Below are 57,290 nucleotides of genomic sequence, written 5' to 3'. Positions count from 1 at the left end.
ATCTTGCCCGTATCTCCGGCCTGATGCAGGGCCGCCGCGACCTGGAGGACGTGGCCTCGCTGATCATGAGCGAGCTGACGCCGGTGGTGTCGGCGCAGCACGGCGCGTTCTTCCTGGCGATGCCGCTGATGGAGGGCAAGGACGCCGGGGACGGGGAGGACAACTACGAGCTGCGGATGCTGGGCTCCTACGGCTACTCGATGGGCTCGATGCCGACGTCGTTCCGGCCCGGTGAGGCGCTGGTCGGCACGGCCGCCGAGGAGAAGCGCGCGATCCTCGTGGAGAACGCGCCCAGCGGCTATCTGAAGATCTCCTCGGGGCTCGGCGAGGCGCCGCCGGCGCAGGTGATCGTGCTGCCGGTGCTGTTCGAGGGCAATGTGCTCGGCGTGATCGAGCTGGCCTCCTTCACGCCGTTCACGCAGATCCAGAAGGACTTCCTCAACCAGATCGCCGAGATGATCGCGACGAGCGTCAACACCATCTCGGTCAACACCAAGACCGAGCAGCTGCTGAAGCAGTCGCAGGAGCTGACCGAGCAACTGCGGGAGCGGTCGGCCGAGTTGGAGAACCGGCAGAAGGCGCTGCAGGCCTCCAACGCGGAACTGGAGGAGAAGGCCGAGCTGCTGGCGCGGCAGAACCGGGACATCGAGGTGAAGAACACCGAGATCGAGGAGGCCCGCCAGGTCCTGGAGGAGCGTGCCGAACAGCTCGCGGTGTCGATGCGCTACAAGAGCGAGTTCCTCGCCAACATGTCGCACGAGCTGCGTACGCCGCTCAACTCGCTGCTGATTCTGGCCAAGTTGCTCGCCGACAACGCCGAGGGCAACCTCTCGCCGAAGCAGGTGGAGTTCGCCGAGACCATCCACGGCGCCGGCTCCGACCTGCTGCAGCTGATCAACGACATCCTCGACCTGTCGAAGGTCGAGGCGGGCAAGATGGACGTCTCGCCGACGCGTATCGCACTCGTGCAGCTCGTGGATTACGTGGAGGCGACCTTCCGGCCGCTGACCGCGGAGAAGGGCCTGGACCTGTCCGTACGGGTCTCCCCGGAGCTGCCCGCGACCCTGCACACCGACGAGCAGCGGTTGCTGCAGGTGCTGCGCAACCTCCTGTCCAACGCCGTGAAGTTCACCGACTCCGGGTCGGTGGAGCTGGTGATCAGGCCGGCCGGCGCGGACGTGCCGGTGGGGGTCCGGGAGCAGCTGCTGGAGGCCGGCTCGCTGACCGATCCGGACGGGCCGCTGATCGCGTTCTCGGTGACGGACACCGGCATCGGCATCGCGGCCAGCAAGATGCGGGTGATCTTCGAGGCGTTCAAGCAGGCGGACGGCACGACCAGCCGCAAGTACGGCGGCACCGGCCTCGGCCTGTCGATCTCCCGGGAGATCGCGCAGCTGCTCGGCGGTGAGATCCACGCGCAGAGCGAGCCGGGCCGCGGCTCCACGTTCACGCTGTACCTGCCGCTGCACCCGACCGAGCTGCCCCCGCAGGGCTACCAGCAGTCCGTGCCCCCGCTGGAGGCCGGCGAGCTGCTCGCCTCCGAGGCGGAGCCGTCCTCGGAGCTGTCCTCCGTGGAGATCGAGACGCCGGCCGAGGTGAAGTCGTACCGGGAGACGCAGAACGGTCCCGCGGCGCTCTTCAGGCGCCGGCGGCGGAGTCTGCCGCAGGGCGAGCAGCAGCGGACCGAGCAGTGGACGGCGGTGCCCGAGCAGGACAGCGCGCAGTCCGCGCGCGGGGTGCGGTTCGGCGGCGAGAAGGTGCTGATCGTCGACGACGACATCCGCAACGTGTTCGCGCTGACCAGCGTCCTGGAGCAGCACGGTCTCTCGGTGCTGTACGCCGAGAACGGCCGGGAGGGCATCGAGGTGCTGGAGCAGCACGACGACGTCGCGGTGGTGCTGATGGACATCATGATGCCGGAGATGGACGGGTACGCGACGACCACGGCGATCCGCAGGATGCCGCAGTTCGCCGGGCTGCCGATCATCGCCCTGACCGCGAAGGCGATGAAGGGCGACCGGGAGAAGGCGATCGAGTCCGGTGCCTCCGACTACGTGACCAAGCCGGTCGACCCGGACCATCTGCTGGCCGTGATGCAGCAGTGGATGGGTGGGAATTGACCGGATCGGGTTCCCCGGGTTGTGAACACCCGGGGAACCCTTGGCGTGGGTCCGGAGTTGCCCACTTGATGTGACGGCGAACGTACGACTTAAGGTGGCACCGAACGTATGGGAATGCGGGATTCCGGGAACCATCCCGACCCCCGCCGCGTTTTTGGTGCGTGCACAGTGACATCGCGGTGACAGGGTGTGGCGACGGGCGGGGTGCGGCTACGATGACCGGCACAAGGACGGGCGGCGAAACGGAGTCGTCCCCTGGGGCGGCGCCCGGTGTACCGCCGGGGCGAGGAGGGCGGGCCATGGTGCAGAAGGCCAAGATCCTCCTGGTCGATGACCGGCCGGAGAATCTGTTGGCGCTGGAGGCGATCCTCTCGGCGCTCGATCAGACGCTGGTGCGGGCATCGTCCGGAGAGGAAGCGCTCAAGGCACTGCTCACGGACGATTTCGCGGTCATTCTGCTGGACGTCCAGATGCCTGGGATGGACGGTTTCGAGACCGCGGCGCACATCAAGCGGCGCGAGCGGACCCGGGACATCCCGATCATCTTCCTCACGGCGATCAACCATGGCCCGCACCACACCTTCCGGGGCTATGCGGCGGGCGCGGTCGACTACATCTCCAAGCCCTTCGACCCGTGGGTGCTGCGCGCGAAGGTCTCGGTGTTCGTCGAGCTGTACATGAAGAACTGCCAGCTGCGGGAGCAGGCGGCGTTGCTGCGCCTGCAGTTGGAGGGCGGCGGCAAGGGCGCGGTCGGCGGCAAGGAGTCCGCCGGGCTGCTCGCCGAGCTGTCCGCGCGGCTCGCGGCCGTGGAGGAGCAGGCCGAGGCGCTGTCGAAGCAGCTGGACGACGACTCGGCGGACGCGGCCGCGGTGGCGACGGCGGCCCATCTGGAGCGCAAACTCACCGGGCTGCGGCGCGCGCTCGACGCCCTGGAGCCGGGTACCGGCCCCGGCGGCTCGTCGGTTCCGGCGCAGAACTGACGTACTCCCGGGTGGCCGTTGCCCATGAGCATGCGTCAGTTCCGGTCTCCGTCACGGGCGACACGAACGGGTGAAGCTGTGGGCACACGTGTCCGCTGTCGTCTCCCCCGGTAACCTCACACTCATGGCCTCACGTCCCTCCGCAGCCAAGAAGCAGCCCGCCAAGAAGGCGGCCGCTCCCGCGAAGGCTGGGGCGAAGAAGGCCGCAGCGAAGAAGGCCCCGGTCAAGAGGGTGCCCGCCAAGGCCCCGGCCAGGAAGGCCGCGCCGCCGAAGCCGGCGCCCAGCCCCACCGGGGGCGTGTACCGGCTCGTGCGGGCCCTCTGGCTCGGCCTCGCGCACGCCGTCGGCGCCGTCTTCCGCGGCATAGGGCAGGGCGCCAGGAACCTGGATCCGGCCCACCGCAAGGACGGCGTCGCACTGCTGCTGTTCGGCATCGCGCTGATCGTCGCCGCCGGCACCTGGGCCGATCTGAAGGGGCCCGTCGGCGATCTCGTGGAGATCCTTGTCACCGGTGCCTTCGGCCGGCTGGACCTGCTGGTGCCGATACTGCTCGCGGTGATCGCCGTACGGTTCATCCGGCACCCGGAGCAGCCGGAGGCCAACGGCCGGATCGTGATCGGTTTGTCGGCGCTCGTCATCGGCGTGCTCGGCCAGGTCCACATCGCCTGCGGCTCGCCCGCGCGCAGCGACGGCATGCAGGCCATAAGGGACGCCGGCGGCCTGATCGGCTGGGCGGCGGCCACCCCGCTGACGTACACGATGACCGACGTCCTCGCCGTACCGCTGCTGGTGCTGCTGACGATCTTCGGGCTGCTCGTGGTGACCGCCACCCCGGTCAACGCCGTCCCGCAGCGACTGCGGGCGCTCGGCGTGCGCCTGGGCGTGCTGCACGACCACATGGCGGAGGAGTACACCGGGGACGACGAGCGCTACGACGAGCAGTGGCGCGAGGCGCTGCCCGCGCGCCCCCGTAAGCGCGCGTCCGCCCCCCGGACGTACGACCCCGAGGGCGCCGAGGCGGAGGCGCTCTCGCAGCGCCGGGGCCGCCCCAGGCGCTCCGCGGTGCCCCAGCCGGACCCACAGCGCCAGCTGGACCCCGTGGACTTCGCCGCGGCCGCCGCTGCGGCGCTCGACGGCGCGGTGCTGCACGGCATGCCGCCCTCCCCGCTGGTCGCCGACCTCACCCAGGGTGTCAGCGTCGGTGACCGCGAGGAGACGACTCCGGTCCCGAGCCCGGCGCCCGCGCCGGACCCCGCGCCGTCGCAGGTCCCGGCCGCGCGCCCCCGGCAGGACAAGCTCCAGCCCGTCCCCGACCTCACCAAGAAGGCCCCCGAGGAACCGCGCGACCTGCCCCCGCGTGCCGAGCAGCTCCAGCTGTCCGGGGACGTCACCTACGCGCTGCCCTCGCTGGACCTCCTCACGCGCGGCGGTCCGGGCAAGGCCCGCAGCGAGGCCAACGACGCGGTCGTCGCCTCGCTCACCCAGGTCTTCACCGAGTTCAAGGTCGACGCCGCCGTCACCGGCTTCACCCGCGGCCCGACGGTCACCCGCTACGAGGTCGAGCTCGGCCCCGCCGTGAAGGTCGAGCGGATCACCGCGCTGACCAAGAACATCGCGTACGCCGTCGCCAGCCCGGACGTGCGGATCATCAGCCCCATCCCCGGCAAGTCCGCGGTGGGCATCGAGATCCCGAACACCGACCGGGAGATGGTCAACCTCGGCGACGTGCTGCGCCTCGCGGAGTCCGCCGAGGACGACGACCCGATGCTGGTCGCCTTCGGCAAGGACGTCGAGGGCGGGTACGTGATGCACTCGCTGGCGAAGATGCCGCACATGCTGGTCGCCGGCGCCACCGGCTCCGGCAAGTCGTCCTGCATCAACTGCCTGATCACCTCGGTGATGATGCGGGCGACCCCGGAGGACGTCCGGATGATCCTGGTCGACCCCAAGCGCGTCGAGCTGACCGCCTACGAGGGCATCCCGCACCTGATCACGCCGATCATCACCAATCCCAAGCGGGCGGCCGAGGCCCTGCAGTGGGTCGTACGCGAGATGGACCTGCGCTACGACGACCTCGCCGCCTACGGCTACCGGCACATCGACGACTTCAACCAGGCCGTCCGCGAGGGCAAGGTCAAGCCGCCGGAGGGCAGCGAGCGCGAGCTGCAGCCGTACCCGTACCTGCTGGTGATCGTGGACGAGCTGGCCGATCTGATGATGGTCGCCCCGCGCGACGTCGAGGACGCGATCGTGCGCATCACCCAGCTCGCGCGCGCGGCCGGCATCCATCTGGTGCTCGCCACCCAGCGCCCGTCGGTCGACGTGGTCACCGGTCTGATCAAGGCCAACGTGCCCTCGCGGCTGGCGTTCGCCACCTCCTCGCTCGCCGACTCCCGGGTCATCCTCGACCAGCCCGGCGCCGAGAAGCTGATCGGCAAGGGCGACGGGCTGTTCCTGCCGATGGGCGCGAACAAGCCGACCCGCATGCAGGGCGCCTTCGTCACCGAGGCCGAGGTCGCAGCCGTCGTACAGCACTGCAAGGACCAGATGGCGCCGGTCTTCCGGGACGATGTCACGGTCGGCACCAAGCAGAAGAAGGAGATCGACGAGGACATCGGCGACGACCTCGACCTGCTGTGCCAGGCGGCCGAGCTGGTCGTCTCCACCCAGTTCGGGTCGACCTCGATGCTCCAGCGCAAGCTGCGCGTCGGCTTCGCCAAGGCCGGGCGGCTCATGGACCTCATGGAGTCCCGCAACATCGTGGGACCGAGCGAGGGCTCCAAGGCACGTGACGTTCTTGTGAAGCCTGACGACCTGGACGGCGTGCTCGCCGTGATTCGCGGGGAGTCTGAGGGGTAGGGCGAAGGGTCGTCCGGAAGGCGCCGGTTACGCCGGGTGGGCGGCATCGTGATCCACCCGTTAGGGATCGGCGGGCAACCGTTTCCCTTCGCCGTACGTCCAGTTGAGCGAAAGGACAGATGGGCATCCCATCATGGGGTACCTGCCTGTCGAATCATAGGAATGTCCGGCCATTCCTCTGGTGCACAAAGTCCCGTCGCCCGGTTGCCCCACCCTTTCGCCCCACCCCTAGACTGAGCTTCCAGCATGGTGGCTACACGCTCGAAAGGCGCCCCCGTGTCCATCGGCAACTCCCCTGAAGACGAGCGTCCGTTCCGAGACGAGTCCCAGGAAGCCCGTGTCTCCGTGGGCCGCGCCCTGCAGCAGGCGCGGATCGCGGCCGGGCTCACCGTGGACGATGTCAGCAGCGCCACACGTGTCCGTATCGCCATCGTGCACGCCATGGAGGCGGACGACTTCGCCCCTTGCGGCGGCGATGTGTACGCCCGCGGGCACATCCGCACGCTGGCCAGGGCCGTCCACCTCGATCCCGCACCCCTGATCGCCCAGTACGACGCCGAGCACGGCGGCCGTCCGGCCCCCACCCCGGCTGCGCCGCTGTTCGAGGCCGAGCGGATCCGGCCCGAGCGGCGGGGGCCGAACTGGACCGCCGCCATGGTCGCCGCGATCGTCGTGGTGATCGGCTTCGTCGGCTTCACCGTCGTCAAGGGCGGCGGTTCGAGCAACGATGCGAAGTCGCAGGTCGCCGGGGGCGGTGGTACGCCCGCGGCGAGCAAGTCCGCCTCGCCCACGCCGAAGAAGGACAAGCCCGCCGCGCCGAGCCCCGCGCCCTCCGACAGCGCCATCGCCGCCGCGCCCCAGGACAAGGTGACCGTCCAGGTCAGCGCGCCCAACGGACGCAGCTGGATCTCGGCCAAGGACCACAACGGCCGGATGCTCTACGACGGGCTGCTGGACAAGGGCCAGTCCAAGACCTTCCAGGACAGCTCCAAGATCAACCTGATCCTCGGCGACGCCGGCGTGATCGAGCTGTACGTCAACGGCAAGAAGATCGACGACAACTTCCAGCCGGGCGCGGTGGAGCGCCTGACGTACACGAAGGGCGACCCTGTCGCGGGGTAGGCGTCCTGGCGAAGGGCAGGGTGACGGGGTCGGCCAAGATCGGCCAACCCCGTCGGCGTGGGCTGTCAGTGAGACAAAGTAGTCTTGAGCCCATGCCTGAACGCCGTACCGTCGCACTCGTCACTCTCGGCTGCGCCCGTAACGAGGTGGACTCGGAGGAGCTCGCAGGCCGTTTGGAGGCGGACGGCTGGCAGCTCGTCGAGGACGCCGCGGACGCGGACGTCGCCGTGGTCAACACCTGTGGTTTCGTCGAGGCAGCGAAGAAGGACTCCGTCGACGCCCTGCTCGAGGCCAACGACCTCAAGGATCATGGCAGAACCCAGGCCGTCGTGGCGGTGGGCTGCATGGCCGAGCGGTACGGCAAGGAGCTGGCCGAGGCGCTGCCCGAGGCCGACGGCGTGCTCGGTTTCGACGACTACGCGAACATCTCCGACCGCCTGCAGACCATCCTGTCCGGCGGAATCCACGCCTCCCACGCCCCGCGCGACCGCCGCAAGCTGCTGCCGATCAGCCCGGCCGAGCGGCAGGAATCGGCCGCGTCCGTGGCTCTGCCGGGACACGGCCCGGCCGACCTCCCGCAGGGCGTGGCGCCCGCCTCCGGCCCGCGCGCGCCCCTGCGCCGGCGCCTGGACGGCTCCCCGGTCGCCTCCGTCAAGCTGGCCTCCGGCTGCGACCGCCGCTGCTCCTTCTGCGCCATCCCGTCCTTCCGTGGCTCCTTCATCTCCCGCCGCCCGAGCGACGTGCTGAACGAGACCCGCTGGCTGGCCGAGCAGGGTGTCAAGGAGATCATGCTGGTCTCCGAGAACAACACCTCCTACGGCAAGGACCTCGGCGACATCCGCCTGCTGGAGTCCCTGCTGCCCGAGCTGGCCGAGGTCGACGGCATCGAGCGGGTGCGGGTGAGCTACCTGCAGCCGGCCGAGATGCGCCCGGGCCTGATCGACGTGCTGACCTCCACGCCGAAGGTCGTCCCGTACTTCGACCTGTCCTTCCAGCACTCCGCGCCGAACGTGCTGCGTGCCATGCGCCGCTTCGGCGACACCGACCGCTTCCTGGAGTTGCTCGACACCATCCGTTCCAAGGCGCCCGAGGCCGGTGTGCGCTCCAACTTCATCGTCGGCTTCCCCGGCGAGAGCGAGGCGGACCTGGCCGAGCTGGAGCGCTTCCTGAACGGCGCCCGCCTGGACGCCATCGGCGTCTTCGGCTACTCCGACGAGGAGGGCACGGAGGCGGCGACGTACGACGACAAGCTCGACGAGGACGTCGTCGCCGAGCGCCTGGCGCGGGTCTCCCGGCTGGCCGAGGAGCTGGTCTCGCAGCGCGCGGAGGACCGTGTCGGCGAAACGGTGCACGTCCTGGTCGAGTCCGTCGACGAGGAAGAGGGTGTGTACGGCCGCGCCGCGCACCAGGCGCCCGAGACCGACGGCCAGGTTCTGCTCACGAGCGGCGCGGGCTTGAGCACCGGACGTATGGTCGAGGCGAAGGTGGTCGGGACGGAAGGTGTCGACCTGGTGGCCGAGCCGCTGGCCGGCTCGCCCGCGTGTAGTGAGGAGGCGGGCAGATGACCGGAGTCCCGGCATCCGCCGCGGGCGGCTCCTCCGGCGCGCACGGCGCCACGGGTGCGGCTGCCGCTGCCGACGGCGCTCGGTCCGAGGTCTCCGGTTCTGCTCCAGGTCCCGGCAACGGCGGCAAGTCCGCGCGCGGCGGCAAGATCGCGGCCGTGGCCGTCAACCAGGCGAGCGTCTGGAACGTGGCCAATCTGCTGACCATGCTCCGGCTGGTCCTGGTGCCCGGCTTCGTCGTGCTGATGCTGGCGAACGGCGGCTACGACCCGGCCTGGCGCTCACTGGCCTGGGCGGCCTTCGCCGTCGCCATGATCACCGACCTGTTCGACGGGCATCTGGCGCGCACCTACAACCTGGTCACCGACTTCGGGAAGATCGCCGACCCCATCGCCGACAAGGCGATCATGGGGGCGGCGCTCATCTGTCTGTCGGCCCTGGGTGATCTGCCGTGGTGGGTGACCGCCGTGATCCTCGGCCGGGAACTCGGCATCACGCTGCTGCGTTTTCTGGTCATTCGCTATGGAGTGATCCCGGCCAGCCGCGGGGGCAAGCTCAAGACTCTCGTCCAGGGAGTGGCGGTCGGGATGTACGTCCTGGCGCTGACGGGATGGCTCGCCACTCTGCGGTTCTGGGTGATGGCCGCGGCGGTCGTCCTCACCGTCGTCACCGGCCTCGACTATGTGAGACAGGCCATTGTGCTGCGCAGGCAGGGAATCGCCGAGCGTGCGGCGGCGTTGGAGGAGAAGGAAGCGTGAGCTCACAGGCCACCGAACTGGTGCGACTACTGACCGTGAGGGGCGAGACCCTCGCCGTCGCCGAGTCGCTCACCGGTGGTCTGGTGGCGGCGGAGATCACCTCCGTCCCCGGGGCGTCCAAGGTGTTCCGGGGCTCGGTCACCGCCTACGCCACCGAGCTGAAGCACGAGCTGCTGGGCGTCGACGCCAACCTGCTGACGCAGCGGGGAGCGGTGGATCCGCAGGTCGCGGGTCAGATGGCGGCCGGCGTGCGGAAGGCTCTGGGAGCCGACTGGGGCGTCGCGACCACCGGGGTCGCAGGCCCCGAACCCCAGGACGGCAAGCCCGTCGGGACGGTGTTCGTGGCCGTCGACGGGCCGCTCACCGACCGTCCCGGTTCTGCCGGTGGCGGAAAAGTGGAAGCCCTGCGGTTGAACGGCAGCCGTGCGGAAATTCGTATGGAGAGTGTACGGAGCGTACTCGCAGTGCTCCTCGAGCAGCTTGCGGGCGAACAGACCGGTAATGGGCGGGCACAGGATACGGAACGGAACGGGGGGTTTTGATGTTTGCAGCCCTGAGTGAACACGACATCGCTCCCCGCACGGCCGCGGCGCGAGGCGGTACGGTGGGGCGAGAAGGATGCGGTTACGCGGTCCGAGGAGGGAGCCACCGATGATTCTGCTCCGTCGCCTGCTGGGTGACGTGCTGCGTCGGCAGCGCCAACGCCAGGGCCGTACTCTGCGCGAAGTCTCCTCGTCCGCCCGAGTCTCACTCGGCTATCTCTCCGAGGTGGAGCGGGGGCAGAAGGAGGCTTCCTCCGAGCTGCTCGCCGCCATCTGCGACGCGCTGGACGTACGGATGTCGGAACTCATGCGAGAGGTGAGCGACGAGCTGGCGCTCGCCGAGCTGGCCCAGTCCGCCACGGCCACCGAGCCCGTGCGCACGCCGGTCCGTCCGATGCTGGGGTCGGTGTCGGTGACCGGTGTGCCACCGGAACGGGTGACCATCAAGGCGCCCGCGGAGGCCGTGGGAGTGGCCGCCGCGTGAGTCTGGGCGCAGCCTGACGATCCGAGACGAGTGAAGCCCCGTCGGCTGTTCCAGGGAGACCTGGAGAGCCGGCCGGGGCTTCTTCCGTCGCAGGGGCCGGTATGCGTCCGTTTGCCGGGCTTGGGCGCTGCGGTCATGGTTGGGAGGGACATGAAGGCGCCGAGGCACCGGAGGAAGCGGATGTACGTCGTGAAGAGCCCGTTGGCCGACGCGGACCTGAGGACCGTGACCGAGGCGCTGCAGGGTGCCCTCGTCGACCTGGTGGACCTCTCGCTGGTCGCCAAGCAGATCCACTGGAACCTGGTCGGGCCCCGCTTCCGCTCCATCCACCTCCAGCTGGACGAGGTCGTCGCCTCCGCGCGCACCCACTCCGACACCGTGGCGGAACGGGCCTCGGCACTGGGCGTCCCGCCGGACGGACGTGCCGCCACGGTGGCCTCCGGCAGCGCCGTCAAGCCCACTCCGGCGGGCTGGATCAAGGACACCGACGCCGTCGGCACGATGGTGGAGGCGCTCGGTGCGGTGATCACCGGGATGCGGGAGCGGGTGGACGCCACCGGGGAGCCGGATCCGGTGTCCCAGGACCTCTTCATCGGGATCACGGCGGACCTGGAGAAGCATCACTGGATGTTCCAGGCGGAGAACGCGTAGGCGTGTTCGCCGGCGCCGGTGCCCTGGGCCGGGTGGTTGCCCTGTTGGACCGGGCGGTTGCCCTGTGAGCTGGTTCTCGTGCACCGGTGAGCCCACCGTGCGCCTCCCGCGGCGGGCGGGCGGCGGTCTAGCGTCCGGCAGGTGGTGGTGGCGGGCATGGTGGGGCGAATAGTGCGCTGGGCGTTCGGGCTGGGGCTCGGAGCCGTGTGGTGGTGGGCCGTGCTGCGGATCGCCCTCGGCCAGGGCGCGGGCGTGCTGGAGGCCGCCGTCGCGGCCGGCGGATGGGGGCTGAGCCTGCTGCCGGTGCACTGTGTGCCCCAGGGACGGGCGGCCGGGGCGGTGCGGACGGGGAGCTGGGTGATCGCATGGCGGGCTGGGGACGTCACCAGGGCATCGCCACACCCCCGTTCGGGCGGAGAATCTGACCCGTCGTGAACGCCGATGCGTCCGACGCCAGGTACAGCACCGCGTGCGCCACGTCGTCCGGCTCGCCGACCCGGCCCAGCGGCGCCATGCGGGCCATCACGCCCTCGGTGTGCGCCTGTGCCTCGCCGTCGTGGCGGTCGGTCATCGGAGTGCGGATCCAGCCCGGTGCGATCGCGTTGACCCGGATGCCGTGCCGCCCGACTTCCGTGGCCAGCGTCTTGGTCAGCTGGACCACAGCCGCCTTCGCGGCGCCGTAGCAGAGCAGCCCGGGACCGCCGGTGTCGACCGCGCCCGAGGCCATCGTGACGATGCTGCCCCGTGTGTCATGGGCCAGCATCCACCGGGCCGCCTCCTGGCAGGCGTGGAGCACCCCCTTGAAGTTGACGTTCAGCACCCGGTCGAGATCCTCCTCGCGGGTCTCCAGCACGGGGCTGCTGTGCATGATCCCGGCGATCGCCGCCATCACGTCCAGGCGTTCGCACGAGTGGACGGCCTCGGCGAGCCGGGCTCGGTCGGTGACGTCCAGGACGTGGGTACGGGCCGTGCCACCGCGTTTCTCGATCAGCTCGGCCGTGCCCTGCAGACCATCCGCGTCCCGGTCGGCACAGTGCACCGTCGCACCCGCCGCGGCGAGCAGGACGGCGGAGGCCCGGCCGATGCCGCCGGCGGCTCCGGTGACGAACGCGGTGCGCCCGGTGAGGTCGTACGCCGTGAGGGGCATGAAGCGACGGTACGAGCGTATCTGACGGCCCGTCAATTGGTTGGCGGCGCTGCTCCTTGCCGGGCGCCGTCGCGCCGCGTCAGGCGGTGCGGCGCGGATAGCGGTCCCGCCAGCGCTGCGGTGAGCCGGGCGCGGGGGCAGGGCCCGTCTGGCAGGTGGGGCACCAGTAGGTGGGGCGTTCCTGGGATCCGTCGCCCTGGTCGGCCACCCGGACCGGGGTGTGACAGCGCAGGCACGGGCGGGGCGCGCGACCGTACACGAACAGGTCGTGGCGGTGCAGGCCCGTGGTCTGGCGGACCGGGCGGTCGCGGTTCGCCTCCAGCAGTCTCTTGGCGAGCGCGGGCAGCTGCGCGGCGCGGTCCGCGGGCAGCGCGCCGACCGGCAGCCAGGGGGTCACACCCAGCAGGAAGCACATCTCGCTCTTGTAGATGTTGCCGATACCAGCGAGATTGCGCTGGTCGAGCAGGGCCTCGCCGAGCGGGCGAGCGGGGTCGGCGAGGACGTTGGCGAGGGCGCGCGCGGGGTCCCAGTCCGGGCCGAGCAGGTCGGGGCCGAGATGGCCGACGACCCGCTCCTCCTCGTGCGTGCGCAGCAGTTCCAGGACCTGAAGGCGGTAGCCCACGGCCGTGCGGTCGGCGGTGGCGAGGACGGCGCGGATCTGGTGTGCCGGGCCACCGCGCCAGCGCTCGCCGGTGCCGTACACCTTCCACGCGCCCTCCATCCGCAGATGGGTGTGGAGGGTCAGTCCGCCCTCGAAGCGGGTGAGCAGGTGTTTGCCCCGCGGGATCGTACCGAGCACCGTACGGCCCGCGAGGTCGACCGTCGCGTACTTCGGCACCCGGAAGTCGCTGCGGATCAGCGCCTTGCCCGCGAGGGCCTCGTGCAGCCGTCTCGCGGCCTGCCAGACCGTGTCACCTTCGGGCATGCGTCAAGAGTGCCATGGGGGGCGCGACGGGCGGAGGACAGCGGTTGCGGGGTGCAGCGGGGCGCGGAGGGTGGTGGCGGCGGGGTGCACGCGCTCAGGCTCTCAGACGCAGGCCACGGGGTGTGGCCACGAATCCCGCCGCCTCCAGCAGGGCGCCCATCGGCGAGGTCAGGGCCTGGGCGCCGTTGATCCGCTCGACCGTGACCGTGCCGAGGGAGCCCGCGCGGGCCGCCGCGGCCAGGGCCTCGGCGGCCGTGCGGAGGCGGGGATCGTCCGGGGCCGGGGTGTCCGGGGCGGCGGGCCAGGCCAGCAGCGTCTTGCCGCCGCGCTCCATGTACAGCGTCAGCTCACCCTCCACCAGGACGACCAGCGAGCCCGCCTTGCGGCCCGGCTTGTGCCCCGCCCCGGTCGGGGGCTCGGGCCAGGAGAGCGCCGCACCGTAGGCATTGGCGGGGTCGGCCGCGGCGAGGACCACGGCACGGGGGTCGGGTGAGGACGTGCCCGTACGACCGCTGCCGTACCTGCGGCTCGCCGGTGCGCCATAGGTGCCTGCCCCGCCTCCTCGCGGACCGCCGTAGCCGGGGGAGGCGAAGGGGTCGGCGAGGTCGCGGGGCGAGACGTAGTCGCCGGGGGAGGGCGCGGGGTCTGCCGGGGGCCAGGTGAAGTCGCCGTCGAGGCCGGGGTGTGCGAAACCGCCGTCCGACCCGTCGAAGGCACCGGGCAGCGGGTGTCCGTGGGGTGCACCGTCGCCTCCTGCGAAGTCGCTCGCGAAGTCGTTCGGGAACGCCGGCGCGGTGAAGTCGTCCGAGGGGCCCGGGAAGCCGCTCCGGGTGGCCGGCGCGGTCAGGGCCTCACCGCGCTCGCGGGCGTTGGACACCGCGCGGAGGCGGTCCACCGCCCCGTCCATGGCGAACTGGGCCGCGCCCAGGCCCTCGACCACATAGCCGCGCCGCGCCTGGCCGCTCTCCTCGAACGCGGACAGCACGCGGTACACCGCCGAGAAACCACCCTCGATGCCCTCCGCGGCGACCGCCCCGCGGGTGACCACGCCGTGCCGGTCCAGGAGGGTGCGCGCCAGCGCGTGGGCACGCACGGTGGCGTCCGCTTCGGCCGCGGGGAGCAGCGACCAGCGGCCGGCCACGGTCGGCGGGCCCGTGCGGGACGCGGTGCGCGCGGCGGCCGTCAGGGAACCGTAGCGCCCGCGTGGGACGGCACGCTTGGCTCGGTGGGCGGTCGAACCCGCCGTACGGCCCGAGCCCAGAAGGGAGCGCATCGGCGCGAGGGTGTCGTTGGTGAGCCGGCCCGACCAGGCCAAATCCCAGAGCGCGTCGGCCAGATGAGGGTCGGTGACGTCCGGGTGGGTGGTGGCACGGACCTGGTCGGCGATCTGGCGGAAGAACAGGCCGTAGCCGCCGGAGAGCGCGTCCAGGACGGACTGGTGGAGCGCGGTCAGCTCCAGGGGATGCGGCGGCGGGAGCAGCAGGGGTGCGGCGTCCGCCAGATAGAGCGAGACCCAGCCGTCCTTGCCGGGCAGGGCACCCGCGCCGGCCCACACCACTTCTCCGGCGGCGGTCAGCTCGTCGAGCATCGAGGGCGTGTAGTTCGCCACCCGGGAGGGCAGGACCAGTTTCTCCAGTGCGGAGGCGGGGACGGAGGCGCCCTGCAACTGCTCGACGGCGCGCACCAGCCCGTCGATGCCACGCAGCCCGTGCCCCTTTCCGATGTGCTGCCACTGCGGCAGGAACTGGGCGAGCGCAGCGGGAGCCACCGGCTCCAGCTCGTGCCGCAGGGCCGCCAGGGAACGACGGCGCAGACGGCGCAGTACGGCCGCGTCGCACCACTCCTGGCCGATGCCCGCAGGGTGGAACTCGCCCTGGACGACCCGGCCGTTCGCGGAAAGCCGTTGCAGGGCGCCCTCGGTGACCGCGACGCCCAGGCCGAAGCGGGCCGCCGCGGTGGCCGACGTGAACGGACCGTGCGTACGGGCCCAACGGGCCAGGAGATCGCCCAGCGGGTCCTTGACCGGCTCGGTGAAGGCCTCGGGGACGCCGACCGGCAGGGCCGTGCCGAGCGCGTCGCGCAGCCGGCCCGCGTCCTCGACCGCCGCCCAGTGGTCGGTGCCGGCGATCCGGACCTTGATGGCCCGGCGCGCGCCGGCCAGCTCGCGCGCCCACTGCGCATCCGCGCCCCGCGCGACCAGTTCGGCATCGGTGAGCGGGCCGAGCAGCCGGAGCACATCGGCCACGCCCTCCACGTCCTTGACCCGTCGGTCGTCGGTGAGCCACTGCAGCTCGCGCTCCAGCTCGGTGAGCACCTCGGCGTCGAGCAGTTCGCGCAGCTCCGCCTGGCCCAGCAGCTCCGCCAGCAGTCGGGAGTCCAGGGACAGCGCGGCGGCGCGGCGCTCGGCCAGCGGGGAGTCGCCCTCGTACAGGAACTGCGCGACGTACCCGAACAGGAGCGAGCGGGCGAACGGGGACGGCTCCGGGGTGGTGACCTCGACCAGGCGGACCTTGCGGGACTCGATGTCGCCCATCAGCTCGACGAGCCCCGGGACGTCGAAGACGTCCTGGAGGCACTCGCGGACCGCCTCAAGGACGATCGGGAACGAGCCGAACTCGCTCGCCACCTGCAGCAGTTGGGCCGCACGCTGGCGCTGCTGCCACAGCGGGGTGCGCTTGCCGGGATTGCGGCGCGGCAGCAGCAGCGCGCGGGCGGCGCACTCGCGGAACCGGGAGGCGAACAGGGCGGAGCCGCCGACCTGGTCGGTGACCATCTGGTCGACCTCGCCCTTGTCGAAGGCGACGTCGGCCGCGCCGACGGGTGCCTGGTCGCTGTCGTACTCCGTGCCGGTCTTCACAGGTTCCTGGTCGAGCAGGTCCAGGCCCATCAGGTCGGCGTCGGGAAGGCGCAGCACGATGCCGTCGTCGGCATGCATGACCTGGGCGTCCATGCCGTACCGCTCGGACAGGCGGGCGCCGAGCGCGAGGGCCCAGGGGGCGTGGACCTGGGCGCCGAAGGGGGAGTGGACGACGACCCGCCAGTCGCCCAGCTCGTCACGGAAGCGCTCCACGACGATCGTGCGGTCGTCCGGGACGTGGCCGCAGGCCTCGCGCTGCTCGTCCAGGTACGACAGGACGTTGTCCGCCGCCCAGGCGTCGAGCCCCGCCGCCAGCAGGCGCAACCGGGCGTCGTCCTTGGTCAGGGAGCCGACCTCGCGCAGGAACGCGCCCACCGCGCGGCCCAGTTCCAGTGGGCGTCCCAGCTGGTCGCCCTTCCAGAAGGGGAGCCGGCCCGGCACCCCGGGCGCGGGGGAGACCAGGACCCGGTCGCGCGTGATGTCCTCGATGCGCCAGGAACTCGTGCCCAGGGTGAAGACGTCGCCGACACGCGACTCGTACACCATCTCCTCGTCCAGCTCGCCGACCCGGCCGCCGCCCTTCTTCGGGTCGGAACCGGCGAGGAAGACCCCGAACAGGCCGCGGTCGGGGATCGTGCCGCCGGAGGTGACGGCAAGGCGCTGGGCCCCCGGACGGCCGGTGATCGTGCCGGCCACGCGGTCCCACACCACGCGCGGGCGCAGCTCGGCGAACGCGTCGGACGGGTAACGGCCCGCGAGCATGTCCAGGACCGCCGTGAACGCCGACTCCGGGAGCGAGGCGAAGGGGGCCGCACGGCGGACCATGGCGAGGAGGTCGTCGAACTGCCAGGTGTCCAGGGCCGTCATCGCCACCAGCTGCTGTGCGAGGACGTCCAGCGGATTCGCGGGCACCTTCAGTGACTCGATCGAGCCCGACCGCATCCGCTCGGTGACCACGGCCGCCTGCACCAGATCGCCCCGGTACTTGGGGAAGACCACACCCGTGGAGACGGCGCCCACCTGGTGCCCCGCGCGGCCGACGCGCTGGAGTCCGGAGGCGACCGAGGGCGGGGACTCCACCTGGACGACGAGGTCGACGGCGCCCATGTCGATGCCGAGTTCGAGGCTGGACGTGGCGACCACGGCCGGCAGCCGGCCCGCCTTCAGGTCCTCCTCGACCAGGGCGCGCTGTTCCTTGGAGACCGAGCCGTGGTGCGCGCGGGCGATCACCGGTGGTGCGCCCTGCGCCGCGCCCGAGCCGCCCATCAGCTGCGCCGGGGAGTGGTGCTCCTCCAGGGTCTCGCCGGTCGCCCGCTCGTAGGCGATCTCGTTGAGCCGGTTGCACAGCCGCTCGGCGAGGCGGCGGGAGTTGGCGAACACGATCGTGGAGCGGTGGGACTGGACCAGGTCGGCGATCCGCTCCTCCACATGCGGCCAGATCGACGGCCGCTCCCCGCCTTCGGCCGCGTCCGCCGCCGGGGAGCCGCCCAGCTCGCCCATGTCCTCGACCGGTACGACCACGGACAGGTCGAACTCCTTGCCGGACTCCGGCTGGACGATCTCCGCCTTGCGGCGCGGGGAGAGATACCGGGCCACCTCGTCCACCGGACGGACGGTCGCCGACAGGCCGATCCGGCGGGCCGGCTTCGGCAGCAGCTCGTCGAGCCGCTCCAGGGAGAGCGCCAGATGGGCGCCGCGCTTGGTGCCCGCGACCGCGTGCACCTCGTCCAGGATCACGGTCTCCACGCCCGTCAGCGCGTCCCGCGTGGCCGAGGTCAGCATGAGGAACAGCGACTCGGGTGTGGTGATCAGGATGTCCGGCGGGCGGGTCGACAGGGCGCGCCGCTCGGCCGCCGGGGTGTCACCGGAGCGGATGCCGACCCGCACCTCGGGCTCGGGCAGGCCCAGGCGCACGGACTCCTGGCGGATGCCGGTCAGCGGGCTGCGGAGGTTGCGCTCGACGTCGACCGCGAGGGCCTTCAGCGGGGACACGTAGAGCACCCGGCAGCGCTTCTTCGGGTCGGCCGGCGGCGGGACCGAGGCCAACTGGTCCAGGGCGGCGAGGAAGGCGGCCAGCGTCTTGCCCGAGCCGGTCGGGGCCACCACCAGCACGTCCGAGCCCGCGCCGATGGCCTGCCACGCGCCGGCCTGGGCCGCGGTGGGCGCGGAGAACGCCCCCGTGAACCAGCCGCGGGTCGCGGGTGAGAAGCCGTCGAGGGCTCGGTGTGCGGAGCTGACCATGCGTCCATCCTGCACCCGGCCACTGACAATCGAGCTGACCTGGGCAAACGTCGTCCGGGGCGGGATGGGAGGGAGCCGGTGGCGGGCGGCGGGGCTGAGAATGGACGTATGGCGGGTGGAGCTCGGCGGGGTGAGGAGCGGACGGATGCGGGAGCGCGTCGTCCGGTGGAACGTGCGCGTCACTGGCGGTACCCGGACCTGCCGGGCGTGGACCTGCTGCGGGCCAGGTACGTCCACAAGACCTTCGTCCGGCACACCCACGAGCACTTCGTGATCGCTGCCATAGACGACGGTGTCGAGGTCTTCCACCACCGCGGCTCCGACGTGTACGTACCCGCCGGGGCCCTCGCCCTGGTCAACCCGGACACCGCGCACACCGGCCGGGCCGGCGTCCCCGAGGGCTGGCGCTACGGCGCGGTCTACCCCTCGCCCGAGGTGGTCGCCGCGATCGCGGCCGAGACCACCACCATCCGCGGCACGCCTGGTTTCGTCAGCCCCGTCCTCGACGACCCCTACACCGTCCGCCTGGTCCACCAGGTGCTCCGCGCCGCCGACGAGGGCAACGCGCTGGCCGCCGACACCCTGCTGCGGGTCGCCGTGACCCGGTTGCTGCGGCTGAACGGCGGCCCGCTGCCCCAGCGGCCGGTCCGCACCGCCGGAGCCGGCATCGCGGCACGCGCGCGTACCGTGCTGGACGATCGGATGGCCGAGCCGCCCAGCCTGGAACGGCTGGCCACGGACCTCGGCACCAGCCCGTTCGCGCTGTTGCGGGCGTTCCGTGACGCCTACGGCATGCCGCCGCACGCCTGGCTGACCGACGCCCGCGTGCGCCGCGCGCGACAGCTGCTGGACGGGGGCTCGCCTCCCGCCGAGGCGGCCGTGGCCGTCGGCTTCACCGACCAGCCCCACCTCAACCGGCACTTCACCCGCATCGTCGGCGTGACCCCGGGGGCCTACCAGCGCGAACGCAGGAACCCAGCCGGAACGTGACCGAGGCGAGGCGGTACGCAGGCGCGGGCGCAAGAACGTACAAGACCCGGGCCGAGCGGCGCCCGTACCGTCCGCGGTGTGGCACAACAGACAGCACTCGCGGACATGACCGCCGACGGCGCGGACAAACCCGATCGGGCCGTCGTACGGGACGCCCTCGGAGTCGGCGTCGCCGTGGGCCTGTCCGGATTCGCCTTCGGGGTGACCTCGGCCGGCAGCGGGCTCGGACTGCTGCAGACCTGCGCGCTCAGCCTCCTGGTCTTCACCGGCGCCTCCCAGTTCGCCCTCGTCGGAGCGCTCGCCGCCGGGGGCAATCCGTTCACGGCGGCCGCCGGCGCCTTCTTCCTCGGCGTGCGCAACGCCTTCTACGGGCTGCGGCTGTCGCAGCTGCTCGCCCTCCCGCGCGCGGTACGGCCGTTCGCCGCCCAGTGGGTGATCGACGAGACCACGGCGGTCACCCTGGCACAGCCGACCCGGCGCGCCCGGCGCATCGGCTTCACCGTCACCGGCCTCACCCTCTACGCGCTCTGGAACCTCACCACGCTGCTCGGCGCGCTCGGTGCCAAGGCCCTCGGCGACACGCGCGCGTGGGGCCTCGACGCGGCCGGGCCCGCCGTGTTCCTGGCGCTGCTCGCCCCGATGCTGAGAACGAGCACCGAGCGAGCGGTCGCGGGCCTGGCGGTCCTGCTGGGGCTCGGTCTGCTGCCCGTTCTGCCGGCCGGCGCTCCGGTCCTGGTGGCGGCCCTGGCGGCGCCGATGGCCCTGGTGGCCGAGGGGCGACTCGGGCGACAGAGCCGATCCGACGTGCCACCGGGACCGGTCCGGACGGGGGGACCGGCTCGGCGAAGGGGATCGGAGGGACCGAAAGCGTCGGATGGATCGGATGGATCGGAAGCAGTGGACCGGGTTGACCGGGTTGACCGAGTCGACCCGGTCAATGGATGGGACGGCGGCGCCGTGACGGAGGAGGGGCGATGAACACCTGGATCGCGATCGGCTTGACCGCCGTCGGCTGCTACGCCGTCAAGCTGGCCGGACTGCTGGTGCCCGCGGGTGTCGTGGAGCGCCCGTTCGTACGGCGGCTCGCCGCCCTGCTGCCGGTCGCCCTCCTCGCCGCGCTCACGGCTGAGCAGACGTTCGCCGACGGGCACGCGCTCGTGCTGGACGCACGGGTCGCCGGACTCGGCGCGGCCGCCGTGGCGCTCGTGCTGCGCGCGCCGTTCCTGGTGGTGGTCGCGGCGGCCGTAGGGGTGACGGCGGGCGTACGGGCTCTCGGGGGGTGACGCGGAACCTGCGGGCCGACACGGCTCACGCGGGCGGGACCGCGCGCTAACCGGTCGGCCCGGTCGCCGGGCGGGGCCTGATCGGCCGCCGCACCGCACCGGCTCAGCCGACGAAGCGGCCGTACGCCCGCAGGGTGCGCAGCGCGTCGATCGTCACCAGGGGGCGTGACTCCAGTGCGGCCGCCGGCGCCCACTGGCGCCACCGGATCGGCCAGCCGCCGTCCTCCTGCTGCTCGGCGGCCAGGTGGTCCAGGGAGCGTGCCATCTCGTCGTCCGTGAACCACGCGCGCGCCAGTGACTCCGGGCTCCTGGCGAAGTCGTGCGGGAAGTGGTGCTCGCCCGGGGCATAGCCGGACGCGACCGGAAACGAGTCGAGCCGCTGCGGGTCCAGGGCGGCGAGCCGCTGCTCGCGCACCAGGCGGCCGAGCCGGTCCGCGGCGGCCTCCGCCCGTGAGCGGTCGGGAGCGGCGTCCAGGAAGGCCACGGCGGCCTCCACCTCGTAGGGGTGGGACTTCTCCAGCGACTCCACGGCCTGCCAGCAGAAGTCGGTGGCCCGGAACAGCCAGGCGTGCCACACCTCGTTGCGGTGCAGCAGCCCGACGATTGGTCCGGTGGCGAGCAGATCGCTGGGAGGGTCGTCGACGACCGGGACGAAGGGCGCCACCGGATATCCCCGCTGGCTGGGATGGATCGCCGGGAGGGCGCCGTCCGCGGTCGAGATCGAGGTCAGATAGCGGCACACGCGCTCGACCCGCTGTCCGCCGCAGCGCCCTAGGGCGTCCAGGACGCGCAGCGCGTGCGCGGTGTGCAGAGGCTGGCTCACGGGGCCACGGAGATCGGGCTCCAGCGCGTGCCCGTACCCACCGTCCTCGTTGCGGTAGGCGTCCAGTGCCGCTTCCACCGCGTCCGGGGCGCCGTGCAGGAAGTGGTACGCGAAGAGTCGCTGCTCCAGTACGCGCGCGGTGAGCCACACGAACTGCTCGGCGCGGAAGAGCGGGGAGCGCGCCGACGGCGGGGAGGGGAGTGAGGAAGCTCCTGTTTCGGCCATGCGTCAGACCGTAGGACGGAAAGCGGTCTCGGCAAGCGCTCACGGCCGGGACCCACCCCCGGGCGCGGGATACTGGAGTCATGCGGTTGACGGTCTTCTGGCAGCGGATGGCGGAACACTTCGGTCCGGGGTACGCCGACACCTTCGCGCGCGATCACGTCATGTCGGATCTGGGCGGACGTACGGTGAACGAGGCGCTGGACGCCGGCTGGGCCGCGAAGGACGTGTGGCGTGTGGTCTGCACGGTCATGGACGTGCCGGGCGAGCGGCGCTGAGACGCCGAGCCACCGAGCTGCTCGGTGAAATGCCCGGATTGTCCGTGAAGGGCTCGACCGCACGGCACCGATCGGTCACGAAGACCGCAGGTGGGCGCCGGTTGTCGGCGGCGTGGGCGAGACTTGGCCCGTGGCACGCACTGACGAGGACAACGAGCCGCTGACCCGCGATGCGGCACCGACCGGCACGACACCGCCCGAGCGACCTCCGGCCCCCGGCGTCGTCGCGGCGGCCGGCCGCATGCCGCGCTGGCTGCCGCGCGCGATGGTGCTCGCGCTCGCCCTGATCGCCGCGTTCCAGCTCGGCAGCTGGGCCTTCCACCAGCTCACCGGGCTGTTGATCAACATATTGATCGCGTTCTTCCTGGCCCTTGCGATCGAGCCCGCGGTGAGCCGGATGGCCGCCCGCGGCATGCGCCGGGGGCTCGCCACCTTCCTGGTCTTCCTGGGTTTGACGATCGTCGTCGCGGGATTCGTGACCCTGCTCGGATCCATGCTGGCCGGCCAGATCATCAAGATGGTCGAGGGGTTCCCGAACTACCTTGACTCGCTCATCAACTGGATCAATGAGACCTTCCACACGGAGCTGCGGCGCGTGGACGTCCAGGAGGGCCTGCTCCACTCCGACTGGCTGCGCAAGTACGCGCAGAACAGCGCCGCCGGCGTCCTCGACGTGTCCGCGCAGGTGCTGGGCGGGCTGTTCCAGCTGCTGACGGTGGGACTGTTCTCGTTCTACTTCGCCGCCGACGGCCCCCGGCTGCGCCGCGCCCTGTGTTCCGTCCTGCCGCCGGCACGCCAGGCCGAGGTGCTGCGGGCCTGGGAGATCGCCGTCGACAAGACGGGCGGCTACCTGTACTCGCGCGGCCTGATGGCACTCATCTCCGGCATCGCCCACTACATCCTGCTCCAGGCCCTCGGCGTGCCGTACGCGCCCGTGCTCGGTGTCTGGGTGGGCCTGGTCTCGCAGTTCATCCCCACCATCGGCACGTACCTCGCGGGAGCGCTGCCGATGCTGATCGCGTTCACCGTCAATCCCTGGTACGCGGTGTGGGTGCTGGTCTTCGTCGTGGTCTACCAGCAGTTCGAGAACTACATGCTCCAGCCCAAGCTGACCGCCAGGACGGTCGACATCCACCCGGCGGTCGCCTTCGGCTCGGTCATCGCGGGCACCGCGCTGCTGGGCGCCGTCGGCGCGCTGATCGCCATCCCGGCGGTGGCCACCCTGCAGGCCTTCCTGGGGGCGTACGTGAAGCGCTACGCGGTCACGGACGATCCCAGGGTGCACGGGCACCGGAGCCGGGGCCCGGGTGGTCCCGGGGTGCTGGCGCGCATACGGCGGCCGCGCGCCGGCCGGCCCGAGCCGGAGCAGTCGTCCTAGCGCGCCGAAGAAGGAGTCACGGGCGGCGTGTGGTGCGCTTGACACCAAAATCGAACATCCATTCTCATGGAGGCTCAGGCAAGGCTCCAGGGAGAAGATTTCGTCCCGTTTTGAGGGAGGAAGTCCCTCGGTTATCCACAGGCTGGGCCTGCGTCGGGGCGCATTGTCAGTGGCAGGCGTTAGCGTCTTTGACGTGAAGCGATCGACTCAAGCAAACCGGGTGGAACCCATGGCAGGAACCGACCGCGAGAAGGCGCTCGACGCCGCGCTCGCACAGATTGAACGGCAATTCGGCAAGGGCGCGGTCATGCGCATGGGCGAGCGGTCGAAGGAGCCCATCGAGGTCATCCCGACCGGGTCGACCGCACTCGACGTCGCCCTCGGCGTCGGCGGCCTGCCGCGCGGCCGTGTCGTCGAGATCTACGGCCCGGAGTCCTCCGGTAAGACGACCCTGACCCTGCACGCCGTGGCCAACGCCCAGAAGGCCGGCGGCCAGGTCGCCTTCGTGGACGCGGAGCACGCCCTCGACCCCGAGTACGCGCGCAAGCTCGGCGTCGACATCGACAACCTGATCCTGTCCCAGCCCGACAACGGCGAGCAGGCCCTGGAGATCGTGGACATGCTCGTCCGCTCCGGCGCCCTCGACCTCATCGTCATCGACTCCGTCGCCGCGCTCGTCCCGCGCGCGGAGATCGAGGGCGAGATGGGCGACAGCCACGTCGGTCTCCAGGCCCGGCTGATGAGCCAGGCCCTGCGGAAGATCACCAGCGCGCTCAACCAGTCCAAGACCACCGCGATCTTCATCAACCAGCTCCGCGAGAAGATCGGCGTGATGTTCGGCTCCCCGGAGACCACGACCGGTGGCCGCGCCCTGAAGTTCTACGCCTCGGTGCGCATCGACATCCGCCGCATCGAGACCCTGAAGGACGGCACGGAGGCGGTCGGCAACCGCACCCGCTGCAAGGTCGTCAAGAACAAGGTCGCCCCGCCCTTCAAGCAGGCCGAGTTCGACATCCTCTACGGCCAGGGCATCAGCCGCGAGGGCGGCCTGATCGACATGGGCGTGGAGCACGGCTTCGTCCGCAAGGCCGGCGCCTGGTACACGTACGAGGGCGACCAGCTCGGCCAGGGCAAGGAGAACGCGCGCAACTTCCTCAAGGACAACCCCGACCTGGCCAACGAGATCGAGAAGAAGATCAAGGAGAAGCTGGGCGTCGGTGTCCGGCCGGAGGAGCCCGTCGCCGAGCCGGGCGCGGACGCGGCGGTCAGCACCACGGCCGCCGACGACGCCAAGACGGTGTCCGCCCCGGCAGCCGCCAAGGCCACCAAGCCCAAGGCCGCCGCAGCCAAGAGCTGACCCGTGACAAGGCGAACCGACTGGGCCGAGTACGAGTACGCCACCCGCGGTGCGCGGCGGGGGAGGGGCACCGGGGGGCACCCGGACCCCGCCCAGGGCGGCGACGACGGATACCCGCACGACGGTGACGACGGGTCCGCCGAGTACCGCGGAACCGGGGGCTACGCGGACGACGGCGGCATCCACCCGGACGACGTGGGCGACGAACCGTACAGAGGTGGCTCGCCCGGCCGGGGCTCCCGCAGCGGTGTCGCCGCTCGGGGCGGCCGAGGGCGTGGCCGGCGGCGGCGCGGCTTCGGAGACGCGCCCGGTGAGGACGAAGGCGCCCCTTCCTCGTCGAGGGCCGAGCGGGGGGAGTCTTCAGGGGACCCGGCTGAGCGGGCACGGGCGATCTGTCTGCGCCTGCTCACCGGGACCCCGCGCACTCGCAAGCAGCTCGCGGACGCCCTGCGCAAGCGGGAGATCCCGGAGGACGTGGTCGAGGAGGTGCTGTCGCGGTTCGAAGAGGTCGGCCTCATCGACGACAGCGCGTTCGCGGACGCCTGGGTGGAGTCCCGGCACCACGGCCGGGGACTCGCGCGCCGGGCACTCGCCCAGGAGCTGCGCACCAAAGGGGTCGACCCGTCGCTGATCGACGAGGCCGTCTCCCAGCTCGACTCCGAGCAGGAGGAGGCGACCGCCCGCGAACTCGTGGCCCGCAAACTGCGCGCCACCCGTGGCCTCGACCGTGACAAACGGCTCCGCCGCCTCGCCGGGATGCTCGCCCGCAAGGGCTACCCCGAGGGCATGGCCCTCCGCGTCGTCCGCCGGGCCCTGGAGGAAGAGGGGGAGGACACGGAGTTCCTCGAAGAAGGGGACTTCTGAGTCTTCGGAGCGGGGAAGGACGCCGGGAGCCCCCGGACGGGCTACGGCCGCTGGGGGGTTAACCCCCGTCGAAGACGCCGGGCCGCCGCAGTGCTCTGCCGGCCACACGCGGGCGAGTCTGTACGCACGCTCCGGGACATGGCACGCCCCACGCCGAGTCCGAGCGCTACGACTCAGCCGACGCGTACACCAGGGGAGAGCCTGCCCGATGATGCTGCGATACGCCCTCAAGACGGTCCGCGCCCGGAAGGTGGGTTTCCTCGGCGCCTTCCTCGCGCTGATGTGCGCGGCCGCTCTGATCACCGCCTGCGGCACGCTCCTCGACACCGGCCTGCGCGGCACCATCCGCACCGAGCGCTATGCCGCAGCTCCCGTCGTGGTCTCCGGCGACCAGTACGTCCACCAGACCACCATCAGACACAAAAAGGGCAAGACCAAGGTCAAGCACAAGGCGAAACCCATCGCCGAACGAGCCTGGCTCTCCGCGGGGCTGGGTTCCAGGCTCACCCACGTCCCCGGCGTGGCCCGGGTCGTGCCCGAACTCACCTTCCTCGCCCAGCCGTCGAGCCCGGCCGGCACCGGCGGTCGCACCGCCTACGGACACGCCTGGGACTCCGCTGCGCTGACGCCGTACCGGCTCACCGCCGGGACCGCCCCGAGGTCCGACGGCGACCTGGTCATCGACAACGACCTCGCCGCTCGCGCCCGGCTGCGACCCGGTGACCGGCTCGCCGTGCAGTCCACCCAGGCACCGCGCACCTATCGCATCACCGGTATCGCCGCACCGGCCACCGCCGTACGCCACCAGACGTCCCTCTTCTTCTCCGCCGCCGAGGCCCGCCGGCTGGCCGCGCACCCGGGGCAGGTCAGCGCGTACGGCGTGCTGCCGGCCAAGGGCACGGACCCAGAGCAGGTGCGGAACGCCGTGAAGCAGGCGCTGCACGGGACCACCGCCCAGGTCAGCACGGGAGCCGCCCGCGGGCCCGTCGAGTTCCTGGACGCGGCCGCCGCCCGCACCCGGCTGATCAGCATGGGCGGTGCCATGGGTGGAACCTCGCTGCTGGTGGCGGTCCTGGTCGTCGTCGGCACGTTCGCGCTCACCGTGCAGCAGCGCCAACGCGAGCTGGCCCTGCTCCGTGCCATCGCCGCCGAGCCCGGGCAGATCCGCAAGCTGCTCGGCCGGGAGGCGCTGATCGTCGGCGCTGCGGCGGGCAGCGTGGGCGCGTTGCTCGGACTGCCGTTGGGCGGCTGGCTGTACTCGAGGTTCGTCGCCCTGGGCGCCGTACCCGCCACGCTCGAGCGCACCGTCGGTGTCTTCCCGCCGCTCGCTGCCCTCGCCGCCACCCTGCTCGGCGCCTGGGCGGCGGCCCGGATCGCCTCCCGCAGGGTCGCCCGGATCCGTCCGACGGAGGCCCTGGCCGAGGCCAGGGCAGAGCGGACCCGTCCGGCCTGGGGACGGCTGGTCGCCGGACTGCTGGTGCTCGCCGGTGGAGTCGTCCTGGTCGTCGTCCTGGCCTCCCTGCGAACCGAGCCCGCCTCGACTCCCGTGACCTTCCTCGCCGTCGTCGTCCTGTCCACCTCCGTCGCCCTGCTCGGTCCCCTGCTGGTCAAGGCGGCCGCGCTGCTGCTCGCCGGCCCGCTGCGGCTCACCGGTCACGGCGGCCGCCTCGCCACCGCGAACCTGCGTGGCAACGCCGCCCGTATGGCCTCTGTGGTCACCCCGCTCACCCTGCTCATCGGCATGACGTGCACCGTCCTGTTCGTCCAGTCGACCCTCGGCGACGCCGCCCGCAGCCAGATGCGGGACGGTGTCCGGGCCGACTGGGTCGTCGCCGCGCAGGGGCCCGGCGTGCCCGCACAGGCAGCACAGCGGCTGCGTGCACGGCACGACACCGTCACCGAAGTGGTCCGTACGACCGTCCGTGTCGGCCTCGACAAGTACCCCGCGCAGGGTGTCACCCCGGCAGGCCTGACCCGCACCTGGGACCCGCAGGTCACCGCCGGCTCCCTCGACCGGCTCGGTCCCCGTGCGGTCGCCGTCAGCCGACTGGCTGCGGACGAGCATCACTTGAAGCCCGGCAGCACCTTGAAGCTCACCCTTGGCGACGGCACGCCCGCCACGCTCACCGTCGCCGCCGTCTACGCCCGCGGTCTCGGCTTCGGTGACTTCACCTTCGCCCACGACCTCGTCGCCCGCCACGTCGACAACCCGCTCGCCTCCTCCGTCCTCGTCAGCACGAGCCGTACACAGACACAACTCGCGACTACCCTCCGTGAGTTCCCGTGGCTACGGGTTCTTTCGCCGGCCGATGCCGACGCCCTGCAGGCCGACCGGCAGCAGACGAACGCCGAGGTCAACTACCTCGCCATGGGCTTGGTGCTGGCCTTCACCGCCATCGCCGTGGTCAACACGCTCGCAATGTCGGTCGCGGAGCGTGTCCGTGAGTTCGCCCTGCTCCGCCTCGCCGGCGCGACCCGCCGTCAGGTGCTGCGCATGCTGCGCACAGAGGTGCTGTCCGTGCTGTTCCTCGCCACCTCGCTCGGCAGCGGCATCACGCTCGCGGTACTCACCGCGTTCAGCGTCGGGATGACGGGCCGGGCGGCGCCCTCGGTCACACCGTTGCTCTACGGGACCGTCGTCGGGGTCGCGGGCCTCCTCGCGCTCGCGGCCAGTGCGCTTCCCGGACGGATGGCGCTTCGGGTCCGGGCGGTGACCGTGGCCACCGCGAGGGAGTAGCCAAGAGGCGGAGGCCAAGAGGCGGAGGCCAAGAGGCGGAGAAGCCAAGCAGAGAAGCCAAGCAGAGAAGCCAAGAAAGCAGGGGCCAGGAGGCAGAGGCCACGAGGGAGGAGCCGCGAGGTGGTGGAGCGGATGAACCCCCGTGCGGGATGCGGGGGTTCGTCACGGCTTATCGCGCCGGGCCCTTCGGCACGTCTGCCGGCTCACGGTGCGACCGGAAGGCCTTCCGCCCGCCACGCCTGGAAGCCGCCCACGAGGTCGGTCGCCCGGTGCAGCCCCAGTCGGTGGAGGGAGGCGGCGGCGAGGCTGGACGCGTAGCCCTCGTTGCAGATCACCACGACCCGCAGGTCGTGGCCGGTGGCCTCGGGGACCCGGTGGCTTCCCTGCGGATCGAGGCGCCACTCCAGTTCGTTGCGCTCGACGACGAGCGCACCGGGGATCAGGCCGTCCCGCTCACGCAGGGCCGCGTACCGGATGTCGACCAGCAGCGCCTCGCCGGTCTGCGCCGCCCGGTGCGCCTCCGGTGCCTCGATGCGCTGGTAGCCGGCGCGCACCTGTTCCAACAACTCGTCGATACCAACCGGACGTTCACCCACGCCTGTCACCACTCCCGTGCCGCTCGCCGTCTCTCGCCCGCGCCGTCCCTCACTCTCACCCGGACGCGAACCGCGGGCTCCGTCCGCACTGCTGTTCACCGCCGTCACGTTACTGCCCGCCGGTATCCCGGCCGGAGCGCGGCTCGCCGTTTGCAGGGCAGCGCCCGTCGGCCTGTCGCCCGGAGCGCCACCGGCCGTCCCCGCGGCAACAGCCGACGGCCTCTCGGCCCGGCCCCCGTGCGCCGTCACCACCTCACCACCACCGCCAGCTCCTCCGCCGTGCCGCACACGGCCAATCTCGGCGCCGCTCGACCTCCCGCCAGTCCTCGGTACCGTTTCACGCCCCGCCAGTCCCCGTGCCGCTCTGTTCACTGCCAGGCCCCGTGCCGTTCCGTTCACTGCCAGGCCCCGTGCCGTTCCGTTCACTGCCAGGCCCTGTGCCGCTCCGTTCACTGCCAGTCCTCCGGGCGTTCGACCTGCTCGAGGCGGAGTACCTGGCCTGTGCGGCTGTAGCGGCGGATGCGGGGCAGGGGCGGGTAGTAGGCGTGCACGGAGACCGCGTGCTGCTGGTGCGAGTCGTTGAGCACCTCGTGGACGTGGTGACGGCCGAAGGAGCGGCCCTCGCCGGCGGGCAGCCGGCGTTCGCGGTCCACGCCCTCGGCGAGTTCCAGGGTCTTCCAGCCGTCGGTCGGCAGCCGGGCGATGAGCGAGTTCTCCTTGAGTTCGCCGGAGACCGTGAGGAACGCGCCGACCGAGTCGGCGTGGTCGTGCCAGCCGGTACCGGTTCCGGGCGGCCAGCCGATCAGCCACGCTTCACTGCCGCGTGGCCCTTTCAGCCGCACCCAGGTGCGGCCCTCCGGGTCGAGCGGAAGGGAGGCGATCAGTTCGGCGTCGGCGGCGGTGCGCCGCACGAATTCGAGGAGGTCCGCCTGGCTGGGCGCCGAGCCGAGGGCAGGGGACACGGAAGCGGGGGAGACAGACACGAGCACCGTCCTGAAGAGCGTTCGCGGAAACGGGCGCACTGCGGCGCCCGGAAGAAAGGGGGGTGCGAATTCAGCAGGACGGACGACACACGCAGCCCGCGTAGCGGACGAGGTCCATGTGGACCCTCCGCCACAGGCGCACGCAGGTGTCGGTCATGGTCCGGAGTACAGCATGCCGGTGTACCCCGGTCAACTCACTGTCACGATGCGGACAGAAGGTGACGGATCCCTCGTCCACGAGGCCGTCCCTCGGGTCAGCGGGCGCCGGAGGCCGCCTGTGCCTCCTCCCTGGCCGCGCCGCCGCCCACCGCCGCCTCGGCCGCCGTGTACAGGTCGGCCGGCCGCACCCCGCTCAGTGCGGTGACCAGATGGCCGTCGGGGCGCACGAGCAGCACACTGTGCGCCGGCGCACCCGGGTAGCTCTCGGCGACCAGCAGTTCGGCCCGGTACGGCAGCGCGGTCACGGCCGCCGCCAGCCGGGGCATGACCCCGGCGGACATCCAGTGCCTGCGGTCCCACACCCCCGTGCCCGGCGCGATCAGCAGGACGAGCAGAGCGCCGCGGCCGAGCCGGTCGCGCAGTTGCACGAAGGAACCATCCTCCGCGGTGACCCGCACGTCGGTGACCGGTGCGCCGGGTGGCGTACCGATCGCGATCCCGCCCTCCAGATCCCCGGGTGCGAGCGGGGATCCGGCGTACGACCCCGGCGCACCCAGCGGTCCGCGCCCCAGGTGGCCGTCCGTGACGAGTGCGTCATGGCCCCGCGTCGCGCGCGGGACGATGTGGCGCAGGCCGCCTGCCCCACGCAGCACCGGCAGTACCTGGTCCGCGGCGCGCAGCCGGGCGGCGACCACCGCCCGCCGCTCGGACTGGTAGCTGTCCAGCAGCGCCTCGTGCGGGCCGTGGTGCCAGACCGCGGCCAGCTTCCAGGCGAGGTTGTCGGCGTCCCTGAGGCCCTCGTCCAGCCCCTGGGTGCCGAGCACGCCGAGCAGATGGGCCGCGTCCCCGGCGAGGAAGACCCGCCCGGCGCGCCACCTGCGGGCCAGCCGGTGGTGCACCGTGTGGACACCGGTGTCGAGGAGGTCGTAGGCCGGTGTGGAGCCGTCGGTCCAGCCCGCGAGCGTCTCGCGGATGCGAGCCACCAGGATCTCGGGTGTGACCAGGTCCTTCCCCGGGGGCAGCAGCCAGTCCAGGCGCCACACGCCGTCCGGGAGGGGGCGGGCGGTCACCTCCCCGGCCGAGGGCCCGGACTGCCGCCACGGCGGCATCCGATGGAGCAACGCCCGACCCGACCACGGAAGTTCCGTGCGCAGCGCGGCGACCGCGTGCCGCTCCACCGCCGTGCGGCCCGGGAAGCGGATGTCCTGCAGCTTGCGCACGGTGGAGCGCGGTCCGTCGCAGCCGACCAGATAACTGCCGCGCCACCAGGTGCCGTTCGGGCCGCGGGTGTGCGCGGTGACGCCGGAACGCTCCTGCTCGATCGCGTCCAGGCGGCTGTCCACGGCCACCTTCACCAACGGCTCGTCGGCGAGGGCCGCGCGCAGGGCGCCCGTGACCACGTGCTGGGCGATGTGCAGCGGAGCGGCGGGATCCGCCTCGTCGAAGGTGACCTCGCTCATCACCTGCCTGCGCCTGAGAGACCGCCATCCGGCCCAGCGCACGCCCTGTTCACCGAGTACCGCTCCGGTCAGCCGCTCCAGCAGGGCGGCCGTGTCCTCGCGCAGGACGACGGTGCGCGCGGGGCGCGGCTCGTCCTTGCCGGGGCCCTCGTCCAGGACGACGGACGGCACCTCCTGGCGGGCCAGGGCCAAGGCGAGCGACAGCCCGACCGGCCCCGCTCCGACGATGATCACCGGGTCCATGACGCGGCGCCCCCTGCCCGTGACGATGCCCTGACGGAGACAAGTGAACAGGAAGGGGGAGCGGGGTGCACGATCACACAACGTATGCAACCCATTGGCAGAGTTTGCGTCAAGCGACCGGAGGCAGTGGCGATCATGCCACTGCCTCCAGGAGCCGTATGGGTGACGGCCGAGGTGTCAGGCGGCGGTTCCGGCCCCGAAGCCGCCGTTCACCGCGGCCGGGTTGAGCTCCTCCGTGTCCTCCGCGGCAAGTACGGCACCGGTGCTGCGCTTGCTGCGCCTGAGCCGGCCCTCCAGCCAGCTCGCGAAGGACGTCAGGGCGAAGTTGAGCACGATGTAGATCGCCGCCACGACGATGAAGCTGGCGATGACGTCGGCGTAGTTGGCCGCGAGCGTGCCGCGTTCGCTGAGCAGTTCGGCGTAGCCGATCATCACACCGCCGAGCGCCGTGTCCTTCACGATGACCACCAGCTGGCTGACGATGGCCGGCAGCATCGCGGTGACCGCCTGCGGGAGCAGGATGCCGGTCATCGTCTGGCCCTTGCGCAGTCCGATCGCGTACGCCGCCTCCGTCTGGCCCTTGGGCAGGGCCAGGATGCCGGCCCGGACGACCTCCGCGAGCACCGATGCGTTGTAGAGCACCAGACCCGTGACCACCGCGTACAGGGGCCGGTCGTCGCTGGTGACCTGCGTGTAGCGGTTGTAGAACTCGTTGGCGAACAGCATCAGCAGCAGCACCGGGATGGCCCGGAAGAACTCGACCACCACACCCGCCACGACGCGTACCCAGCGGTGGTCCGAGAGGCGGGCGATGCCGAAGACGGCACCGAGCGGAAGGGCGATGACCATGGCCAGCGCCGCCGCCTTCAGGGTGTTCACCAGGCCCGGCAGCAGGTATGTGGTCCAGGCCTCGGACGTGGTGAACGGCTGCCACAGCGCCCACTTCAGCTGCTGCTTGTCGTCCATCGTCCGCCAGACCCACCAGACGAGCGCGGCCAGCAGGACGAGGAAGACGACGGAGAGGAGCGCGTTGCGCCGCTTGGCGCGGGGGCCGGGAGTGTCGTAGAGGACGGAGCTCACCGCTTCACCGCCAGTCGCTTGCCGAGCCGGCCCAGGAGCAGGCCGACGGGCAGGGTCAGGATCACGAACCCGAGGGCGAAGACGGCACCGATGGCCAGGGTCTGTGCCTCGTTCTCGATCATGGTCTTCATCAGGGTCGCGGCCTCGGCCACACCGATGGCGGCCGCGACGGTGGTGTTCTTCGTCAGGGCGATCATGACGTTGGCCAGCGGATTGATGACCGAGCGGAACGCCTGGGGGAGCACGATCAGACGCAGGGTCTGACTGAAGTTCAGTCCGATCGCCCGGGCGGCCTCGGCCTGGCCGAGCGGGACGGTGTTGATGCCGGAGCGGATCGCCTCGCAGACGAACGCGGCCGTGTAGGCGGTGAGACCGAGGACGGCGAGACGGAAGCCCTGGACCTTGAAGTCGGAGGCGCCCATCGTCACGCGGAAGATGTCGGCGAGACCGAGCGAGGAGAACAGGATGATGATCGTCAGCGGGATGTTGCGGACGATGTTCACGTAGAGGGTGCCGAACCCGCGCATGAGCGGGACCGGGCTGACCCGCATCGCGGCCAGCAGGGTGCCCCAGACCAGGGAGCCGACCGCGGAGAGGACGGTGAGTTTCACCGTCATCCAGAACGCCCCTAGGACGTCGTAGTCATGAAGAAAGTCGAACACGATCTCCCGCGCTTCCGGGTGTGTGGCGTACGTGGAGGGCGGGGCGCGCCGCCGGAAAAGCGGCGGCGGCGCGCCTCGGGGACCCTGCGTCACCCGCCGGAGTCAGCGCCGGCGGAGTTCCGCGTTACTTGACGATCTGGCCGATCTTCGGCGCGGGCTCGTTCTTGTAGTCGGCCGGACCGAAGTTCTTCTTCACGGCGGCCTCCCAGGAGCCGTCGCCGACCATCTTCTCGAGCGCCTTGTTGATCTTGTCGAGGGTCGCGGAGTCGCCCTTCTTGACGCCGATGCCGTAGTTCTCGTTGCTCAGCTTCAGACCGGCGAGCTTGAACTGGCCCTTGTACTTGTCCTGCGCGGCGTAGCCCGCGAGGATCGAGTCGTCGGTGGTCACCGCGTCCACGGCACCGCTCTGCAGGCTCGCGATGCACTCCGAGTAGGAGCTGAGCTCCTTCAGGTTGGCCTTCGGGGCGATCGTCTTCTGGATGTTCTGCGCCGACGTGGAGCCGGTCACGGAGCAGAGGCTCTTGCCGTTGAGGTCCTTGGCCTGGAGGATCTTCGAGTCTTTCCTGAGCAGCAGGTCCTGGTGGGCCAGCAGGTACGGACCGGCGAAGTCGACCTTCTGCTTGCGCTCGTCGGTGATCGAGTAGGTGGCGGCGATGAACTTCACGTCGCCGCGCTGCAGCGCGTTCTCACGGTCGGCGCTCTTGGTCTCGACCCACTGGATCTCGTCCGGCTTGTAGCCGAGCTGCTTGGCGACATACGTGGCCACGTCCACGTCGAAGCCCGAGTAGGAGCCGTCGGGCGTCTTCAGGCCCAGACCCGGCTGGTCGAACTTGATACCGATCTTGATCTTCTTGCCGCCGCCGCCCGAGCCGCTGTCCGAGTTGTTGCCGCCGCACGCCGTGGCACCCACCGTCAGAGCGAGTACGGCGGCCGAGGCGGCGGTGACCTTGCGGAGCTTCATGGTGAACATCCTTTGGGTGGTGAGAAAAGAGGTCCGTTGGAAAAGGCGACCCAGGGCGCGGGGCGGGGCCGCACCGTCAGTGGTGCAGGATCTTGGACAGGAAGTCCTTGGCCCGGTCGCTGCGCGGATTGCTGAAGAACTGTTCGGGCGCAGCCTCTTCGACGATCCGGCCGTCGGCCATGAAGACCACTCGGTTTGCAGCCGATCGTGCGAAGCCCATCTCGTGGGTGACGACGACCATCGTCATGCCCTCACGGGCGAGCTGCTGCATGACCTCGAGGACCTCGTTGATCATCTCGGGGTCGAGGGCGGAGGTCGGCTCGTCGAAGAGCATGACCTTCGGGCCCATCGCCAGCGCCCGCGCGATGGCCACGCGCTGCTGCTGGCCGCCGGAGAGCTGGGCCGGGTACTTGTCGGCCTGGGTGCCCACGCCGACCCGGTCGAGCAGGGAGCGGGCCTTCTCCTCGGCCTGCTTCCGGTCCGCCTTGCGGACCTTGAGCTGACCCAGGGTCACGTTCTCGAGCACGGTCTTGTGCGCGAAGAGGTTGAAGGACTGGAAGACCATTCCGACGTCCGCCCGCAGCCGGGCCAGCTCCTTGCCCTCCTGGGGCAGGGGCTTTCCGTCGATCGTGATCGTGCCCGAGTCGATCGTCTCCAGGCGGTTGATCGTGCGGCACAGCGTCGACTTCCCGGACCCGGAGGGCCCGATGACCACGACGACCTCGCCGCGGGCGATCGTCAGGTCGATGTCCTGGAGCACATGCAACGCGCCGAAGTGCTTGTTGACGCTCTTCAGGACGACCAGTTCGTCGGACGTGACCATGTCTTCCTTGGCCACCGATACATTGGTCATCGCTCTCGGGCTCCGTCCTCCTCGGTTTCGCAGGACAGTAGTGAGCGGCTGTGACCTGCGTCATCACATCTGAGGGAGATCTGAGCATCACGATCCGATAGCGGACGGACACGTGTCGTAGCACGAGCCGCGCAGGAGCGTATCGGCCGGATAACGGAAGCGACGGGCAACCGGAACCCTCTTGACGCCGTCCTTATCAATCGGCGTCACTGCCATGGTGCACGCGCGCGTGAGCCGGCCGACGCACGAGAACCCAGACCGTACGACCGCTGAACCGGAGGGGGCCGGGATGAGACTGCTGCTCGTCGAGGACGACAACCATGTCGCCGCGGCCCTGTCCGCCGTGCTCGCGCGGCACGGCTTCGACGTCACCCACGCGCGCAGCGGCGAGGAGGCCCTGCAGGCCCTCGTCCCGGAGGGCAACGGTTTCGGCGTGGTCCTGCTCGACCTCGGCCTGCCCGACCAGGACGGCTACGAGGTCTGCGGCAAGATCCGCAAACGCACCAGCACGCCGGTGATCATGGTCACCGCGCGCTCCGACGTCCGCTCCCGCATCCACGGGCTCAACCTCGGTGCCGACGACTACGTGGTGAAGCCGTACGACACCGGGGAACTGCTCGCCCGCATCCACGCGGTCAGCCGGCGCACCGTCCACGAGGACCCGGGCCCCGGTGGTGACAGCTCCCTGCGCCTCGGTCCCGTCCGCATCGAACTGCCCACCCGGCGGGTCACCGTGGACGGTTCGGTTGTCCAACTGACCCGCAAGGAGTTCGATCTGCTCGCCCTTCTCGCCCAGCGCCCCGGCGTGGTCTTCCGCCGGGAGCAGATCATCAGCGAGGTCTGGCGCACCAGTTGGGAGGGCACCGGCCGCACGCTGGAGGTGCACGTCGCCTCCCTGCGCGCCAAGCTGCGCATGCCCGCGCTGATCGAGACCGTACGCGGCGTCGGCTACCGGCTCGTCGCCCCGGCCGTCTAGCGGGGACGGGTGCGCGCACGTCTGCTGCCGCTGCTCATCGTCCTGCTGGCGGCCGTCCTCCTCGCCCTCGGACTTCCGCTCGCCATCAGCGTGGCCGCCGCGCAGCAGCAGAAGGTCGTCGTCGACCGCATCGACGACACGGCACGCTTCGCGGCGCTCGCCCAGTTCGTCACGGAGGTCCCGGGCGGATCCCGCCGCACCGACACCGACGACCGCCTGGAGTCCCTGCGCAGCGAACTGGCCAGCTACTACGGTGTCTACGGCATCCGCGCGGGCGTCTTCTACCGCAACGGCTCGGCCATGGCCAACGCCCCGGACGACTGGTTCGTACCGCGGACGGGGGAGGTGCGCGACGCCTTCGACGAGGCACTGCTCAGCCGGCGCAGCCACGACCCCAAGCAGGTCTGGCCCTGGCAGCACAGCCGGCTGGTCGTCGCCTCGCCGGTGATCCGGGACGGGGACGTCGTGGCGGTCGTGGTCACCGACTCTCCCACCGGGCAGATGCGTTCGCGGACCCTGCGCGGCTGGCTGCTCATAGGGGCTGGTGAGAGTGCGGCGATGCTGCTCGCCGTCGGCGCGGCGCTGCGGCTGACCGGCTGGGTGCTCAAGCCGGTACGGATCCTGGACGCCACCACCCACGACATCGCCACCGGGCGGCTGAAGTCGCGGGTCGCGGTCGCCGGCGGGCCGCCGGAACTCAGACGGCTGGCCCGTTCGTTCAATGAAATGGCGGACAACGTCGAAGATGTGCTGGAGCAGCAGCGCGCCTTCGTCGCGGACGCCTCGCACCAGCTGCGCAACCCGCTCTCCGCGCTGCTGCTGCGCATCGAACTGCTCGCCCTCGAACTCCCCGAGGGCAACGAGGAGATCGCCTCGGTCCGCACCGAGGGCAAGCGCCTCGCCCAGGTCCTGGACGACCTGCTCGACCTGGCGCTGGCCGAGCACGCCGACGCGGACCTGCGGCTGACCGACGTCGGCGCGCTCGCCGAGGAGCGGGTCGCCGCCTGGGCTGCGGCCGCCGGCACCAAGGGTGTCCGGCTGACGGGGGACTGTCCGCCCACGACCGCCTGGGCGGACCCGATCACCCTGTCCAGCGCCCTGGACGCGGTGATCGACAACGCGGTCAAGTTCAGCCCCGAGGGCGGCACGGTGGAGGTCGTCGTCACGGCCGACGGCGACACCTGCACGGTCGTCGTCACCGACACCGGGCCCGGCCTCACCGAGGAGGAACTCACGCGCGTGGGCGACCGGTTCTGGCGCAGCGGCCGCCACCAGAACATCAAGGGCTCCGGCCTCGGCCTCTCCATCGTGCACGCGTTGCTCACGGCGGGGGGCGGCTCGATCGACTACGCCCACCACGAGCCGCGGGGCCTGCGGGTGACGGTGTCGGTGCCCAGACACGCGGAGCGCTGACGAGGAGCCGGGCCGGGTCAGTACACGGGGCTCGGGGACCGTTCGGTGGCGAGAGCGGTGGCGAGAGCGGGAGCGGGCTGGACCGGGCCGGCCGCCAGGGTGGGCTCGGCGCGGGGGCCGCTGCCGCCCGCGCTACGGCTTCACCGAGCGGTAATAGCGGCGGGCGCCCTCCTGCAGGGGCAGGGGGTCGGTGTAGACGGCGGTACGCAGGTCGACCAGTTGGGCGGAGTGGACGTGGGCGCCGATGCCGTCGCGGCTCTTGATGACCGTGCGGGTGACCCACTCGGCGAGCCGGGGGTCGATGTCCGTGCGGGTCATCAGGAGGTTGGAGACGGCGATCGTGGGGACCTCGTTGCCCTGTTGTACGGCCGGATAGGCCGACTCGGGGATGTTGGTGGCCCGGTAGTAGCGCGCCGCCTCGCCCTCGCTGTGCAGCTTGGCGACGAGCGCGCCCTCGATCGGCAGGAACTTGAAGGCCGACTTCCCCGCCAGCGCGGCCAGTCCCTTGGTGGGCAGACCACCGGACCAGAAGAAGGCGTCGATCTTCCGCTGCTCCAGCTGGCCGGGCCCGGTGTCGATGCCGTCCGCGACCGGCGTGATGTCCTTGCGCGGGTCGATGCCGGCGGCCTTGAGCACCCGGTCGGCTATGAGCCGCACACCGGAGTCGGGCAGCCCGGTCGCCACCCGCTTGTGCCGCAGATCCGCGATGCTCCTGATGTCCGAGTCGGTGCGCACGATGAGATGCACATAGTCGTCGTAGAGCCGGGCCACCCCGCGCAGCCGTCCGGCACCCCTGCCGTGGTCCAGCTCGTACGCCTCCACCGCGTCGGCCGCCGCGATGGTGAAGTCGGCCTTGCCGGTCGCCACCCGCTGCACGTTCTCCTGCGAACCAGCGCTGTTGAGCAACGTCACCTTCAGGTCGGGCATGTCCTTGGCGAATTCGGCGCGCAGCCGCTCGCCGTACTCCTGGTACACACCCCGGGGCGTGCCCGTACTGAAGACGATCGTCCCGCTCGGCGGCCTCTCACCCAGCGGCAGCAGCCACCACAGCAGCAGTCCGAGCACCACGGCACCGGCGGCCGTGGCCGGCAGCGCCCGGCGCCTGCCGATCAGGGGGAACGTCTTGGACATGCGGCGATCCTGCCAGGCCGGGTGCGGCACTGGCCAGGCCGAGACCACTCGGGCACCGACTGTGTGGGCGGGACGGGGCGGAAACACGAGAGGAAGGCGACCGGCACGCGTGGCAGACGGCGTGTGCGGACGAGGCCGGGCGTGTGCGCGGCGCGGTGTACGGGGCACAAGGGGGCTTGTGCGAGGAGCGGTGTGCGAGACGAGCCGGGGCGTGCGAGCGCGATGTGCGGGTCGCAGAGGACCTATGTGAGTGGCGGTGTGCGGATCGCTGGGGGCGTGTGCGCGACGCGGTGTGGGGGACGAGGCCGGGGCGAGTGCGAGTGCGAGCGCGGTGTGCGGATCGCTGGGGACGTGTCTGAGTCGCGGTGTGGGCGACGCAGAGGGCCTGCGCGTGGCCGGACGTGAGCGGGATTGCGGACCGCGGCGCTGTCGGTGCCGGCCGTTAGAGTCGTCGCATGAGCACTTCGCCCGCCGACCTCGTCCGAGAGTTCCACCGCGCCTTCGGCCTCGACGCCCGCAGTACGCCGACCGAGGTGGACCCCGAACTGGCGGCGCATCGCGGGGAGTTGCTCGCCGAGGAAGCCGCGGAGGTGACCGAGGTCGCGGTCCACGGCCCGCTGGACAGGCTCGCGCACGAACTGGCGGACGTGGTCTACGTGGCGTACGGCACGGCGCTCGTGCACGGCATCGATCTCGACCAGGTGATCGCCGAGATCCACCGCGCCAACATGAGCAAGCTCGGCCCGGACGGGCAGGTCGCCCGCCGGGCCGACGGCAAGGTCCTCAAGGGCGAGCACTACCGTGCCCCGGACGTGTCGTCCGTACTGCGCCGCCAGGGCTGGATACCCGCGGCGCAGTACGGTGTCACGGATCCGACCGCCTAGAGCGTGCCGCTCGTCAGCTTCCACTCGCGGTTCAGGGCGCCCAGCGGAATGCTCCGCTGGATGACCGGGGTACCGAAGACGGACAGCTGCAGCCGCAGGGCCCCGGAGAGGTCGACCCCGCCGTACACGGCCCAGGCGCCCTCGGCCTTCGCCCCGCCGCCGTGGGACGAGGCGGTGACGGCTCCGGAGGCCTCGCCGCGCAGATACGGGGCCAGGTCGGCGGTGACGCCGACGGTGCCGTAGAGGCCGACGGAGGCCTCGGCGCCGAGCGCCGTCTTCAGCTCGCCCGCGGTGGTGACCGAGGCGCGCACAGGTGTGCTCGTCATGTCCGAGGAGCTGACCGGGGTCCAGCCGGCCGGGCCGAAGGTGCCGCCCGCCTTGAAGTCGCCCTTGAGGTTCTGCTCCACGTCGACGGTGACCTGTCCGTCGCCGCTGATCTGGACGTAGGCGGTCAGGTCGAGGTCGACGACGACCGGGACGGGGCCGACCTGGAGGACGGGGTCGGCGTGCAGCTTGGCGAACGGGATGCGCAGCGGGGTGCCGGTGGCCGCGGCGGCCCGGCCCTTGACCGCCCAGCCGGACGTCCAGTCGCCGGACAGGCCGAGGTAGGCGGAGCCGGGCGGCGCGTCGGTACCGGCGCCGCCGTAGGCGAAGTCCACCTGGGGGGCGACCTGGACGAAGCCCGTCACGGACGCGGTGGCCGACGCCGGGGCGCCCTGGGGCGTCGGTATGCCGGCGCTCACGTCGAGCCGGAGACTGCCGAGCGGCACCCTCGCGCCCTCCGGGCCGGCGTGCGTGCCTCCGGTCTTGGCCCAGGAGACCTTCACACCGGGCAGCAGCTTGTCGACGACGAAGGACGAGGGGTCGACCGGCACCGCGCCCTTCGCCGTCTCGTCGCCGAGCAGCGCGTTGAGGGTGGCCGGTTCCGTCTGTACCTCGGTGCCGCCGTCGGTCTCGCCGATCACCTTGGTGATCTTTGCGAGCAGCCCGTCCGGTGCCCCGGGCGCGGGCGCGCTGGCGAGCACGTCGCCGACGGCGGCCTGGTGCGGGGCGCCGGAGGCGGAGGGGGACGACGAGGGGGAGAGGGACGGGGGCGACGAGGGGGAGGCCGTCGGTGCACCGGACGAACTCCCGTGGCGGGCGGGCCTGTCGGAGAGGACGGCCCGCCGGGTGTGGCGGTCGTACGAGCTGAGGGCGAGTGCCGTGCGGTGCGCCCGTCGGCCGGAACCAGTCGGCCCCGCCGTGGCGGTCGTGGTGGTCGCGGGAGCGGCGGCGACGGCGAGAGAGTGCTCCGTGCGGTCGACGGCGCCGTCGGCCTGCCGGCCGTGTCCGGAGGCCGCCGACGGCGTGGCAGGCGAGGCGTGGGCGGTGGGCGCGGTGGACGAGGAGCAGGCCGCGGTCAGGAGGAGCGTGGTAACGGCGAAGGCGGGCAGCAGGGCACGTCTGTGCCGCATGCGTCTGCGCATGGTCGGTCCTGTGTGGAGTGGGGGGTGGCGGAGAGGTACCGGACGAGCGTGCTACTTGGCAGTAGAACCGGTCGGTAACTCGAGACGGGCATGATCATGCCACGCTCCGCGCATGCTTTCCCCGCAATCCGGCCACATCTCAACGTGTCCTGGACCACGAGGAGTTCGCCTCACTCGAGGGTGAGGTCCGGCGGCCGGGGCGCGAGTCGGGCTCCGGGTCGGGCCCGGGGCCGGCCGCAGCCCGGAGGAGGGTGACGGCCGGTTCGTGCGGCGGGGGTGACGGCCGGACACGTGACGAGGGCGACGGCGAACGTGGCGGTGCGGCGAGGTGCGACCCGCCGGGGGCGGTGGTGGGAGCTCCTTCAGGGCTCAGCGGCCGGCCAGGCCGGTGCCGCCGAGGCGGGTCAGCAGGGACGACAGCAGTGCGATGTCGTCGCCGCTCCACCCGGGCGCGGCGAAGATCTCGCCGGCGGTCTCCTCCGCCGTGGCGAGCATGTCCCGCAGTCGCCGCCGGCCCGTCGCGGTCAGTGCCGCGTGGGCCACGCGCGCGTCCCGGGCATCCGCCTCCCGCGTCACCAGCCCGATCCGCTCCAGCGGAGCCAGCCCGCGGGTGACCCCGGAGGCCGTCAGGCCCAGTGCCTCGGCCAGGTCGACCCGGCGCATGCGGCCGCCGGGCGCCTGTTCCAGCCGTAGCAGCAGGGTGAAGTCGGCGAGGCTGGCGCCGTGCAGCCCGCTGAGCCGGGAGTCCAGGCGCCGCACGAGCGCGGCCTGGGCCCGGACCAGCCGCAGGACCGCGTCGAGGGGCTCACTCATCGCCGCGGCCCACCGCCCGCCCCGGTCTCCTTCGGCACGGCCTGGTCCTCACCAGCTTCATTGCCACCTCCTTGCTTCATTGCCACCTCCTTGAGTGCTCAAGTTTATGCGCCGTTCGAACGTGCGGCGCGTCGCTGCCGCTTGCCCATCGGCGCCTGGGAAAGATCCTCGGCCGAAGAACGCAGGTTCTTGAAGCCGTAGCCGCGCTCGGTCAGCCAGGCCTTCGCCGCGTCCTCGGCCCGCTCGGCCGCCTCCAGGACGTCCTCCTCTTCCTCCCCGGTGTCGCTGAAGCGGAAGACGAAGGCCGGCCGGGCGGCGATGTCGTAGGTGAGGCTGCCCTCGGGCGTGAACGCGGCGCGCAGCACGTCGTGTTCGGCGGCGTCCGCCAGCAGCGCGCTCCGCTGCTCGGCGGTGAGGCCGTCGAAGGCGCCGCGCACGGTGATACGGAAGGTTCGAGTGGTCATTCGCCGACCTTAGGCACGGCAGGCCCGCCGCCTCCACCGGGTTTTCCGGGACCCGTGGGCTCCCCGCTCGGTGCCGCTCGGTGCCGCTCCGGGCGCAACGGTGCTGCCGGGGCGGCGGGCTCGCGTCCGGGTCGCGCCCGGTCGGGCTGTCGCGGACCGTGCCCGCTCCCGTACAGTCCGTGCTGCCGGTGCTCCGTACCGGCCGAGTCCGGCGGTCGACCAGGAGAAGACACATGGACCTCGAAGCCGGTCCCGGCTCACTCCCCCGCGTTCCCGGTACCGGCCGGCCGGTACCCGAGGCCGAGTCCGCACTCGTCGAGCGGTGGCGTTCGGCGGGAGGCGAACTGGTCGAGCTGCTGTCCCAGGTGCGCCGGCGGTGCGGCGGCGTCGCCGCGTTCCGGCTCGGGCCGGTGCCCACCGTCCTCGTCACCGACCCCCAGGCGGTCCAGCACGTACTCGCCCGGCATCCGGAGCGGTACGTCAAGCGCTCCCACCGCGCCCGTCTGCTCATCGGCGACGGCGTCCTCGCCGCCACGGGCGCCGCGTGGAAGCGGCAACGCCGCCTGCTGCAGTCCCAGTTCACCGGCACCGGGATGCGCCGCTACGAACAGCGGATCAGCGAGGCCGCCCGGACCACCGCCAGACGCTGGGAAGAGTACGCCGGTACCGGGCAGACCTTCGACGTCGCCGAGGAGATGCGCCGTTTCGCCCTGGACGCCATCTGGCGCTCCCTCACCGGATACGCCATCGACGACGTGACCGAGCGCGAACTGGCCGCCGTGACCGCCGTGGCGGCCGTACTGCCGTCCCTGCCCGCGGACGTCACCGTCGCCGAGAAGGCCGTCGCCGCCGACCTCGCCCGGATCGACGCGGTCGCCCGGCACGCCATCGACGCCGCACGCGGCGGTGCCGCCGGCCCCGACGGTCCGGGCCTGCTGCACGTCCTGATCGATGCCGCCACCGAGCACCCGGAGTACACCGACCGACTGATCCGGGACGAGCTGGTCACGCTGCTCGCGGCCGGGCACGAGACCACCGCCACCACCCTGACCTGGCTCCACCTGCTCCTCGACCAGCACCCCGCCGCCCGCGAACAGGCCCTCGCCGCGGGTGCCGAAGGCTCGGCGCAGCGCCGACAGGCCATCCAGGCCCTGGTCCACGAGACGCTGCGGCTCTACCCGTCCGCCTGGATCCTGCCCCGCCACGCCACCGAGGAGGACACCCTCGGCGGCTACACCGTGGAAGCGGGCACCGACATCCTGATCTGCCCGTATCTCACGCATCGCGATCCCGGACTGTGGCGGGACCCGGAGCACTTCGACCCCCGGCGCTTCACCGTCCCGGACGGCCGGCCCGCCCACCCGGGCGGCTACCTCCCCTTCGGCATCGGTCCCCGCGCCTGCCTCGGCGTGCAGTTCGCGCTTCGCGAATCGACCGTCCTGCTCGAACACCTGCTTCCCGTGCACAGGCCGTCCTTCCGCTCCACCCCCACCAAGGCGCGGTACGGCATCACCGTCCGTCCCGACGGCCCCACGCCCGCAACCCTGGAGCCGTCACTGACCTGACGCGGATCCCGCAGCGGCGGTGGCACACGATGCGCGCCTAGGCTGGAGCCGTGCGGTACGTGGCGGTGAGTGCGCTGAGTCATCCGGGGCTGCTCCGCGAACGGAACGAGGACAGCCTCGTGATCGGGCCGTGGACCCTGTGCGCCACGGTGACGGAAAGTCCGCAGACCCTCGTCTTCCCGCTCGGGACGCCCCTGGTCGTCGCCGTCGCCGACGGGCTCGGCGGACACCCTGGCGGCGATGTGGCCAGCGCCCTGGCCGTGCGCCGGATCGCATCCGTCGGCCCCGCCCTGAGCAGCGACGACGCGGTCCGCGACGCCTTGAACGCCTGTAACCGGGCCGTGTACGAGGCCGCGGGCGGCGACACCGGAGGCGAGCTCGCCGCCATGGGCACGACGGTCGCCGGTGCCGTCCTGCGGCCCGACTCGCTCCTGGTGTTCAACGTGGGCGACAGCCGGGTCCTCGCGGCGACCCGTGACGGGCTGCACCAGGTGAGCGTCGACGACAGTCCCCCACTCGAACCCGGGCGTCGCACCACGTCCATCGTCACCCAGTGCCTGGGCGGCAGCGCCTCGTACCGCGCCATCCGCCCCCATGTGAGGGCCGAGCCCCTGTCCTCCGGCGACCGCTACCTCGTCTGCACCGACGGCCTCACCGATCCCGTGCCCCCGGAGGTGCTCGACGAGGTGATGCGGGAGCACGACGACGGCCGGGTGGCCTTCGAACTGTGGAAGGCCGCCATCGAGGCGGGCGGCCCCGACAACATCACGCTCGCGGTCGTACGCGTGCTGGATGCCTGAGGGGACGGAATCGACCTACGGTGGAGCCATGAGCGAGATCGTCGTCTACGAACTCGACAAGCCGGTGGCCACCCGTTCCTCCGCGGGGTCGGTGAGCGGTGGGGAACGGCGTGTCCGCAGGGTGCACGCGGCGCCGGCCGCCCCGGGCTCGCGCACCGTCGCGGGACCACGGACCCTTTGCGGCAAGGACACCTTCGCCATGGAGACGGCGCGCTGGGAACCCTCCGAACAGCCGGGAGCCCCCTGGTACCCGGCGGAGCACGCGTCCGTGGTCTGCCCGGAGTGCGCTGCCGTCATCGAGACATGACCGGGGACAGGGCTCTCCCGACACCGCCTACCCTTGACGCATGACCAGCAGCAGCGACCGGAGCCCCGCAGTGGACGTTCACGCCACCAAGAGTTACGAGATCCGCACCTACGGGTGCCAGATGAACGTCCACGATTCCGAGCGGTTGGCCGGACTGCTCGAAGAGGCCGGGTACGTGCGCGCCCCCGAGGGCTCGGACGGGGACGCCGACGTGGTCGTGTTCAACACCTGCGCCGTACGCGAGAACGCCGACAACCGGCTGTACGGCAACCTGGGCCGGCTCGCGCCGAAGAAGGCCTCGCGGCCCGGCATGCAGATCGCGGTCGGCGGCTGTCTCGCGCAGAAGGACCGCGACACCATCGTGAAGAAGGCGCCCTGGGTGGACGTCGTCTTCGGTACGCACAACATCGGCAAGCTGCCGGTCCTGCTGGAGCGCGCCCGCGTGCAGGAGGAGGCGCAGGTCGAGATCGCCGAGTCGCTGGAGGCCTTCCCGTCCACCCTGCCGACCCGGCGTGAGAGCGCCTACGCGGCCTGGGTGTCGATCTCCGTCGGCTGCAACAACACCTGCACCTTCTGCATCGTCCCCGCCCTGCGCGGCAAGGAGAAGGACCGCCGGCCCGGCGACGTCCTCGCCGAGGTCGAGGCGCTGGTGGCCGAGGGCGTCTCCGAGATCACGCTGCTCGGGCAGAACGTCAACGCCTACGGCTCCGACATCGGCGACCGCGAGGCCTTCAGCAAGCTGCTGCGCGCCTGCGGGAACGTCGAGGGCCTGGAGCGGGTCCGCTTCACCTCCCCGCACCCCCGTGACTTCACCGACGACGTCATCGCCGCCATGGCCGAGACCCCGAACGTGATGCCGCAGTTGCACATGCCGCTGCAGTCCGGCTCGGACACCGTGCTGAAGGCCATGCGCCGCTCCTACCGGCAGGAGCGTTACCTCGGGATCATCGAGAAGGTGCGGGCCGCCATCCCGCACGCGGCGATCACCACCGACATCATCGTGGGCTTCCCCGGCGAGACCGAGGAGGACTTCGAGCAGACGCTCCACGCCGTCCGCGAGGCGCGCTTCGCGCAGGCCTTCACCTTCCAGTACTCCAAGCGCCCGGGCACCCCGGCCGCGACCATGGAGAACCAGATCCCCAAGGAGGTCGTCCAGGCGCGCTACGAGCGGCTCGTGGCCCTCCAGGAGGACATCTCCTGGGAGGAGAACAAGAAGCAGGTCGGCCGCACGCTCGAGCTGATGGTCGCCGAGGGCGAGGGCCGCAAGGACGGCGCCACCCACCGGCTCTCCGGCCGCGCCCCGGACAACCGGCTGGTCCACTTCACCAAGCCGGAGCAGGAGGTCCGCCCGGGTGACGTGGTCACCGTGGAGGTGACGTACGCCGCCCCGCACCACCTCCTCGCCGAGGGCCCCGTCCTCGCCGTGCGCCGCACGCGCGCGGGCGACGCCTGGGAGAAGCGCAACGCCGCGGAGGCCGCCAAGCCGGTGGGCGTGATGCTGGGCCTGCCCAGGATCGGGGTGCCCGAGCCCCTGCCGGTCGCCACGGGAAGCGGCTGCGGCTGCGACTGACGGCCTTCCCCACAGGCCGGGCGCTGTCGTCCGCGTCCTGGGGGTGAACGGTCCGGCCGACGTGCTCAGCGACGGCCGGGCCGGCCGTCGTACGGCGTACCCTGCCGATCATGCTTGTCGCCGCCGCAGTCTGTCCCTGCCCTCCGCTGCTCGTGCCCGAGGTCGCCGCGGGTGCCGCTCCCGAGATGGATGCCGCGCGCTCGGCCTGCGCCGACGCGCTCGGTGTGCTCGCCGCCGCCCGCCCGGACCTCCTGGTCGTCGTCGGTCCCGCGGAGCAGAGCGGGCGCGGTTCGTTCCCGCAGGGCGCCCCGGGATCCTTCCGGGGGTTCGGGGTCGACCGCGACGTACGCCTCGGGACCGCGACGGACACCGTCGGCGGGCGGGAACTGCCGCCCTCGCTGGCGGTCGGTGCCTGGCTGCTGGAGCGGACCGGCTGGGCGGACGCCCCCATCGAGGGACTCGGTGTCGGGGAACCGCTGCCGCCCGAGCGGTGCATCGAGATCGGCCGGCAGATCGGCGCCCGGGCCGGGCGGGTGGCGCTGCTGGTGATGGGAGACGCCAGCGCGTGCCGCACGGTCAAGGCGCCGGGTTACCTGGACGAGCGGGCGGCACCCTTCGACGCGGAGGTCGCCAGGGCGCTGGGCGCGGCGGACGTGGCAGCCGTCCGGGCGCTCGACGCCGAGCTGGCGCAGGAACTGAAGGCCTCCGGCCGGGCGCCCTGGCAGGTCCTGGCCGGCGCCGCCGAGGGCGCGGACCTCAGCGGCGCACTGCTGTACGAGGACGCGCCGTACGGCGTGGGGTATCTGGTGGCCACCTGGTCCTAGTGCCCGGTCCGTCCTGGTGCCCGGTCCCCCGGTCCCGGTGCCACTGGGTGCGCGAAACGGCGGACGGCCGGGAGCCGCTGGCTCCGCGACCGTCCGCCGATCCGCATGCCGTCCAGGAACTCAGGAAGCCGGTGGCGGGCCCTTTGGCCGGGTGGGCGCCGCCGGATCGCCGGTGGCCGTGCCCGGGCCGGGACCCTCCTTGTGGGCGAGACGGTCGACCGCGTGCTTGGCCTTGCCGGTGCCGGCCTGGATCCGGTCGCTGTACTTGCCCTTGGTGCGCTCGTCCACAGCCTTCGCGGCCTTGTCGAGACCGTGCTGGACCTTGCCCCCGTGCTGTCGCGCGAGGTCCGACACCTTGTCCCTGGCCGGGCCGAGCTTGGCCTTCATGTTGTCCAACACACCCATGGTCCACCTTCCCTCTCGGGGCCGTTACCTGCGGGCGCCCTCGCCGGCCTCGTTGTCGGCGGCCTCCTCGGCCGACTGCTGCTCGGGGATGCCGGAGGCCTCGGACGCGTCGTCCGCGGAGGTGTCCGACGGGGCCCCGTCCTCGCTTCCGTCGTCGGCCGGTCCCTGCGTCCCGGCCGACCCGGCCGTCTTCGCCGACCCGCCGGTCTTCGCCTCCGCCGACTCCGTCTCCGCCGCCTCGGCCCCTCCCGGCTCGCTGCCGGCCTGCGCCTCGGCGTCCGACGCCTCCGGAGTCGCCTTCGACCTGCCAAGGAGTCGTGCAAAAACGCCCATATCCACTCCATACGGTACTCGTGCGGGCGAATTCCCGCGTTACCCGGTGCGTACAGTTGCGCCGCCCGGGTCACCGCCCTCCGTTGGTCCGGACGGCGGTATCTCGCCACGGGCAACGACCCGGAACCCCCTGTGTCACGTAACTCGTTCGAGGCACCACCGGGAGGTTTGCGAGACTGGTGCGGTGAGCAGTGCATCCTCGACCCCCCGCGTCATCGCCGTCGTCGGACCCACCGCGGCCGGAAAGTCTGATCTCGGCGTCTTCCTGGCCCAGCAGCTCGGCGGGGAGGTCGTCAACGCCGACTCCATGCAGCTGTACGAGGGGATGGACATCGGCACCGCCAAGCTGACGCCCGAGGAGCGCGGCGGCATCCCGCACCACCTGCTGGACATCTGGGACGTGACCGTCACCGCCTCCGTCGCCGAGTACCAGAAACTGGCCCGCGCCCGGATCGACGCACTGCTCGCCGAGGGCCGCTGGCCGATCCTGGTCGGCGGCTCCGGTCTGTACGTCCGCGGGGCCGTCGACAACCTCGAGTTCCCCGGCACCGACCCCGATGTCCGGGCCCGCCTGGAGGAGGAGCTCGCGCTGCGCGGCTCGGGTGCGCTGCACGCCCGCCTGGCCGCCGCCGATCCGGAGGCCGCCCGTGCGATCCTGCCGAGCAACGGGCGCCGTATCGTCCGGGCGCTGGAGGTGATCGAGATCACCGGCCGGCCCTTCACCGCCAACCTGCCCGGCCACGACTCCGTCTACGACACCGTCCAGATCGGAGTAGACGTGGCCCGTCCGGAGCTGGACGAGCGCATCGCACGCCGCGTCGACCGGATGTGGGAGGCGGGCCTCGTGGACGAGGTGCGCGCGCTGGAGGCGCAGGGGTTGCGCGAGGGGCGCACTGCGTCGCGTGCGCTGGGTTACCAGCAGGTGCTCGCGGCGCTCGCCGGAGAGTGCACCGAAGCGGAAGCGCGGGCCGAGACCGTACGCGCGACGAAGCGCTTCGCGCGCCGTCAGGATTCGTGGTTCAGGCGCGATCCCCGGGTGCACTGGTTGAGTGGGGCGGTGACGAATCGTGGGGAACTTCCGCGGTTGGCCCTGGCGTTGGTCGAACGACCGGTTACAGCCTGATCACGTCATGGCATCGGGATGCGCCGCCGGTCATCGCGGCCTTCGGTGCCGTGCCATCATCGAGCTTCGATCGACCAAGTGGAGCCTAGTTGGGAGGGCGCGTGGCGATGGAGGCCGGCCCTCGCGACACCGCACAAAGTGCCGAGCACGTCACCACCGACGGTGACGAACCGGAGCCGTGCGGGGACCGCCCGACCGACGACTGCCTCGTCGAGGACCGTCTCACCGAGGAACGTCCGACCGGAGAGCATCGGAACGGCAGCCTCCCGGGTGAGGACCGGCTGCCTGAGAGCCGTCGCGCGGACGAGCGGCCGGGGGAGGAACGCCGCACGGCGGGCCGCCTCACCGGGGGCCGGCTCATCGAGGAGCGGCCGGCCGGACGCCGTCCCGGGTGGCGACGGCCGACCGAGGAGCGCCTCACCGAGGAGCCTCTCTCCGAAGCCCGGCTGACCGACGACGGCCCCGAGGAGACGCCGGACGGCGTGACCGCCGACGGGCCGGAGCCCGAGGAGATGTACCCGGGCGGTGAGGAGGTCGAGGTCGAGCTGCGCCCGCAGCGCAGGCTGCGTCTCTGGCAACTAGCGCCCATCGTCGGACTGTCCGCCGTCGGCTCCCTGATGTTCGCCTTCCCGCTCGCCTTCGACTTCGGCGACAGCGGCGCGGTGATCGCCATGCTGGGCCTGCTGATCTGCTTCTGCGCCGCCGGCTGGGGCATGATGGCCGCCCGCCGGGTGGGCCACACCTGGCCCGGGCTCCCGGCACGCGGCTCGGGCCGCCGCCCCGACTGGCGGGTCGTGCTCGCCTACGTCCTGCTGGTGGCGGTCGTCGTGGTCCTCGCCGTATGGCGAGTGGCACGGCTGCGCTGAAGCGCCCCGCGGGGGCGCGCGGAACAGCGCGATCAACCCCCACGTGCCCGCACCGTCCCACCGCTCAGCACCGCCCCGTCCCTTCGGCCGGCCCGGCGGAGCGCTCCCGTACGATCGAGGAATGAGCACACGGATCGCCTTCCTCAAGGGTCACGGCACCGAGAACGACTTCGTGATCCTCCCGGACCCGGAGAACGCCCTCGACCCGAGCCCGGCCGCCGTCGCGGCGCTGTGCGACCGCCGGGCCGGTATCGGCGGTGACGGTGTGCTGCACGTGGTGCGCTCCGCGGCGCATCCGGAGGCGCGGGCCATGGCGGCCGAGGCCGAATGGTTCATGGACTACCGCAACGGCGACGGCTCGGTCGCCGAGATGTGCGGCAACGGAGTCCGGGTCTTCGCCCGCTACCTCCAGCACGCCGGACACGTGGGCGAAGGCGACCTCGCGATCGCCACGCGCGCGGGCGTGAAGACGGTCCACATCGCGAAGGACGGTGACATCACCGTCGGTATGGGCCGCGCCCGCCTGCCGGAGGGCGAGGTCACGGTGAGCGTCGGCGAGCACATCTGGCCCGCGCGCAACGTGAACATGGGCAACCCGCACGCGGTCGCGTTCGTCGACGACCTCGCGCAGGCCGGCAACCTCTACGACCCGCCGCCGTTCAGCCCGGCCGCCGCCTATCCCGACGGGGTCAACGTCGAGTTCGTGGTCGACCGCGGCCCCCACCACGTCGCCATGCGCGTGCACGAGCGCGGCTCCGGCGAGACCCGCTCGTGCGGCACCGGCGCGTGCGCCGTCGCCGTGGCCACCGCCCGGCGTGACGGCGCCGACCCGGCCGTCACCGGAACCCCGGCCACGTACACCGTCGACCTGCCCGGCGGGCGCCTGGTCATCACCGAACACCCCGACGGCGAGATCGAGATGACCGGACCCGCCGTGATCGTCGCGGAGGGCGAGATCGACGGCGAATGGCTGGAAAACGCGGTCCGCTGACCCGGCGAGAGTACGAGGAAAACGCCCCGCGGCTCCTGGATCAGGGGTTTCCGGTGATCGGCGGCTCTCGAAACCGCAGGCGACACCGGGGCATGTGGCGCAAACCCTAAACCTCTTTTTCGTCGCTCGAATGGGTGATCCGTTTCACGCTCGGCGAGAGGCGGTCGGTCGGGCGTGGTGGGCTCGGTAGCATCAAGCACCGGCACGGACGGGGGAACGTCGCCATCCCTGAGCCGCGTACGCCCTGGGGCCCCCGTCCGCCGGTCCACGAGCCGGAGGTGCCCATGAGTGCGGAGGCCACGAACCCTGCGACCCCTGGCCCGGTAGCGCCCACGGCGTCCGCGGCGGCCACCGCTCCCGCGGTGCCCAGGGCGGACCGCAGGAAGTCCCGGCCCCGGATCGACCTGCGCAGGCTCGGCCGGGCGGCTCTGCTCGGGCCCGCCGTCCGCGACAAGCTGCCCGACGCGATCGGCCACGTCGTGGAGGCGCACCGCGCCCACCACCCCGACGCGGACCTCGACCCGCTGCGCCGCGCCTACGTCCTCGCGGAGTCCTCGCACCGCGGCCAGATGCGCAAGAGCGGTGAACCGTACATCACCCACCCGCTCGCCGTGACGCTCATCCTCGCCGAACTCGGCGCCGAGACCACGACCTTGACCGCCTCCCTGCTCCACGACACCGTCGAGGACACCGACGTGACGCTGGATCAGGTGCGGGAACAGTTCGGCGAGGAGGTTCGTTATCTCGTCGACGGTGTGACGAAACTGGAGAAGGTCGACTACGGGGCCGCCGCCGAGCCGGAGACCTTCCGCAAGATGCTCGTCGCCACCGGCAGTGACGTGCGCGTGATGTCGATCAAACTCGCCGACCGCCTGCACAACATGCGCACGCTCGGCGTCATGCGCCCCGAGAAACAGGCGCGGATCGCCAAGGTCACCCGGGACGTCCTCATCCCGCTCGCCGAACGCCTCGGCGTGCAGGCCCTGAAGACCGAGATGGAGGACCTGGTCTTCGCCATCCTCCACCCCGAGGAGTACGAGCACACACGGGACCTGATCGCGCGCAACGCCGCCCGCCCGGACGACCCGCTCGCCGAGGTCGCCGACGAGATGCGCGGCGTGCTGCGCGAGGCCGACATCCAGGCCGAAGTCCTCATCAGGCCCCGGCACTTCGTCTCCGTCCACCGCGTGGCCCGCAAGCGCGGCCGGCTGCGTGGCACCGACTTCGGCCGCCTGCTCGTGCTGGTCGCCGAGGACGCGGACTGTTACGGCGTCCTAGGCGAACTGCACACCTGCATGACGCCGGTCGTCTCGGAGTTCAAGGACTTCATCGCCGTACCGAAGTTCAACCTCTACCAGTCGCTGCACACCGCCGTCGCCCGCCCCGACGGCCAGGTCGTCGAGGTCCTCATCCGCACCCACCAGATGCACAAGGTCGCCGAGGCCGGCGTCGTCGCCCTCGGCAACCCGTACGCCCCGGCGTCCGACGCCCCCGCCTCCGACACCCCCGCCGACGGCGAGCGCGCCGACCCCACCCGCCCCGGCTGGCTCTCCCGCCTCCTCGACTGGCAGCAGGCCGCGCCCGACCCCGACACCTTCTGGTCCACGCTGCGAGAGGACCTCGCCCAGGACCGCGAGATCGCCGTCTTCCGCCCCGACGGCGGCACCCTCGGCCTGCCCGAGGGCGCCACCTGCGTGGACGCCGCGTACGCGCAGTACGGCGAGGACGCGCACGCCTGCATCGGTGCCCGCGTCAACGGTCGCCTGGCCACGCTCAGCACCGTCCTGAAGGACGGCGACACCGTGCAGCTCCTCATGGGCCAGGACCCTGCCTCCGAGCCGTCCCGTGAATGGCTGGAACACGCCCACACCCCGGCCGCCCGCATCGCCATCCAGCGCTGGCTTGCGACGCACCCCGGCGGCGGTACCGGCACGGAGGAGATGGCCGGCACGCGCCCCGAACCCACCGACGGCACCGCCCCCGCGCGGCGCAGCGAGGCCGAGCGGAGCACCGCCGCGCCCCGCCGCGCGGGCCCGGCCCCCGCCGGGGGCGCCCCCGCGGAGCGCCCCCGTGGCGCCGACGTCCTCGTGGACCGGCCGGGGGTCTCCGTACGGCTCGCCGGGTGCTGTACGCCCGTGCCGCCGGACGAGATCACCGGCTTCGTGGTGCGCGGGGGAGCGGTGACCGTGCACCGGGTGGAGTGCGCCGCGGTCGCGCACATGAACAGCCGGGGGCGCACGGAGGTCGCCGTGCGCTGGGGAGACACCTCCGAGTGCCGGGTCACGCTGGTCGCTGAATCGTTCGGCCGTCCGCATCTGCTCGCCGACCTCACCGAGGCGATCTCCTCGGCGGGCGCCGACATCGTCTCGGCGACCGTGGAGCCGCCCGCCCAGCAGCGGGTACGGCACACGTACACCCTCCTGCTCCCCGACGCGGCGCGCCTCCCGGCCCTGATGCGCGCCATGCGGGACGTCCCGGGCGTGTACGACGTGGCCCGCGCCCAGCCCCAGGCCCCGGCCTCCGCGGGGCGCCAGGTGTGACCGACGGGCGCGGTCTCCCGGCGGTCCGGTCCTCCCGCCCGGCCGCCGGCCGGTGGGCCGGCGTTGCGGGGCGGCGCCGACCGCTCGGTCGGGCTCCGTTCTGTCGGAGCCCCGTTCTGTCGCAGCCCCGTTCGGTCGGACCCTGTTCGGTCAGAGCCGGCTGCATCGATCGGAAGAGTGCCGCACGGGCATCAGCAGCCTCCGGACCGTACCCGTTCGGGTGGGCCGGGCGCGCGTCGCCGTCGTCAGGCGGGAGCGCACTGGTAGCGGTGGTGCATGCTGCTCACCCCCCGCGCCCGCTCCCAGGCCCGGACCGCGCAGTCCGGGACCACGCAGTCCCGGACCCGGCCCAGGATCCCCCGGCACCGGAAGGCGGCCCTGCTCGCCTCCGCAGTCGCCGTCTGCCTCCTCGCCGCCGCGGCCCCGCCCGAGCCCCTCGGCATCGGCGACCGGCTCTACCCGTACCTGGGCAACCCGGGCTATGACGTGGCGTCGTACGACCTGTCCTTCACCTATCCCGGCAGCAACGACAAACCCCTTCAGGCCGTCACCACCATCGACGCCTGGACCACCGCCGACCTGGACCGGATCAACCTGGACTTCGCGCACGGCACCGTGCAGTCCGTCCAGGTCGACGGGCGTCCCGCCGACTTCGCCAGCGCCGGCGAGGACCTGGTCGTGACCCCGGAACACGCCCTCGCGAAGGGCGACTGGACCCGGATCACCGTGAGGCACACCAGCGATCCCGAAGGCGCCAAGGACCAGGACGGCGGCTGGGTGCGCACCTCCGACGGACTCGCCATGGCCAACCAGGCCGACGCCGCCCACCTGGTCTTCCCGTGCAACGACCACCCGTCCGACAAGGCGCGCTTCACCTTCCACATCACCGCCCCGAACGGCTACACCGTCGTCGCCAACGGTCTGCCCGCCGGAGTCCGGCGTGTCGGCACCACCACCACCTGGACCTACCGCAGCCGGCACCCCATGGCCACCGAACTCGCCCAGGTGTCCATCGGCCGCTCCACCGTGCTGCACCGCGAGGGACCGCACGGCCTGCCCGTCCGCGACGTCGTGCCCAGCGCCGACGCCAAGGCCCTCGAACCGTGGCTCGCCAAGACCCCGGACCAGATCGCCTGGATGGAGAGCAAGGTCGGGACGTTCCCCTTCGAGACCTACGGCGTGCTCATGGCACAGGCCTCCACCGGCTTCGAACTGGAGACGCAGACCCTCTCGCTCTTCGAGAAGAACCTGTTCACCGAGCCCGCCTACCCCAAGTGGTACGTCGAGTCGATCCTGGTGCACGAGCTGTCCCACCAGTGGTTCGGCGACAGCGTCAGCCCCCGCACCTGGTCCGACGTCTGGCTGAACGAGGGGCACGCCACCTGGTACGAGGCGCTGTACGCCGAGGAGACCGCACACCGGCCCATGGTGAACCGGATGAAGAGCGCGTACGCCGCCTCCGACGGCTGGCGTGCGGCCGGCGGCCCGCCCGGCCTGCCCAAGGCGCCCGCGCCCGGCCAGAAGGTCAGCCTCTTCCGGCCCAACATCTACGACGGCGCGGCGCTGGTGCTCTACGCCCTGAGGCAGGAGATCGGCCGCTCGGCCTTCGAGCGGCTGGAGCGGACGTGGGTCCGGGAACACCGGGATTCCACGGCAGGCACCGCCGACTTCGTCCGGCTGGCCTCGACGGTCTCCGGCCGCGACCTGAGCGGCTTCTTCAAGGCCTGGCTGTACGGCGAGAAGACCCCGCCGATGCCCGGTCACCCGGACTGGAAGGCGTCGAAATCCACGAAGTCGGGGAAGCCGGGCCGGAAGCCGTCGGGCCCGGCCCCATCGGCGAAGCCGGCCAGGCAGCGGACCCGATAAGGCGGTGACGAGACGTGCCGCCTCGTGCGACCATCTTCGGGTCGGCGCGAGACGGGACACGGGAATCTCCCGGGGTATTCGTACGTTGACCAAGACGTGCGGTCCCCCCGGACCGCCGTACCGGCGCCGTAACGGCATCCCATCGACGTAAGGATCCAATGACCTCCTCTTCTTCCGCTTCCCAGGACGCCAAGCGCCTCGCGCACGCCTATCCCGAGGGTCTTCGGGCCGATGCCCTGATGGAAGAGGACGTCGCCTGGAGCCACGAGATCGACGGCGAGCGGGACGGCGAACAGTTCGACCGCTCCGAGCGCGCGGCCCTGCGCCGCGTGGTGGGGCTGTCCACCGAGCTGGAGGACGTCACCGAGGTCGAGTACCGGCAGCTCCGCCTGGAGCGGGTCGTGCTCGTCGGGGTGTGGACCACCGGCACCGCCCAGGACGCCGACAACTCCCTGGCGGAGCTCGCCGCCCTCGCGGAGACCGCGGGCGCCCTCGTGCTCGACGGCGTGATCCAGCGCCGCGACAAGCCCGACGCGGCCACCTACATCGGCTCCGGCAAGGCTGCCGAGCTGCGTGACATCGTCCTCGAGACCGGCGCGGACACCGTCATCTGCGACGGTGAGCTGAGCCCGGGCCAGCTGATCCAGCTGGAGGACGTCGTCAAGGTCAAGGTCATCGACCGTACGGCCCTGATCCTGGACATCTTCGCCCAGCACGCCAAGTCCCGGGAGGGCAAGGCACAGGTCGCGCTCGCCCAGATGCAGTACATGCTGCCCAGGCTCCGCGGCTGGGGTCAGTCGCTGTCCCGGCAGATGGGTGGCGGTCGCGGCGGCCTCGCCACACGTGGCCCCGGTGAGACCAAGATCGAGACCGACCGGCGACGGATCCGCGAGAAGATGGCGAAGATGCGCCGGGAGATCGCGGAGATGAAGACCGGCCGCGAGGTCAAGCGCCAGGAGCGCCGCCGCAACAAGGTGCCGTCCGTCGCCATCGCGGGCTACACCAACGCCGGCAAGTCCTCCCTGCTCAACCGCCTCACCGGCGCCGGCGTCCTGGTCGAGAACGCCCTGTTCGCGACCCTGGACCCGACCGTCCGCCGGGCGGAGACGCCGAGCGGCCGGCTGTACACGCTGGCGGACACCGTCGGCTTCGTACGCCACCTGCCGCACCACCTGGTCGAGGCCTTCCGTTCCACGATGGAGGAGGTCGGCGACTCCGACCTCATCCTGCACGTGGTGGACGGCTCGCACCCGAACCCGGAGGAGCAGCTCGCCGCCGTGCGCGAGGTGATCCGGGACGTCGGCGCCACCGACGTGCCCGAGATCGTCGTGATCAACAAGGCGGACGCGGCCGACCCGCTGGTCCTCCAGCGGCTGCTCCGGATCGAGAAGCGCTCCATCGCGGTCTCGGCCCGCACCGGCCGGGGCATCCAGGAGCTGCTCGGCCTCATCGACAACGAGCTGCCGCGCCCGTCGGTCGAGATCGAGGCGCTCGTGCCCTACACGCACGGCAAGCTCGTCGCCCGCGCCCACACCGAGGGCGAGGTGATCTCCGAGGAGCACACCGCGGAGGGCACCCTGCTCAAGGTCCGGGTGCACGAGGAACTCGCGGCGGACCTGGCGCCGTACGTACCGGTGTCCGCGCTCTGACCCCCGCTCGTGCGCAAGGCCCGCTCCCCGAGCTTCCGTTCTAGTGGTCGTCGCAACACCCCAGTTCAGGGGATGCGATGGACTTCGAGATTCGGAAGGTGCGGAGCCCTCAGGGCCGCAAGAAGC

At 71.8% G+C, this 57,290-nt stretch carries 50 protein-coding genes (1 of these 50 running past the window's edge); 32 read left to right on the top strand and 18 right to left on the bottom strand.

Annotated features, from left to right (window positions below):
- The 10 genes from ABZ919_RS38030 to ABZ919_RS37985 form a co-directional block, all read left to right on the top strand.
- Positions 1–2,120, top strand: partial view of a HAMP domain-containing protein gene (locus ABZ919_RS38030; protein WP_361257757.1) — the 3' end only. The gene continues 3,340 nt to the left of window position 1, outside the view; the window shows 2,120 of its 5,460 coding nt (coding positions 3,341–5,460); the start codon falls outside the window, past its left edge; it ends in the stop codon at positions 2,118–2,120.
- A 299-nt stretch (positions 2,121–2,419) separates the two neighbouring features.
- Positions 2,420–3,100: a response regulator gene (locus tag ABZ919_RS38025; RefSeq protein ID WP_361257754.1), complete on the top strand. Its 681-nt coding sequence runs from the start codon at positions 2,420–2,422 to the stop codon at positions 3,098–3,100.
- A gap of 124 nt (positions 3,101–3,224) precedes the next feature.
- Positions 3,225–5,960, top strand: a complete 2,736-nt coding sequence (locus ABZ919_RS38020; protein WP_361257751.1) for a DNA translocase FtsK — start codon at positions 3,225–3,227, stop codon at positions 5,958–5,960.
- Positions 5,961–6,236: 276 nt separating this feature from the next.
- Entirely contained in the window at positions 6,237–7,082 is an 846-nt protein-coding gene (locus ABZ919_RS38015) for a RodZ domain-containing protein (protein ID WP_361257748.1), read from the top strand.
- 92 nt (positions 7,083–7,174) lie between these two features.
- On the top strand, positions 7,175–8,647 hold the full coding sequence (rimO, locus tag ABZ919_RS38010) for a 30S ribosomal protein S12 methylthiotransferase RimO (RefSeq protein WP_361257745.1): 1,473 nt from the start codon (positions 7,175–7,177) through the stop codon (positions 8,645–8,647).
- Positions 8,644–9,402 carry a CDP-diacylglycerol--glycerol-3-phosphate 3-phosphatidyltransferase gene (gene pgsA / locus ABZ919_RS38005; RefSeq protein ID WP_361257742.1) on the top strand — a complete coding sequence of 253 codons (759 nt, stop codon included), beginning with the start codon at positions 8,644–8,646 and terminating at the stop codon, positions 9,400–9,402. Before rimO ends, pgsA begins: the two co-directional genes overlap by 4 nt.
- Positions 9,399–9,944, top strand: a complete 546-nt coding sequence (locus ABZ919_RS38000; RefSeq protein ID WP_361257738.1) for a CinA family protein — start codon at positions 9,399–9,401, stop codon at positions 9,942–9,944. Before pgsA ends, ABZ919_RS38000 begins: the two co-directional genes overlap by 4 nt.
- A 109-nt stretch (positions 9,945–10,053) precedes the next feature.
- The gene (locus ABZ919_RS37995) at positions 10,054–10,428 is read left to right on the top strand and encodes a helix-turn-helix transcriptional regulator (RefSeq protein WP_361257735.1); all 375 of its coding nucleotides are present in this window, start codon (positions 10,054–10,056) and stop codon (positions 10,426–10,428) included.
- 180 nt (positions 10,429–10,608) lie between these two features.
- On the top strand, positions 10,609–11,079 hold the full coding sequence (locus ABZ919_RS37990; protein WP_361257732.1) for a DNA starvation/stationary phase protection protein: 471 nt from the start codon (positions 10,609–10,611) through the stop codon (positions 11,077–11,079).
- A gap of 156 nt (positions 11,080–11,235) precedes the next feature.
- Positions 11,236–11,514, top strand: a complete 279-nt coding sequence (locus ABZ919_RS37985) for a hypothetical protein (RefSeq protein ID WP_361257729.1) — start codon at positions 11,236–11,238, stop codon at positions 11,512–11,514.
- On the opposite strand, the gene ABZ919_RS37980 is transcribed toward ABZ919_RS37985, so the two are convergent.
- From ABZ919_RS37980 to ABZ919_RS37970, 3 genes are all read right to left on the bottom strand, one after another.
- A complete protein-coding gene (locus ABZ919_RS37980) occupies positions 11,462–12,226 on the bottom strand; it encodes an SDR family NAD(P)-dependent oxidoreductase (protein WP_361257726.1) in 765 nt (254 codons plus the stop codon). The two genes, ABZ919_RS37985 and ABZ919_RS37980, sit on opposite strands and share 53 nt — an antisense overlap.
- A gap of 79 nt (positions 12,227–12,305) precedes the next feature.
- Positions 12,306–13,151 (bottom strand): DNA-formamidopyrimidine glycosylase family protein, encoded by an 846-nt coding sequence (locus tag ABZ919_RS37975; RefSeq protein WP_361257723.1) that lies wholly within the window; start codon positions 13,149–13,151, stop codon positions 12,306–12,308.
- 94 nt (positions 13,152–13,245) lie between these two features.
- Entirely contained in the window at positions 13,246–18,249 is a 5,004-nt protein-coding gene (locus tag ABZ919_RS37970; protein ID WP_361257720.1) for an ATP-dependent helicase, read from the bottom strand.
- Between the two features lie 108 nt (positions 18,250–18,357).
- Between ABZ919_RS37970 and ABZ919_RS37965 the strand changes: the two genes are divergently transcribed.
- From ABZ919_RS37965 to ABZ919_RS37955, 3 genes are all read left to right on the top strand, one after another.
- Positions 18,358–19,239: an AraC family transcriptional regulator gene (locus ABZ919_RS37965; protein ID WP_361257717.1), complete on the top strand. Its 882-nt coding sequence runs from the start codon at positions 18,358–18,360 to the stop codon at positions 19,237–19,239.
- A gap of 105 nt (positions 19,240–19,344) precedes the next feature.
- Positions 19,345–20,217, top strand: a complete 873-nt coding sequence (locus ABZ919_RS37960) for an AzlC family ABC transporter permease (RefSeq protein WP_361257766.1) — start codon at positions 19,345–19,347, stop codon at positions 20,215–20,217.
- Entirely contained in the window at positions 20,214–20,522 is a 309-nt protein-coding gene (locus ABZ919_RS37955; protein WP_361257714.1) for an AzlD domain-containing protein, read from the top strand. The genes ABZ919_RS37960 and ABZ919_RS37955 overlap by 4 nt, the downstream gene beginning before the upstream one ends.
- A 103-nt stretch (positions 20,523–20,625) precedes the next feature.
- Here the strand turns inward: ABZ919_RS37955 and ABZ919_RS37950 are convergent, their stop codons facing one another.
- Positions 20,626–21,570, bottom strand: coding sequence for a hypothetical protein (locus ABZ919_RS37950; protein ID WP_361257711.1), 945 nt, complete (start codon positions 21,568–21,570; stop codon positions 20,626–20,628).
- An 80-nt stretch (positions 21,571–21,650) separates the two neighbouring features.
- On the opposite strand from ABZ919_RS37950, the gene ABZ919_RS37945 reads away from it, so the two are divergent.
- The 5 genes from ABZ919_RS37945 to ABZ919_RS37925 all read left to right on the top strand — a co-directional run bounded on the left by ABZ919_RS37945 (position 21,651) and on the right by ABZ919_RS37925 (position 28,181).
- Entirely contained in the window at positions 21,651–21,845 is a 195-nt protein-coding gene (locus ABZ919_RS37945) for a DUF3046 domain-containing protein (protein WP_361257708.1), read from the top strand.
- A 130-nt stretch (positions 21,846–21,975) separates the two neighbouring features.
- Positions 21,976–23,223, top strand: a complete 1,248-nt coding sequence (locus ABZ919_RS37940) for an AI-2E family transporter (RefSeq protein WP_361257705.1) — start codon at positions 21,976–21,978, stop codon at positions 23,221–23,223.
- Positions 23,224–23,452: 229 nt separating this feature from the next.
- Positions 23,453–24,580 carry a recombinase RecA gene (gene recA / locus ABZ919_RS37935; RefSeq protein WP_361257702.1) on the top strand — a complete coding sequence of 376 codons (1,128 nt, stop codon included), beginning with the start codon at positions 23,453–23,455 and terminating at the stop codon, positions 24,578–24,580.
- 3 nt (positions 24,581–24,583) lie between these two features.
- The gene (gene recX / locus ABZ919_RS37930) at positions 24,584–25,444 is read left to right on the top strand and encodes a recombination regulator RecX (protein ID WP_361257698.1); all 861 of its coding nucleotides are present in this window, start codon (positions 24,584–24,586) and stop codon (positions 25,442–25,444) included.
- A 208-nt stretch (positions 25,445–25,652) separates the two neighbouring features.
- A complete protein-coding gene (locus tag ABZ919_RS37925; RefSeq protein WP_361257695.1) occupies positions 25,653–28,181 on the top strand; it encodes an ABC transporter permease in 2,529 nt (842 codons plus the stop codon).
- A gap of 203 nt (positions 28,182–28,384) precedes the next feature.
- Here ABZ919_RS37925 and ABZ919_RS37920 read toward each other — a convergent pair whose 3' ends face one another.
- The 8 genes from ABZ919_RS37920 to ABZ919_RS37885 all read right to left on the bottom strand — a co-directional run bounded on the left by ABZ919_RS37920 (position 28,385) and on the right by ABZ919_RS37885 (position 35,178).
- A complete protein-coding gene (locus tag ABZ919_RS37920) occupies positions 28,385–28,786 on the bottom strand; it encodes a rhodanese-like domain-containing protein (RefSeq protein ID WP_361257692.1) in 402 nt (133 codons plus the stop codon).
- Positions 28,787–29,226: 440 nt separating this feature from the next.
- Positions 29,227–29,760: a cysteine dioxygenase gene (locus tag ABZ919_RS37915; protein ID WP_361257689.1), complete on the bottom strand. Its 534-nt coding sequence runs from the start codon at positions 29,758–29,760 to the stop codon at positions 29,227–29,229.
- A 70-nt stretch (positions 29,761–29,830) separates the two neighbouring features.
- Positions 29,831–29,917, bottom strand: a complete 87-nt coding sequence (locus tag ABZ919_RS37910; protein ID WP_313960178.1) for a putative leader peptide — start codon at positions 29,915–29,917, stop codon at positions 29,831–29,833.
- Positions 29,918–30,014: 97 nt separating this feature from the next.
- Positions 30,015–31,622 (bottom strand): FAD-dependent monooxygenase, encoded by a 1,608-nt coding sequence (locus ABZ919_RS37905; RefSeq protein ID WP_361257686.1) that lies wholly within the window; start codon positions 31,620–31,622, stop codon positions 30,015–30,017.
- Positions 31,623–31,799: 177 nt separating this feature from the next.
- Entirely contained in the window at positions 31,800–32,702 is a 903-nt protein-coding gene (locus tag ABZ919_RS37900; protein WP_361257683.1) for an amino acid ABC transporter permease, read from the bottom strand.
- A complete protein-coding gene (locus ABZ919_RS37895) occupies positions 32,699–33,364 on the bottom strand; it encodes an amino acid ABC transporter permease (RefSeq protein WP_361257680.1) in 666 nt (221 codons plus the stop codon). Before ABZ919_RS37895 ends, ABZ919_RS37900 begins: the two co-directional genes overlap by 4 nt.
- 124 nt (positions 33,365–33,488) lie before the next feature.
- A complete protein-coding gene (locus tag ABZ919_RS37890; protein WP_361257673.1) occupies positions 33,489–34,325 on the bottom strand; it encodes a glutamate ABC transporter substrate-binding protein in 837 nt (278 codons plus the stop codon).
- Positions 34,326–34,401: 76 nt separating this feature from the next.
- A complete protein-coding gene (locus ABZ919_RS37885; RefSeq protein WP_361257670.1) occupies positions 34,402–35,178 on the bottom strand; it encodes an amino acid ABC transporter ATP-binding protein in 777 nt (258 codons plus the stop codon).
- Between the two features lie 289 nt (positions 35,179–35,467).
- Between ABZ919_RS37885 and ABZ919_RS37880 the strand changes: the two genes are divergently transcribed.
- Together ABZ919_RS37880 and ABZ919_RS37875 are read left to right on the top strand one after the other, a co-directional pair.
- Positions 35,468–36,154: a response regulator transcription factor gene (locus ABZ919_RS37880; RefSeq protein ID WP_361257667.1), complete on the top strand. Its 687-nt coding sequence runs from the start codon at positions 35,468–35,470 to the stop codon at positions 36,152–36,154.
- 9 nt (positions 36,155–36,163) lie between these two features.
- The gene (locus ABZ919_RS37875; protein WP_361257664.1) at positions 36,164–37,567 is read left to right on the top strand and encodes a HAMP domain-containing sensor histidine kinase; all 1,404 of its coding nucleotides are present in this window, start codon (positions 36,164–36,166) and stop codon (positions 37,565–37,567) included.
- A 132-nt stretch (positions 37,568–37,699) separates the two neighbouring features.
- On the opposite strand, the gene ABZ919_RS37870 is transcribed toward ABZ919_RS37875, so the two are convergent.
- Entirely contained in the window at positions 37,700–38,698 is a 999-nt protein-coding gene (locus tag ABZ919_RS37870; RefSeq protein ID WP_361257661.1) for a TAXI family TRAP transporter solute-binding subunit, read from the bottom strand.
- 455 nt (positions 38,699–39,153) lie between these two features.
- On the opposite strand from ABZ919_RS37870, the gene ABZ919_RS37865 reads away from it, so the two are divergent.
- Positions 39,154–39,582, top strand: a complete 429-nt coding sequence (locus tag ABZ919_RS37865) for a MazG nucleotide pyrophosphohydrolase domain-containing protein (protein WP_361257658.1) — start codon at positions 39,154–39,156, stop codon at positions 39,580–39,582.
- Here the strand turns inward: ABZ919_RS37865 and ABZ919_RS37860 are convergent.
- From ABZ919_RS37860 to ABZ919_RS37850, 3 genes are all read right to left on the bottom strand, one after another.
- On the bottom strand, positions 39,579–41,048 hold the full coding sequence (locus ABZ919_RS37860) for a hypothetical protein (protein WP_361257656.1): 1,470 nt from the start codon (positions 41,046–41,048) through the stop codon (positions 39,579–39,581). The two genes, ABZ919_RS37865 and ABZ919_RS37860, sit on opposite strands and share 4 nt — an antisense overlap.
- Positions 41,049–41,417: 369 nt before the next feature.
- Positions 41,418–41,861, bottom strand: coding sequence for a MarR family transcriptional regulator (locus ABZ919_RS37855; RefSeq protein ID WP_361257653.1), 444 nt, complete (start codon positions 41,859–41,861; stop codon positions 41,418–41,420).
- Positions 41,862–41,965: 104 nt separating this feature from the next.
- Positions 41,966–42,325 (bottom strand): DUF6204 family protein, encoded by a 360-nt coding sequence (locus ABZ919_RS37850; RefSeq protein WP_361257650.1) that lies wholly within the window; start codon positions 42,323–42,325, stop codon positions 41,966–41,968.
- Between the two features lie 233 nt (positions 42,326–42,558).
- Between ABZ919_RS37850 and ABZ919_RS37845 the strand changes: the two genes are divergently transcribed.
- The 5 genes from ABZ919_RS37845 (at position 42,559) to ABZ919_RS37825 (ending at position 47,391) form a co-directional block, all read left to right on the top strand.
- Positions 42,559–43,890, top strand: a complete 1,332-nt coding sequence (locus ABZ919_RS37845) for a cytochrome P450 (RefSeq protein ID WP_361257647.1) — start codon at positions 42,559–42,561, stop codon at positions 43,888–43,890.
- Between the two features lie 50 nt (positions 43,891–43,940).
- Positions 43,941–44,690 carry a PP2C family serine/threonine-protein phosphatase gene (locus ABZ919_RS37840; RefSeq protein WP_361257644.1) on the top strand — a complete coding sequence of 250 codons (750 nt, stop codon included), beginning with the start codon at positions 43,941–43,943 and terminating at the stop codon, positions 44,688–44,690.
- 28 nt (positions 44,691–44,718) lie between these two features.
- Complete coding sequence (locus tag ABZ919_RS37835) at positions 44,719–44,997, top strand: hypothetical protein (RefSeq protein ID WP_361257641.1); 279 nt, start codon at positions 44,719–44,721, stop codon at positions 44,995–44,997.
- 40 nt (positions 44,998–45,037) lie between these two features.
- Positions 45,038–46,567 carry a tRNA (N6-isopentenyl adenosine(37)-C2)-methylthiotransferase MiaB gene (miaB, locus tag ABZ919_RS37830; protein ID WP_361257638.1) on the top strand — a complete coding sequence of 510 codons (1,530 nt, stop codon included), beginning with the start codon at positions 45,038–45,040 and terminating at the stop codon, positions 46,565–46,567.
- A gap of 110 nt (positions 46,568–46,677) precedes the next feature.
- Positions 46,678–47,391, top strand: a complete 714-nt coding sequence (locus ABZ919_RS37825) for a class III extradiol dioxygenase subunit B-like domain-containing protein (protein WP_361257635.1) — start codon at positions 46,678–46,680, stop codon at positions 47,389–47,391.
- A gap of 120 nt (positions 47,392–47,511) precedes the next feature.
- Here ABZ919_RS37825 and ABZ919_RS37820 read toward each other — a convergent pair whose 3' ends face one another.
- Both ABZ919_RS37820 and ABZ919_RS37815 read right to left on the bottom strand, forming a co-directional pair.
- Positions 47,512–47,796: an antitoxin gene (locus ABZ919_RS37820; protein ID WP_361257632.1), complete on the bottom strand. Its 285-nt coding sequence runs from the start codon at positions 47,794–47,796 to the stop codon at positions 47,512–47,514.
- A gap of 24 nt (positions 47,797–47,820) precedes the next feature.
- The gene (locus tag ABZ919_RS37815; protein WP_361257629.1) at positions 47,821–48,129 is read right to left on the bottom strand and encodes a hypothetical protein; all 309 of its coding nucleotides are present in this window, start codon (positions 48,127–48,129) and stop codon (positions 47,821–47,823) included.
- Between the two features lie 184 nt (positions 48,130–48,313).
- On the opposite strand from ABZ919_RS37815, the gene miaA reads away from it, so the two are divergent.
- The 6 genes from miaA to hflX all read left to right on the top strand — a co-directional run bounded on the left by miaA (position 48,314) and on the right by hflX (position 57,164).
- Positions 48,314–49,252, top strand: coding sequence for a tRNA (adenosine(37)-N6)-dimethylallyltransferase MiaA (gene miaA, locus ABZ919_RS37810; RefSeq protein WP_361257626.1), 939 nt, complete (start codon positions 48,314–48,316; stop codon positions 49,250–49,252).
- Positions 49,253–49,533: 281 nt separating this feature from the next.
- Positions 49,534–50,118 (top strand): hypothetical protein, encoded by a 585-nt coding sequence (locus tag ABZ919_RS37805; RefSeq protein ID WP_361257763.1) that lies wholly within the window; start codon positions 49,534–49,536, stop codon positions 50,116–50,118.
- Positions 50,119–50,239: 121 nt separating this feature from the next.
- On the top strand, positions 50,240–51,109 hold the full coding sequence (gene dapF / locus ABZ919_RS37800) for a diaminopimelate epimerase (RefSeq protein WP_361257623.1): 870 nt from the start codon (positions 50,240–50,242) through the stop codon (positions 51,107–51,109).
- A gap of 284 nt (positions 51,110–51,393) precedes the next feature.
- Complete coding sequence (locus ABZ919_RS37795; RefSeq protein WP_361257620.1) at positions 51,394–53,649, top strand: HD domain-containing protein; 2,256 nt, start codon at positions 51,394–51,396, stop codon at positions 53,647–53,649.
- Between the two features lie 276 nt (positions 53,650–53,925).
- Positions 53,926–55,515, top strand: a complete 1,590-nt coding sequence (locus tag ABZ919_RS37790) for a M1 family metallopeptidase (protein WP_361257617.1) — start codon at positions 53,926–53,928, stop codon at positions 55,513–55,515.
- Between the two features lie 158 nt (positions 55,516–55,673).
- Positions 55,674–57,164: a GTPase HflX gene (gene hflX, locus ABZ919_RS37785; protein ID WP_361257614.1), complete on the top strand. Its 1,491-nt coding sequence runs from the start codon at positions 55,674–55,676 to the stop codon at positions 57,162–57,164.
- Positions 57,165–57,290 lie beyond the last annotated feature (126 nt).

It is taken from the genome of Streptomyces sp. NPDC046759 (assembly GCF_040645475.1).
GTDB lineage: Bacteria > Actinomycetota > Actinomycetes > Streptomycetales > Streptomycetaceae > Streptomyces.
The sequence above is the reverse complement of the archived record's forward strand: the minus strand, read 5'-3'. Positions and strand labels throughout refer to the sequence as shown.

Coding starts and splice junctions, on each gene's coding strand:
- ABZ919_RS38025 (WP_361257754.1), top strand. CDS start 2,420: ATGGTGCAGAAGGCCAAGATCCTCCTGGTCGATGACCGGCCGGAGAAT.
- ABZ919_RS38020 (WP_361257751.1), top strand. CDS start 3,225: ATGGCCTCACGTCCCTCCGCAGCCAAGAAGCAGCCCGCCAAGAAGGCG.
- rimO (WP_361257745.1), top strand. CDS start 7,175: ATGCCTGAACGCCGTACCGTCGCACTCGTCACTCTCGGCTGCGCCCGT.
- pgsA (WP_361257742.1), top strand. CDS start 8,644: ATGACCGGAGTCCCGGCATCCGCCGCGGGCGGCTCCTCCGGCGCGCAC.
- ABZ919_RS37995 (WP_361257735.1), top strand. CDS start 10,054: ATGATTCTGCTCCGTCGCCTGCTGGGTGACGTGCTGCGTCGGCAGCGC.
- ABZ919_RS37990 (WP_361257732.1), top strand. CDS start 10,609: ATGTACGTCGTGAAGAGCCCGTTGGCCGACGCGGACCTGAGGACCGTG.
- ABZ919_RS37985 (WP_361257729.1), top strand. CDS start 11,236: ATGGTGGGGCGAATAGTGCGCTGGGCGTTCGGGCTGGGGCTCGGAGCC.
- ABZ919_RS37980 (WP_361257726.1), bottom strand. CDS start 12,226: ATGCCCCTCACGGCGTACGACCTCACCGGGCGCACCGCGTTCGTCACC.
- ABZ919_RS37975 (WP_361257723.1), bottom strand. CDS start 13,151: ATGCCCGAAGGTGACACGGTCTGGCAGGCCGCGAGACGGCTGCACGAG.
- ABZ919_RS37970 (WP_361257720.1), bottom strand. CDS start 18,249: ATGGTCAGCTCCGCACACCGAGCCCTCGACGGCTTCTCACCCGCGACC.
- ABZ919_RS37965 (WP_361257717.1), top strand. CDS start 18,358: ATGGCGGGTGGAGCTCGGCGGGGTGAGGAGCGGACGGATGCGGGAGCG.
- ABZ919_RS37960 (WP_361257766.1), top strand. CDS start 19,345: ATGACCGCCGACGGCGCGGACAAACCCGATCGGGCCGTCGTACGGGAC.
- ABZ919_RS37955 (WP_361257714.1), top strand. CDS start 20,214: ATGAACACCTGGATCGCGATCGGCTTGACCGCCGTCGGCTGCTACGCC.
- ABZ919_RS37950 (WP_361257711.1), bottom strand. CDS start 21,570: ATGGCCGAAACAGGAGCTTCCTCACTCCCCTCCCCGCCGTCGGCGCGC.
- ABZ919_RS37945 (WP_361257708.1), top strand. CDS start 21,651: ATGCGGTTGACGGTCTTCTGGCAGCGGATGGCGGAACACTTCGGTCCG.
- recA (WP_361257702.1), top strand. CDS start 23,453: ATGGCAGGAACCGACCGCGAGAAGGCGCTCGACGCCGCGCTCGCACAG.
- ABZ919_RS37925 (WP_361257695.1), top strand. CDS start 25,653: ATGATGCTGCGATACGCCCTCAAGACGGTCCGCGCCCGGAAGGTGGGT.
- ABZ919_RS37910 (WP_313960178.1), bottom strand. CDS start 29,917: ATGACCGACACCTGCGTGCGCCTGTGGCGGAGGGTCCACATGGACCTC.
- ABZ919_RS37905 (WP_361257686.1), bottom strand. CDS start 31,622: ATGGACCCGGTGATCATCGTCGGAGCGGGGCCGGTCGGGCTGTCGCTC.
- ABZ919_RS37890 (WP_361257673.1), bottom strand. CDS start 34,325: ATGAAGCTCCGCAAGGTCACCGCCGCCTCGGCCGCCGTACTCGCTCTG.
- ABZ919_RS37885 (WP_361257670.1), bottom strand. CDS start 35,178: ATGACCAATGTATCGGTGGCCAAGGAAGACATGGTCACGTCCGACGAA.
- ABZ919_RS37880 (WP_361257667.1), top strand. CDS start 35,468: ATGAGACTGCTGCTCGTCGAGGACGACAACCATGTCGCCGCGGCCCTG.
- ABZ919_RS37870 (WP_361257661.1), bottom strand. CDS start 38,698: ATGTCCAAGACGTTCCCCCTGATCGGCAGGCGCCGGGCGCTGCCGGCC.
- ABZ919_RS37865 (WP_361257658.1), top strand. CDS start 39,154: ATGAGCACTTCGCCCGCCGACCTCGTCCGAGAGTTCCACCGCGCCTTC.
- ABZ919_RS37860 (WP_361257656.1), bottom strand. CDS start 41,048: ATGCGCAGACGCATGCGGCACAGACGTGCCCTGCTGCCCGCCTTCGCC.
- ABZ919_RS37855 (WP_361257653.1), bottom strand. CDS start 41,861: ATGAGTGAGCCCCTCGACGCGGTCCTGCGGCTGGTCCGGGCCCAGGCC.
- ABZ919_RS37850 (WP_361257650.1), bottom strand. CDS start 42,325: ATGACCACTCGAACCTTCCGTATCACCGTGCGCGGCGCCTTCGACGGC.
- ABZ919_RS37845 (WP_361257647.1), top strand. CDS start 42,559: ATGGACCTCGAAGCCGGTCCCGGCTCACTCCCCCGCGTTCCCGGTACC.
- ABZ919_RS37835 (WP_361257641.1), top strand. CDS start 44,719: ATGAGCGAGATCGTCGTCTACGAACTCGACAAGCCGGTGGCCACCCGT.
- miaB (WP_361257638.1), top strand. CDS start 45,038: ATGACCAGCAGCAGCGACCGGAGCCCCGCAGTGGACGTTCACGCCACC.
- ABZ919_RS37825 (WP_361257635.1), top strand. CDS start 46,678: ATGCTTGTCGCCGCCGCAGTCTGTCCCTGCCCTCCGCTGCTCGTGCCC.
- ABZ919_RS37820 (WP_361257632.1), bottom strand. CDS start 47,796: ATGGGTGTGTTGGACAACATGAAGGCCAAGCTCGGCCCGGCCAGGGAC.
- ABZ919_RS37815 (WP_361257629.1), bottom strand. CDS start 48,129: ATGGGCGTTTTTGCACGACTCCTTGGCAGGTCGAAGGCGACTCCGGAG.
- dapF (WP_361257623.1), top strand. CDS start 50,240: ATGAGCACACGGATCGCCTTCCTCAAGGGTCACGGCACCGAGAACGAC.
- ABZ919_RS37795 (WP_361257620.1), top strand. CDS start 51,394: ATGAGTGCGGAGGCCACGAACCCTGCGACCCCTGGCCCGGTAGCGCCC.
- ABZ919_RS37790 (WP_361257617.1), top strand. CDS start 53,926: ATGCTGCTCACCCCCCGCGCCCGCTCCCAGGCCCGGACCGCGCAGTCC.
- hflX (WP_361257614.1), top strand. CDS start 55,674: ATGACCTCCTCTTCTTCCGCTTCCCAGGACGCCAAGCGCCTCGCGCAC.